The organism is Granulicella sp. L60, assembly GCF_009765825.1.
GTDB lineage: Bacteria > Acidobacteriota > Terriglobia > Terriglobales > Acidobacteriaceae > Edaphobacter.
This window is the reverse complement of the sequence record NZ_LMUR01000022.1, coordinates 1-57029: the sequence shown is the minus strand read 5'-3', so window position 1 is coordinate 57029 and position 57029 is coordinate 1. Positions and strand designations below refer to the sequence as shown.

55 protein-coding genes (1 of these 55 running past the window's edge) are annotated in these 57029 nt (G+C 57.5%); 26 read left to right on the top strand and 29 right to left on the bottom strand.

Going from position 1 to position 57029, the window contains the following annotated elements; genetic code table 11:
- Together GSQ82_RS21240 and greA are read right to left on the bottom strand one after the other, a co-directional pair.
- Window positions 1–623 carry the 5' portion of a CDP-alcohol phosphatidyltransferase family protein gene (locus GSQ82_RS21240; RefSeq protein ID WP_158794309.1) on the bottom strand. 13 nt of this gene lie to the left of the window's left edge, so only the first 623 of its 636 coding nucleotides appear in the window; the start codon lies at window positions 621–623; the stop codon falls past the left edge of the window.
- 66 nt (window positions 624–689) lie between these two features.
- Window positions 690–1172 (bottom strand): transcription elongation factor GreA, encoded by a 483-nt coding sequence (greA, locus tag GSQ82_RS21235; protein WP_158794308.1) that lies wholly within the window; start codon window positions 1170–1172, stop codon window positions 690–692.
- Between the two features lie 653 nt (window positions 1173–1825).
- Between greA and mltG the strand changes: the two genes are divergently transcribed.
- Both mltG and GSQ82_RS21225 read left to right on the top strand, forming a co-directional pair.
- On the top strand, window positions 1826–2809 hold the full coding sequence (gene mltG, locus GSQ82_RS21230) for an endolytic transglycosylase MltG (protein ID WP_158794307.1): 984 nt from the start codon (window positions 1826–1828) through the stop codon (window positions 2807–2809).
- A gap of 158 nt (window positions 2810–2967) precedes the next feature.
- Window positions 2968–3855 (top strand): DUF4292 domain-containing protein, encoded by an 888-nt coding sequence (locus GSQ82_RS21225; RefSeq protein ID WP_254061830.1) that lies wholly within the window; start codon window positions 2968–2970, stop codon window positions 3853–3855.
- Between the two features lie 48 nt (window positions 3856–3903).
- Here the strand turns inward: GSQ82_RS21225 and GSQ82_RS21220 are convergent, their stop codons facing one another.
- The 4 genes from GSQ82_RS21220 to GSQ82_RS21205 form a co-directional block, all read right to left on the bottom strand.
- Window positions 3904–4113: a hypothetical protein gene (locus tag GSQ82_RS21220; protein WP_158794306.1), complete on the bottom strand. Its 210-nt coding sequence runs from the start codon at window positions 4111–4113 to the stop codon at window positions 3904–3906.
- Window positions 4114–4313: 200 nt separating this feature from the next.
- Entirely contained in the window at window positions 4314–4802 is a 489-nt protein-coding gene (locus GSQ82_RS21215) for a DUF4126 family protein (protein ID WP_158794305.1), read from the bottom strand.
- Window positions 4803–5010: 208 nt separating this feature from the next.
- Window positions 5011–6276, bottom strand: coding sequence for a serine hydroxymethyltransferase (gene glyA / locus GSQ82_RS21210; protein ID WP_158794304.1), 1266 nt, complete (start codon window positions 6274–6276; stop codon window positions 5011–5013).
- Window positions 6277–6285: 9 nt separating this feature from the next.
- Complete coding sequence (locus GSQ82_RS21205) at window positions 6286–6690, bottom strand: hypothetical protein (protein ID WP_158794303.1); 405 nt, start codon at window positions 6688–6690, stop codon at window positions 6286–6288.
- 254 nt (window positions 6691–6944) lie between these two features.
- On the opposite strand from GSQ82_RS21205, the gene GSQ82_RS21200 reads away from it, so the two are divergent.
- Window positions 6945–7091, top strand: coding sequence for a hypothetical protein (locus tag GSQ82_RS21200; protein ID WP_158794302.1), 147 nt, complete (start codon window positions 6945–6947; stop codon window positions 7089–7091).
- Here the strand turns inward: GSQ82_RS21200 and GSQ82_RS21195 are convergent.
- From GSQ82_RS21195 to GSQ82_RS21185, 3 genes are all read right to left on the bottom strand, one after another.
- On the bottom strand, window positions 7088–8278 hold the full coding sequence (locus GSQ82_RS21195; protein ID WP_158794301.1) for an alpha/beta hydrolase family protein: 1191 nt from the start codon (window positions 8276–8278) through the stop codon (window positions 7088–7090). The two genes, GSQ82_RS21200 and GSQ82_RS21195, sit on opposite strands and share 4 nt — an antisense overlap.
- A 144-nt stretch (window positions 8279–8422) precedes the next feature.
- Window positions 8423–8977 (bottom strand): DinB family protein, encoded by a 555-nt coding sequence (locus GSQ82_RS21190; protein WP_254061829.1) that lies wholly within the window; start codon window positions 8975–8977, stop codon window positions 8423–8425.
- A gap of 49 nt (window positions 8978–9026) precedes the next feature.
- The gene (locus GSQ82_RS21185; RefSeq protein WP_216847150.1) at window positions 9027–9362 is read right to left on the bottom strand and encodes a hypothetical protein; all 336 of its coding nucleotides are present in this window, start codon (window positions 9360–9362) and stop codon (window positions 9027–9029) included.
- Window positions 9363–9641: 279 nt separating this feature from the next.
- Here GSQ82_RS21185 and GSQ82_RS21180 point away from each other — a divergent pair, with 279 nt between their 5' ends.
- The 6 genes from GSQ82_RS21180 (at window position 9642) to GSQ82_RS21155 (ending at window position 12810) form a co-directional block, all read left to right on the top strand.
- Complete coding sequence (locus tag GSQ82_RS21180; protein WP_158794300.1) at window positions 9642–9893, top strand: hypothetical protein; 252 nt, start codon at window positions 9642–9644, stop codon at window positions 9891–9893.
- Window positions 9894–9978: 85 nt separating this feature from the next.
- Window positions 9979–10443 carry a hypothetical protein gene (locus GSQ82_RS21175; protein ID WP_158794299.1) on the top strand — a complete coding sequence of 155 codons (465 nt, stop codon included), beginning with the start codon at window positions 9979–9981 and terminating at the stop codon, window positions 10441–10443.
- Between the two features lie 54 nt (window positions 10444–10497).
- Window positions 10498–10755 carry a hypothetical protein gene (locus GSQ82_RS21170; RefSeq protein WP_158794298.1) on the top strand — a complete coding sequence of 86 codons (258 nt, stop codon included), beginning with the start codon at window positions 10498–10500 and terminating at the stop codon, window positions 10753–10755.
- 49 nt (window positions 10756–10804) lie between these two features.
- Complete coding sequence (gene purE, locus GSQ82_RS21165; protein ID WP_158794297.1) at window positions 10805–11323, top strand: 5-(carboxyamino)imidazole ribonucleotide mutase; 519 nt, start codon at window positions 10805–10807, stop codon at window positions 11321–11323.
- The gene (gene purK / locus GSQ82_RS21160; RefSeq protein ID WP_216847149.1) at window positions 11320–12501 is read left to right on the top strand and encodes a 5-(carboxyamino)imidazole ribonucleotide synthase; all 1182 of its coding nucleotides are present in this window, start codon (window positions 11320–11322) and stop codon (window positions 12499–12501) included. Before purE ends, purK begins: the two co-directional genes overlap by 4 nt.
- Entirely contained in the window at window positions 12502–12810 is a 309-nt protein-coding gene (locus GSQ82_RS21155; protein WP_158794296.1) for a hypothetical protein, read from the top strand.
- Between the two features lie 86 nt (window positions 12811–12896).
- Here GSQ82_RS21155 and sucB read toward each other — a convergent pair whose 3' ends face one another.
- The 3 genes from sucB to lpdA form a co-directional block, all read right to left on the bottom strand.
- The gene (sucB, locus tag GSQ82_RS21150; protein WP_158794295.1) at window positions 12897–14525 is read right to left on the bottom strand and encodes a 2-oxoglutarate dehydrogenase, E2 component, dihydrolipoamide succinyltransferase; all 1629 of its coding nucleotides are present in this window, start codon (window positions 14523–14525) and stop codon (window positions 12897–12899) included.
- Window positions 14526–14668: 143 nt separating this feature from the next.
- Window positions 14669–15394, bottom strand: a complete 726-nt coding sequence (gene lipB / locus GSQ82_RS21145; RefSeq protein ID WP_158794294.1) for a lipoyl(octanoyl) transferase LipB — start codon at window positions 15392–15394, stop codon at window positions 14669–14671.
- A 72-nt stretch (window positions 15395–15466) separates the two neighbouring features.
- The gene (gene lpdA, locus GSQ82_RS21140; RefSeq protein WP_158794293.1) at window positions 15467–16885 is read right to left on the bottom strand and encodes a dihydrolipoyl dehydrogenase; all 1419 of its coding nucleotides are present in this window, start codon (window positions 16883–16885) and stop codon (window positions 15467–15469) included.
- 141 nt (window positions 16886–17026) lie between these two features.
- Here lpdA and GSQ82_RS21135 point away from each other — a divergent pair, with 141 nt between their 5' ends.
- Both GSQ82_RS21135 and GSQ82_RS21130 read left to right on the top strand, forming a co-directional pair.
- Window positions 17027–17233: a hypothetical protein gene (locus tag GSQ82_RS21135; RefSeq protein WP_158794292.1), complete on the top strand. Its 207-nt coding sequence runs from the start codon at window positions 17027–17029 to the stop codon at window positions 17231–17233.
- Complete coding sequence (locus GSQ82_RS21130; RefSeq protein ID WP_158794291.1) at window positions 17230–18102, top strand: hypothetical protein; 873 nt, start codon at window positions 17230–17232, stop codon at window positions 18100–18102. Before GSQ82_RS21135 ends, GSQ82_RS21130 begins: the two co-directional genes overlap by 4 nt.
- 7 nt (window positions 18103–18109) lie before the next feature.
- Here the strand turns inward: GSQ82_RS21130 and hemB are convergent, their stop codons facing one another.
- Window positions 18110–19099, bottom strand: coding sequence for a porphobilinogen synthase (hemB, locus tag GSQ82_RS21125; protein WP_158794290.1), 990 nt, complete (start codon window positions 19097–19099; stop codon window positions 18110–18112).
- Between the two features lie 21 nt (window positions 19100–19120).
- Complete coding sequence (locus tag GSQ82_RS21120) at window positions 19121–19543, bottom strand: hypothetical protein (protein ID WP_158794289.1); 423 nt, start codon at window positions 19541–19543, stop codon at window positions 19121–19123.
- 224 nt (window positions 19544–19767) lie between these two features.
- Between GSQ82_RS21120 and GSQ82_RS21115 the strand changes: the two genes are divergently transcribed.
- Together GSQ82_RS21115 and cobO are read left to right on the top strand one after the other, a co-directional pair.
- Entirely contained in the window at window positions 19768–22233 is a 2466-nt protein-coding gene (locus GSQ82_RS21115) for a Smr/MutS family protein (RefSeq protein ID WP_158794844.1), read from the top strand.
- Window positions 22234–22685: 452 nt separating this feature from the next.
- Window positions 22686–23225 carry a cob(I)yrinic acid a,c-diamide adenosyltransferase gene (gene cobO, locus GSQ82_RS21110; RefSeq protein WP_158794288.1) on the top strand — a complete coding sequence of 180 codons (540 nt, stop codon included), beginning with the start codon at window positions 22686–22688 and terminating at the stop codon, window positions 23223–23225.
- A gap of 215 nt (window positions 23226–23440) precedes the next feature.
- Here the strand turns inward: cobO and GSQ82_RS21105 are convergent, their stop codons facing one another.
- Window positions 23441–23683 (bottom strand): hypothetical protein, encoded by a 243-nt coding sequence (locus GSQ82_RS21105; protein WP_158794287.1) that lies wholly within the window; start codon window positions 23681–23683, stop codon window positions 23441–23443.
- A 219-nt stretch (window positions 23684–23902) separates the two neighbouring features.
- On the opposite strand from GSQ82_RS21105, the gene GSQ82_RS21100 reads away from it, so the two are divergent.
- The 4 genes from GSQ82_RS21100 to GSQ82_RS21085 all read left to right on the top strand — a co-directional run bounded on the left by GSQ82_RS21100 (window position 23903) and on the right by GSQ82_RS21085 (window position 28134).
- Window positions 23903–25609: an alpha-N-arabinofuranosidase gene (locus GSQ82_RS21100; RefSeq protein WP_174243127.1), complete on the top strand. Its 1707-nt coding sequence runs from the start codon at window positions 23903–23905 to the stop codon at window positions 25607–25609.
- 96 nt (window positions 25610–25705) lie between these two features.
- On the top strand, window positions 25706–26545 hold the full coding sequence (gene accD / locus GSQ82_RS21095; RefSeq protein WP_158794286.1) for an acetyl-CoA carboxylase, carboxyltransferase subunit beta: 840 nt from the start codon (window positions 25706–25708) through the stop codon (window positions 26543–26545).
- A gap of 105 nt (window positions 26546–26650) precedes the next feature.
- Window positions 26651–27244, top strand: coding sequence for a DNA-3-methyladenine glycosylase I (locus GSQ82_RS21090; RefSeq protein ID WP_158794285.1), 594 nt, complete (start codon window positions 26651–26653; stop codon window positions 27242–27244).
- 44 nt (window positions 27245–27288) lie between these two features.
- Entirely contained in the window at window positions 27289–28134 is an 846-nt protein-coding gene (locus GSQ82_RS21085; protein ID WP_158794284.1) for a class I SAM-dependent methyltransferase, read from the top strand.
- 183 nt (window positions 28135–28317) lie between these two features.
- On the opposite strand, the gene GSQ82_RS21080 is transcribed toward GSQ82_RS21085, so the two are convergent.
- The 5 genes from GSQ82_RS21080 to GSQ82_RS21060 all read right to left on the bottom strand — a co-directional run bounded on the left by GSQ82_RS21080 (window position 28318) and on the right by GSQ82_RS21060 (window position 33295).
- A complete protein-coding gene (locus tag GSQ82_RS21080) occupies window positions 28318–29088 on the bottom strand; it encodes an alpha/beta hydrolase (protein WP_158794283.1) in 771 nt (256 codons plus the stop codon).
- Window positions 29089–29479: 391 nt separating this feature from the next.
- Window positions 29480–29842, bottom strand: a complete 363-nt coding sequence (locus GSQ82_RS21075) for a hypothetical protein (protein ID WP_158794282.1) — start codon at window positions 29840–29842, stop codon at window positions 29480–29482.
- 26 nt (window positions 29843–29868) lie between these two features.
- Complete coding sequence (locus GSQ82_RS21070) at window positions 29869–30912, bottom strand: LLM class flavin-dependent oxidoreductase (protein WP_158794281.1); 1044 nt, start codon at window positions 30910–30912, stop codon at window positions 29869–29871.
- A 171-nt stretch (window positions 30913–31083) separates the two neighbouring features.
- A complete protein-coding gene (locus GSQ82_RS21065) occupies window positions 31084–32853 on the bottom strand; it encodes a M20/M25/M40 family metallo-hydrolase (protein WP_158794280.1) in 1770 nt (589 codons plus the stop codon).
- Between the two features lie 124 nt (window positions 32854–32977).
- Window positions 32978–33295, bottom strand: coding sequence for a hypothetical protein (locus GSQ82_RS21060; protein WP_158794279.1), 318 nt, complete (start codon window positions 33293–33295; stop codon window positions 32978–32980).
- A gap of 20 nt (window positions 33296–33315) precedes the next feature.
- Between GSQ82_RS21060 and GSQ82_RS21055 the strand changes: the two genes are divergently transcribed.
- Both GSQ82_RS21055 and GSQ82_RS21050 read left to right on the top strand, forming a co-directional pair.
- On the top strand, window positions 33316–34092 hold the full coding sequence (locus tag GSQ82_RS21055) for a hypothetical protein (protein WP_158794278.1): 777 nt from the start codon (window positions 33316–33318) through the stop codon (window positions 34090–34092).
- A gap of 239 nt (window positions 34093–34331) precedes the next feature.
- Window positions 34332–34775, top strand: a complete 444-nt coding sequence (locus GSQ82_RS21050; protein ID WP_158794277.1) for a co-chaperone YbbN — start codon at window positions 34332–34334, stop codon at window positions 34773–34775.
- Window positions 34776–34872: 97 nt separating this feature from the next.
- On the opposite strand, the gene GSQ82_RS21045 is transcribed toward GSQ82_RS21050, so the two are convergent.
- Complete coding sequence (locus GSQ82_RS21045) at window positions 34873–35070, bottom strand: Thivi_2564 family membrane protein (RefSeq protein ID WP_158794276.1); 198 nt, start codon at window positions 35068–35070, stop codon at window positions 34873–34875.
- Between the two features lie 559 nt (window positions 35071–35629).
- Between GSQ82_RS21045 and mnmE the strand changes: the two genes are divergently transcribed.
- Entirely contained in the window at window positions 35630–37024 is a 1395-nt protein-coding gene (gene mnmE, locus GSQ82_RS21040) for a tRNA uridine-5-carboxymethylaminomethyl(34) synthesis GTPase MnmE (protein WP_158794842.1), read from the top strand.
- Between the two features lie 103 nt (window positions 37025–37127).
- Here the strand turns inward: mnmE and GSQ82_RS21035 are convergent, their stop codons facing one another.
- Window positions 37128–38354, bottom strand: coding sequence for a GGDEF domain-containing protein (locus GSQ82_RS21035; RefSeq protein ID WP_158794275.1), 1227 nt, complete (start codon window positions 38352–38354; stop codon window positions 37128–37130).
- Window positions 38355–39069: 715 nt separating this feature from the next.
- On the opposite strand from GSQ82_RS21035, the gene GSQ82_RS21030 reads away from it, so the two are divergent.
- On the top strand, window positions 39070–39927 hold the full coding sequence (locus GSQ82_RS21030; protein WP_158794274.1) for a formylglycine-generating enzyme family protein: 858 nt from the start codon (window positions 39070–39072) through the stop codon (window positions 39925–39927).
- 123 nt (window positions 39928–40050) lie between these two features.
- Here GSQ82_RS21030 and GSQ82_RS21025 read toward each other — a convergent pair whose 3' ends face one another.
- On the bottom strand, window positions 40051–40746 hold the full coding sequence (locus GSQ82_RS21025; protein WP_158794273.1) for a response regulator transcription factor: 696 nt from the start codon (window positions 40744–40746) through the stop codon (window positions 40051–40053).
- A gap of 12 nt (window positions 40747–40758) precedes the next feature.
- Window positions 40759–42195 (bottom strand): ATP-binding protein, encoded by a 1437-nt coding sequence (locus tag GSQ82_RS21020; protein ID WP_158794272.1) that lies wholly within the window; start codon window positions 42193–42195, stop codon window positions 40759–40761.
- A 332-nt stretch (window positions 42196–42527) separates the two neighbouring features.
- On the opposite strand from GSQ82_RS21020, the gene GSQ82_RS21015 reads away from it, so the two are divergent.
- A complete protein-coding gene (locus GSQ82_RS21015; protein ID WP_254061828.1) occupies window positions 42528–45866 on the top strand; it encodes a carboxypeptidase-like regulatory domain-containing protein in 3339 nt (1112 codons plus the stop codon).
- A gap of 152 nt (window positions 45867–46018) precedes the next feature.
- On the opposite strand, the gene ampH is transcribed toward GSQ82_RS21015, so the two are convergent.
- From ampH to GSQ82_RS21000, 3 genes are all read right to left on the bottom strand, one after another.
- Window positions 46019–47218 carry a D-alanyl-D-alanine-carboxypeptidase/endopeptidase AmpH gene (gene ampH / locus GSQ82_RS21010; RefSeq protein WP_158794270.1) on the bottom strand — a complete coding sequence of 400 codons (1200 nt, stop codon included), beginning with the start codon at window positions 47216–47218 and terminating at the stop codon, window positions 46019–46021.
- 294 nt (window positions 47219–47512) lie between these two features.
- Window positions 47513–48286 (bottom strand): anti-sigma factor, encoded by a 774-nt coding sequence (locus GSQ82_RS21005; protein ID WP_158794269.1) that lies wholly within the window; start codon window positions 48284–48286, stop codon window positions 47513–47515.
- Complete coding sequence (locus GSQ82_RS21000; protein WP_158794268.1) at window positions 48283–48816, bottom strand: sigma-70 family RNA polymerase sigma factor; 534 nt, start codon at window positions 48814–48816, stop codon at window positions 48283–48285. The genes GSQ82_RS21005 and GSQ82_RS21000 overlap by 4 nt, the downstream gene beginning before the upstream one ends.
- Window positions 48817–48977: 161 nt before the next feature.
- Between GSQ82_RS21000 and GSQ82_RS20995 the strand changes: the two genes are divergently transcribed.
- From GSQ82_RS20995 to GSQ82_RS20980, 4 genes are all read left to right on the top strand, one after another.
- On the top strand, window positions 48978–49979 hold the full coding sequence (locus GSQ82_RS20995; protein ID WP_158794267.1) for a metallophosphoesterase: 1002 nt from the start codon (window positions 48978–48980) through the stop codon (window positions 49977–49979).
- 14 nt (window positions 49980–49993) lie between these two features.
- Window positions 49994–50752, top strand: coding sequence for a heme-binding domain-containing protein (locus GSQ82_RS20990; protein ID WP_256370118.1), 759 nt, complete (start codon window positions 49994–49996; stop codon window positions 50750–50752).
- Window positions 50753–51116: 364 nt separating this feature from the next.
- Window positions 51117–51599 (top strand): hypothetical protein, encoded by a 483-nt coding sequence (locus GSQ82_RS20985; protein WP_158794265.1) that lies wholly within the window; start codon window positions 51117–51119, stop codon window positions 51597–51599.
- A 192-nt stretch (window positions 51600–51791) separates the two neighbouring features.
- A complete protein-coding gene (locus GSQ82_RS20980) occupies window positions 51792–53666 on the top strand; it encodes a GGDEF domain-containing protein (protein ID WP_254061827.1) in 1875 nt (624 codons plus the stop codon).
- 159 nt (window positions 53667–53825) lie between these two features.
- On the opposite strand, the gene GSQ82_RS20975 is transcribed toward GSQ82_RS20980, so the two are convergent.
- On the bottom strand, window positions 53826–54170 hold the full coding sequence (locus GSQ82_RS20975; protein ID WP_254061826.1) for a hypothetical protein: 345 nt from the start codon (window positions 54168–54170) through the stop codon (window positions 53826–53828).
- Between the two features lie 860 nt (window positions 54171–55030).
- Window positions 55031–57029, bottom strand: a 1999-nt coding sequence (locus tag GSQ82_RS20970) for a TonB-dependent receptor (protein ID WP_158794263.1), incomplete at its 5' end; no start/stop codon positions are given.

Here is a 57029-nt window from a genome sequence, read left to right as displayed (position 1 = left end):
GCGATTAGCTTGCGGCGCTCAGTCTCAAGATACGTATATCGAATCCGGTGAATCACCGTAAGCGTCGCAAACAGCGCCAGCACCCACAGCGCGGGAGCCATCACGCCCCACCGATTGCACAGCGCGCCGAGAATGACACAGACGATGCGCTCCGGCCGCTCCATGAATCCAACCTTGCACGTTCCAATCAACGCCTCTGCGCGCGCTCTCGTGTAACTCACCATCACGCAAGCCGTCATCACGAACGCAACCAGCCCAACGTAAAACAGACGGTTTCCACGCGCGTAGTAAATCAACAGACCGAAGAAGATCGCAACATCCGAGTAGCGATCCATCACCGAATCGAAGAACGCACCGAAGACGGAGACCTGGTTCGTCTTGCGCGCCACGCGGCCATCCACCATATCGAAGACGCCCGCCCCAATGATGATCAGACCCGCATAGAAAAACATCCGATTCGCGTTATACGAGCGCGCGAAGCCGAAGAAACACGCGGCGATAATGTTTATGACGAGACCGATGAACGTAAGCGCGTTCGGAGAGATACGGGTGAGAGCGAGACCGTTGACGATCTTCTGCAGCAGCCAGCCGCTGCCTTTGCCGAATGCGCTTGTCCAGGTCAAAAACTTACCCTCAGGGGAGAAAGCCCCGTCTTTACCGCTCCATCAATAACGCCCGAGGGCGTGCCGTTAGTTTTCTTCGTCGGGAGCATCGTGGATCGTGAGCAACTTGAGAATCTCAAGCTCCCGCTTGCCGTTCGGCGTAATCACCGTGGCGCTGTCGCCGATCTTTTTACCCAGCAACGCGCGGCCGATCGGTGACGTCGTCGAGATCAGCCCCTTGGAGACGTCGGACTCTTCACTCGTCACCAGCTGGTACTTGATCTCCTCGTCCTTGCTTGAATCGAAGACCGTTACCCGCGAGCCAAAGCCGACTTTATCGTTGGGAATGTTGACGAGGTTGACCATCGCCAGCTCGCCCATCCGCTTCTTCAGCTGGCCGAGACGCGCATTCACGAACACCTGGCGCTGCTTCGCCATGTGGTACTCCGCGTTCTCGCTCAGGTCGCCGAGCGCGACTGCCTTCTTGATCTCGGCTGGCAGCTCCGTCGTCAGTTCGTGTTCCAGCAACTTAATCTCTTCTGCAAGCCTCTTTTTTACTTGTTCTGGCATGGGGCCTTCCGGATGAAGCTGGCGTGCTCGCAGATACTCGTGCGGCAACGCGCTGAACTCAAAGCTTGATTATACGATGCGAGCGGGGCAAACCCCTCGATTCGTCTTACCCGGAACCATCAGATCCATCCCACCGATTCGTCCGACCCTCCAAAAGCCACCGCAAAATCAGCTCCCAACCTACCTCGCCGGGCGTTCCCTTCCGCCTCATCATGGCAGGGCCAAAACTCAATGGCCATAGCTTCTCCAAATCGCGCGACCGGCTCTCAAAGCATCCGTGCTGATGTCTTGTTAAGGTGAGCGCGAAGCCTCGCAAGTACGAAACTCAAGCAACCGAAAATAAATCCCGAAAACCTGTCGTACTCTCACCCCACCACAAAACCCACCAGCAACGCACCACATTCCACCACACTAACTACCAAAACTCACCAGCAAAAAACGCCACCCAAACACGCAAACCCCCTCTAAAACCGCACCCTCCACCACAACCCAACTTAATCCGCAAAAATCCGCATCCAGATGCTCCTCCGGCACCCTCTGATCTGTAACGCCGCACCGTAAAATAGTCAGGACGATCACGCTTCGGCGTCTAACCGGCAATTGATCGGCGATGCATATCGTACGTCTCGATGCACGCCCTGGGAGGCGAGAATTTGAAGTTTTTCGGCACTTTGCTCTTGCTTCTCCTCATCGCCGCCGCTATCGCCGGCTACGTCGTCTACGCCCCCTACGGCCCCTCCTCCGAGACCTTCGTCGACATCGCGCCCGGCACCGGAACCGAAGCCATCGCCGCCCGAATGCAGGCCCACGGCGTCGTCCGCAACAAATACGGCTTCTATCTCCTCCGCCTCATCAAAGGTGGCACACTCAAAGCCGGAGAGTATCGCTTCGACCACCCCGTACCGATGACCGAGGTCTACGCACGCCTCCTGCGAGGAGACGTTTATACCCGAACTCTGACCATTCCCGAGGGCTACAACATCTTCGACATCGCGCAAGCCGTTGAGGCCGCAGGTCTTGGCTCTCGCAGCACCTTCCTCGAAGCCGAGCGCCAGCACGTCGAACTGGTCACCCCATTGTTGTCCGATAGCACCCACCACCCGGCCTCTCTTGAAGGCTTTTTATTCCCCGATACTTACCAGTTTTCCCGTCACAGCACACCGCTTCAGATCCTTACGGTGATGGTGCGACGCTTCCACCAGAAGACCACCGAACTTGGTCTAAGCGGCGACATCCTCCGCACTGTCACGATGGCTTCACTCATAGAAAAAGAGGTCAGCCAGGACGCCGAACGCCCCGTCGTTGCAGGCGTATTCGTCAACCGGCTCGCCCGCAACATGCCGCTCGCCACAGACCCCACCGTCGTCTATGCCGCCCTGCTTGAAGATCGCTGGCGCGGGACGATCTATGCCTCCGATCTCCAATCTCCCTCGCCCTACAACACCTACAAACACACCGGCCTTCCGCCTGGTCCTATCTGCAATCCTGGGCTGGCCGCTCTCCACGCAGCCATCAAGCCAAGCGAGACTGATTACCTTTATTTTGTGAGCGATGCGTCCGGCCACACACGTTTTTCCGTAGATCTCAAGGAGCATGCGGAGCAGGTTCAGGCCTACCGGCACGCCCAGAAACCATGAGGCAGAGCCCACAGTTTGCAGTGGGCTCCCCGCGAAACTATGAGAAGCTTCCCCGAACCCTTTGACATCTAACACGTATAAAGACATAGAGTTTAGATGGCCTCGCTTTCCCTCTGCGAGGATCCACGCCGGGAAAGATATACTTGAAGTTTGTGTTGATGAGGATAAAACAAGCGTTAGCAGTCGGATTGGTAGGGCTCGCTCCGGCGCTCACCGGATGCCTGACTCACGTCCGAAGTGTCCCCAAGACACGTCCTGCAGACATCGTGCTTGATGCAACGATGGACCAGCTCCTCAAGCAGGTAGGCACACGGTTCGAGGCCATCCAAACCATCAACGCCTCAGTGGAGATCGCCGCAACTACTGGCGGCGGCCTACAGGGCCACGAGACCGAGTACCCCAGCTTTAGCGGATACATCTTCCTTCGAAAACCGGAGGACCTTCGCGTCCTCCTCCGCGTCCCAGTGCTCGGCTCCCAGGCGCTCGATATGGTGAGCGACGGCAAGACCTGGAAGCTTTGGATTCCCCGGCGTAATCTTGCGATGACCGGTACTAGCGAGGTGACCAAGCCGTCGCAGAACGGGCTCGAAAACCTGCGCCCCGCCGTCTTCTTCGACTCTCTGCTGGTGCGGGGACTGGGAACTGACCAGATCGTCTCTCTGACCTCGGACACGCGGGTGATTGCGAACGAGAACAACAAGAAAGACCTGATCGAGGAGCCGGACTACGACCTCGAGATCCTGGCTCAGCCAAAGGGGCAGATCGCCCATACCGTCCGCGTTATTCACATCAGCCGCTCAAACCTGCTGCCCTACCAGCAGGATATATACGACCCTGAGGGTACGAGGGTGGTCACGCGCGCCTTATACAGCAACTACCAAACGTTCGGCGATACGCCCTTTCCAATGAAGATCGTGATCAAGCGCCCTGCTGATCAGTACAGCCTGTCCATCACGATTACGAAGCTCACTCTGAATCAGAAACTCGACAACGACCAGTTCGAGTTGAAGATTCCAGAGAGCGTTCCCATCAAGAACATGAACTAGAGTTAGCCCATGCGTATGCTGGCTTCAGTCTTATGTCGCTGCCTGCGATTACCAATCCCGGCCGGTGTGCGGGATTCTTCCGCAATCTCCCTCCGTCAGATAGCAACGGAGAAGTCCGCAGATCACGGCAGTGCTAGCACCAAGAATCATGAAGAGGATGCCGGTGGTGATCGTCCCCGCAAAGTAAGGGAACAGGAAGACGAGAATGCCTCCATACATCAGAATCGTCAAAACAATTCGTATGAAGCTCTTCGACATACCTACCTCCTTGCGCGTTCCATGGAGCCCAAAGAACTCGCCGTTCCCGACCTGATCTTTCCCATACCATCGGTGCTTTATGGGCGACAGGGTGGTTGGTACCGCAAATGCTACTCCGCGAACGGTAGCTTCGACTAGACCAAATTTGAGCAAATTATCTGAAAAATACGGATTTTATGCAGAAGGCGATGGTCTGCCAGCTATCCCGTAATCACACCCATAGCAAGGACGGCACATAGAATGGCGCTGATGTCTTCCAGCAGAGCAACCGGCCAGTCCCTAGTGCCCAGTTGAGAGACGATCTCACGCCTTATGAGGAATCCGGCGAAGGCCCCAATCAACGTGCCTCCGAGCGCCAGAATGACCGCCTCGACGCCCGAACCCTCCAGCGCTTCTGCCACGATCGCACCGACGAGACCACCGAACACGAGCCGTGCGACTAATGGGCCTGGAGCGATGCGATTCGGCGTTTTAGGGAGCTTGTCTCCAACGTACTCGCCCAGAGCCAGAGCCGTGAAGATGATCGCCGTGGCGAGCTTAGCCGTCCAGGCTGCCCAGCTCCCCTGCACCGGCAGATGGCCAAAGTATGCAAACCAGCAGAGCACCGCCATCGGCGTGAACGTCCGCATACCCGTCACCACACCGAGCAGCGGAATCGCTATCAGCCATGTGATCATCACCATTGCCATCAGCGTCTCCTCCCGTCTGAAAGTTGAGATGCAAGACAGGGTTGACGCAGGGAGAGCAAAGAAGTTGCTGGCAACGAAACGACGCGCACCTTTGCGGTTCTTCGCATGCCAACAAGGTACACGTCAGTCTTTGAAACGAAAAGCATCTCTCAGGGTTCTGATTGTGCGTTGCGGGGTGCAGGTGTCGGAGAGATGGTCTTCCAGCGCTTTATCCCTGGCGCAACCAACCATAGAGCGGGAACTTTTCCGCCATCTCAAGCACCTGGCCGCGGATCTGCCGAAGCTTGGTTTCGTCCGAGCGATGCTCGAGCGCTTGTGCGATCCAGCCTGCAATGACGCGCATCTCCGGCTCTTTCATCCCGCGTGTGGTGAGTGCGGGGGTTCCGATTCGAATGCCGCTAGGCTTCATGGGAGGGTTGGTGTCGTAGGGGATTGCGTTCTTGTTGACGGTGATTCCAGCCTCTCCCAGAGCGTGCTCTGCCTCTGAGCCGAGCATTCCCTTTTGGAAGACATCGATCAACATCACGTGGGTGTCGGTTCCACCGGAGATGATGCGATAATCCTCGGCTGCGATGGTCTCTGCGAGCACCTTTGCGTTGGTGACGACTTGTTGGGCGTAGGCCGCAAACTCCGGTTGCAGGGCCTCTTTGAAGGCTACAGCCTTGGCTGCGACGATGTGCATCAGCGGGCCGCCCTGCTGGCCTGGGAAGACGCTGCGATCAATACTGGCTGCCAGGTCCTGACTGCACAGAATGAGTCCACTACGCGGCCCGCGCAGGGTTTTGTGAGTGGTGGAGGTGACGACGTGGGCGTGGGGGACCGGGGACGGATGCACGCCGCCGGCGACGAGGCCAGCGAAGTGGGCCATGTCGATCATGAGCGAGGCGCCTACTTTGTCGGCGATGGCGCGCATGCGGGGGAAGTCGAACTGGCGTGGATAGGCGCTGCCGCCACCTACGATGACCTTGGGCTTTTCGCGGAGGGCTGTGGCTTCGAGCTCGTCATAGTCAATGGTTTCAGTATCTTTGCGGACCTGATAGCCGACGATGCGGTAGAGTTTGCCAGAGAAGTTGAGTTTGTGGCCGTGGGTGAGGTGGCCGCCGTGGGCGAGGTCGAGGCCGAGGACGCAGTCTCCTGGAGAGAGGAGGGACATGTAGGCGGCGGCGTTGGCCTGGGAGCCGGAGTGGGGCTGCACGTTGGCGTGCTCGGCGCCAAAGAGGCGTTTGGCGCGGTCGCGGGCGATGTCTTCGACGACGTCGGCGTACTCGCAGCCGCCGTAGTAGCGCTTGCCGGGGTAGCCCTCTGCGTATTTGTTGGTGAATACGGTGCCTGCGGCTTCGAGAACGGCGCGGCTGACGAAGTTCTCGGAGGCGATCATCTCGAGGCCTTCGTGCTGGCGTTTGACCTCGTTCTCGATCTGGGCGGCGATGTCGGGGTCGGAGGAGGCCAGCGTGGCGTTTAAGTCGATAGGCATGGGGTTATTTTATGTCACGCTTTTGCGTTTTTTTTCGGGATGGGTTTTGGGGTGGGGTTTTTCGTTTTTGCTGTGTTTTTTGAGGGGTGTTTTGAAAATATGCGTGTTTTGGTGTGGTGATTTGCTGGTGAGTTGTGGTGGATAGTGTGGCTGAGATGGTAGTGAAGCGGACACCATCCGGGAGGGGAAAAGTATGACAGGTTTTTCAAGTTTATTTTTGGGGTGGGAGTTCGGAACCGCTTTGGGATCGTTGGTGGCAGACAAGAAGGCATACCCCAGGTCTGAAGCCCCATTCTTGAGCTGGGTGGGAGGCCCAAGGCTAAAGCCTTGGGTTACCTCAGAAGCAAAGACCTTGGACCAACCCCCAAGCAAGTACCGTACGATTGCGTAATGTATGCAAAATATTGCATACATTTCTTCTCTTTCGGCCTATAGTCGGGACAGCTCTGGCGATGTAGAGAGGATGGATGCCATGCATGACGTACTGATTATTGTTAGCTTTCTTGGGGTGATCATGGCTCCGTGTGTGCTCGCGATGCGAACGGGTGTTGAAGATGCTGAGGACTTGGAGACTTAGTTTTTAGTTTGGAATAAAGGATTGATTGAGGCATCCATTGAGGGCTGCATGCGTTCCTATAAGCAGGCTAGAACTTGAAAGGATCACTCCTATGCAGGTCTTCTACGTTGCGCTGGTGTTTTTGATGATGGTGATTATTCCGTGTCTTTTGGTACGGCGAAGCGGGACGCGCGAAGAAGAGTCTCGTCACTTTGGAGAGGCGTTGCGACCGTTTGAGTTTGAACGCGACGGACGCTAAAGGGTTGTGGGCTTGCGTTGCGCAAGGCGCTTGAATGCCTTATAGACGAAGGAGCCCAGATACCAACCGTCGATGTACTTGTAGGGTGTTTCGCCGGTGGTGTAGTGGCCGCACGGTAAGACCTTTGAAACATAATCTATCTTCAGGGCATCGAAGTTGGTGAGGACGTCGCGCGAGTACTTGAGCGGGAAGGTCAGGTCGTAGGTGGCGTGTACGACTAACACCTGTTTCGGGTTTGCAGCGAAGCGATCCATGTAGGACATGGGACTGACGATGCTGAAGATCTCTCTGACTTGATCTTGTGTAAGGCCTGCCTCTTCGAAGGCAGCCTGGATATGACGTGTGCTTTGGCCGGTCCAGACGACATCGCCGAACCAGGTGGAGGCGTGGTTGAAGGCGCAGACCTGGATGCGTGGGTCGAAGGCGGCGGCGATGAAGGCGTAGCAGCTGCCGAGGCTGGTTCCGAGGACGCCGAACTGTTCGTAACCTTGCGATTCGAGCCAGTCGACGGCGCTGCGGATATCGACTACGGCCTGGCGGCAGGCCTCGGTGGTGCGGCCTACGTTGGAGCTGACGGCGTAGTCGGAGCGCTCGAGCTCGGCGGGGCGGCGGATGTCGTGGTAGGGCTTGGAGAGGCGGAGGCAGGAGACGCCGAAGTTGTTGAAGAGGGTGCAGAGGGCGTTGTGGCTGAATGCGTCGGCGTTCCACTGGGGCATGACGATCATGGCCTGTTTGGGCTTGCCTTTGACGGTCTCGGGATGGGCGGGATACCAGCGGGCGTTGACGGTGTCGTTCTCGGGATAGAGGCTGCGGACGGGTGAGGTGAAGCGGAGGAAGTCGGCCTCTTCGATCTCGCCGGTGTCGGCCTGACGTTTGAGTTCGGCGTCCTCTTCGAGGGTTTCGGGACGAACGTTGGTGGGGAAGAGCTGGGGGTGGCGGCGCTCGAGGCGGAAGTCGGTGGGGGTGGTGTAGCCGAAGAACTCGTCGGCGCGGGCGACGATGTCGCGGTTGATGGCGATCATGCGGTCGTAGTCGCTGAGGTGCGGGTCGGCGGCGAGGGCGAGGGGGCTGAAGTCCTTGAGCCAGTCGAAGCCCCACTCGAGCGGGCGGACGATGCGGTTGGTGTCGCGTGTGGTGAGAGCCGTCTCCCAGGCGTACATCCACTTCGCGTAGAGCTTTGAGAGCATCTGTTCAGTTTACCAAGGTGCCGGAGTGAGCAACGGGGCTATTGATTCGCAGGTAGTTCGAACACTGCAGGATATTGGCAATCGATTTGTATTGTGGTTTTAATCGTGCCTCGCGTTGTGAGCAGTGCTATTGGCATTCGATGCCTACGAAGCGCTATGTCCAGTACACTGCAGCACGCCCAGGTAGGCGCTCCAGGGACCGACTGCGTCGCGATATTGGTGGGCCATCACGCGGGAGAGTTGGTGCAGATGCGTGAGGTCGTGAACGGCCCATGTGGCCAGAAGTTCCGATAGCGTTACGACTCCGAGGGCCGGGTGCTTTCCTCGCAGGGTTAAGCTCTCCGGTTGTAGATTCATCGCGGCTAGAGCGGCTAGATTGTCCCGACGCAGGAGGGCGAAGTCGTCGAGGAGTTGGTCCAGCGACTTCTCTTGTTTCGCATTCAATTGCGCGAACCGGTCAAAGGGATCGAAGGGTCGCGTTTCGCCGTGTTCCAGCAGGATGCGCACACGCGGCATCCAGTCGCTACGCTCCGCGAAGACCAGGTGGCCCATGATGTCGAACGCACTCCAGGTATCGTTGCCCTCGTTGCTATGCACCCAGATGCTGGGCAAGCCGTGTAAGAGCGAATGTAGCGTTTCCGGAGTACGGGTGAGAACTGCGACAGCGTCGGGTACGTTGAACTTCGTCATGCTCGCCATGCTTCCATGATGCCTCTTTGGTGCTTTGCTCTCAAGCTGGCGAAGGGGACTAGTGAATTGTTTTGGAGGTGGGGGGTGGTGGCGCAGGAGTTGGCGGGGCGGGGCGGGTGACGCTCTCGACGACGACGCCTTCGGTCTCGAAGTGGGTGATGCGGTGGTCGGTGCTGTGGCCGAGGTGGATGGCCTTCTTGAGGAGGGTGATGAGGGGGCGGGAGTTCTCGGGGAACCAGCGGTCGTTGGATTGGTCGTAGTCGACGGCGAGGTTGTAGCAGGCGTCGCACTTGGGGCAGAGGATGGGTGTCTCGAGCCAGCGCTCGAAGGCGCCGATGGAGAGCTTGCGGACGGGATCGGTGCCGGAGCGGATGGCTGCGATTCTGAGGTTCATTGCTGGGATTAGGGTAGCACTGGGGACTCGCGCCATCTATTTGCGCGATGGTTGGCAGGCGGATTGCGTGCGCAGGGATGGGTCGGGAGAGTGGAAGAGATTTTCCTATGTTTGGGGAGTTTTCGCGCATGTTTGGGATTGATCTTCGCTGTGGAGCCTGTGCATGGTCTTGAAAACAGGGGATGAGTTGCCGGGGTGCGCGGCTGGTCTTCGACTTGCTTCCTATGCAAGATGTAGCACACAAAAAGTCCGACACATTCGGAGACAGAGGAGCACATTATGGCAGCTATCGCTCTATTTACGTGCCTCTGCGGTGTACAGAAGAAGACGAGCAATCACTGGGTTCTGGCCAGGGTTACACCGCGAGGAATCAGTTTTATGCCGTGGGATGGAGAGCTTGCACGCAGCAGGGATGTGATCGTTCTGTGCGGCGAGGGTTGCGCGGCTTCGCTGCTCAGCCGGTCGCTGGGGGAGTGGAAGCAGCAGGTGCGGAGTGTTGCGGCGGCGGAGTTTGAGCTTGCGGTGGCCTGACGGCCGGTCGCCCTGCGCGGGCGGCGATCACTTCGTGTGATTTGTGTATCCCTTCGGGTGCGGCTCCCGTTGGTCGCCTAAATCTTTGTGCCGACCAACGGGAGGACTGCGCGACGCGGTATACACCCCACGAAGTGGGTTAGAGCTCGGAGAAGATGAGGCAGACGCGGCCGATGATGTAGTCGGCTGGGGTCTCGTGGGTGGCGAGGGGCAGGAGCTGGACGGGGAAGTCGCGGGAGTAGGGGCGAAGGATGAGGCGGCCCTCGTCGAAGTCGACGAAGCGAAGGAGGAGCGCGGCGCCGCAGCGGACGGCGTAGAGGGTGGGCTGGTGGGCACGGTAGGGCGCGAGAGAGTTGTAGTAGCGGAGTTAAGTGTGTTGAAGAGTCAGATGCAACAGCTGATTGGAATCGGACAGCCGGGAAGAATTACAGAGCTGGAGGAGAGGGTTCATCAGCATGAGCGGAGCGTTCAGCGCATGAAGGGGTTGGTTGGTGCTGTGGGAACGGCGCTGGCCATGTTTCATCTGGCGATTGATTATTTTCGACGCTAGATGAGTTGACTATGAAGTTCGATGTCGAGAAGAAAATGTCGACGGGAGAAAGAGATGAATTTTCTGAAGCTATTTTTACGGGCGATTGCATTACTGCCCGGCGTGGTGCAGGGGACAGAGGCGATGTTTGGAGCGGAGACGGGAGAGCAGAAGAAGGCGGCGGCGGTGGAGATTGTGGGGGCGGCGATCAACATGGCGGACGCTGTGACGATGAAGCATATCGCTGAGCCGGAGAAGTTTACCCAGGGTCTGAGCACGATGATCGACGGGGTTGTGATGTGCCTGAATGCCAGCCTGTGGGCGAAGCAATAGAGTCAGATGCGGGGCGCGGTGTCCTGGGGTAAAACCGTATAATCGTGCGATGGATGCCGCGCTGAAGGGTAGTGTGTTGGTTGGAGTAGTGATGGGAAGCCGCAATGATTATGCGGTGATGAAGAACGCCGTTGAGGTGTTGAAGGAGTTCGGCGTTGCGCATGAGGTGCGGGTGGTTTCGGCGCATCGGACGCCTGATCTGTTGTTTGAGTATGCAGATGGAGCGGTGGGGCGGGGGTTGCGCGTGATCATCGCGGGAGCTGGCGGGGCGGCGCATCTGCCGGGGATGATTGCGGCCAAGACAGTGGTGCCGGTGCTGGGCGTGCCGATACCCGCGACGGCGCTGCAGGGGATGGATTCGCTGCTCAGTATTGTGCAGATGCCGAAGGGGATTCCGGTTGGGACGCTGGCGATTGGCGCGGCTGGGGCGATGAACGCAGGGCTGTTGGCTGTCGCGATGCTGGCGACTACGGATGCGGCGCTGCAGGAGAAGCTGATCGCGTGGCGCTCGGTGCGGCGGGATGAGGTTCTGGCGCAGGTTGTCGGGGAAGATGAGGTCGGCGCGTGAGCTCTGGTTCTGTGACAGCGAAGCCGATTTTGCCTGGTGCTACGATCGGGATATTTGGTGGTGGGCAGCTTGGCCGGATGACGGCGATGGCGGCTCGTGCGATGGGCTATCGGATTCTTGTGCTCGATCCGGATCCGGCGTGTCCGGCGCGGTTTGTAGTAGATGGATGCATCGAGGCTGGATGGGACGATTCGCGGGAGGCGGCGAATCTTGCGCGCGGCTGCGATGTGGTCACGTTGGAGATTGAGCAGATTTCGCCGAGGAGTATGGAGGCGGCGGCGAGTTACGCTCCGGTGCGGCCGGGCGGCGCGATGCTGGCTATCATTCAGGACAGGATCGAGCAGAAGGACTGGCTGAAGCGGAACGGATTTCCGTTGGGCGACTATCGGGCGGTGCGGTCGCTCGATCAGCTACGAGAGGCTGTGGCTGCACTGGGAGGACGATGTTTCTGCAAGAGCGCCACGGGAGGGTATGACGGGCGCGGGCAGGGCAAGGTCGGGTTTACAGCGGGTGCGGATGTCGAAGATGAGATTCGGGGTGCGTGGGAGGCTCTGGGTGAAGGGGCTGGTGTTGTAGAGAAGGCGGTGGAGTTGGAGCGGGAGATCTCGGTGCTGGTGGCGCGCGCGCCCAATGGCGAGGTGAAGGTTTATCCGCCGGCGTGGAATCATCACGAGAATCAGATACTGGAGTGGAGCGTGATACCCGCGCCCATCCCCTCTGCAATGGAGACCGAGGCCAGGGAGATTGCAGAGGCGATTGCGGATACCTTTCAGCTTGAAGGAGTGCTGGCGGTGGAGATGTTCTGCACGACGGACGGCAAGCTGCTGGTGAATGAGCTGGCTCCGCGACCGCACAACAGCTATCACGCGAGTGTGCGGGCCTGCGTGACGGGACAGTTCGAGCAGCTGGTGCGGGCAGTGTGCGATCTTCCACTGGGTGGTGTGGAGATTGTGCAGCCTGCGGCGATTGCGAATCTGCTTGGAGATCTATGGATTGGAGCTGATGGCGCAGTGAGGGAGCCGAGATTTGATGCTGCATTGGCGGTGCCGGGCGTAAGGCTGCATCTGTACGAGAAGCACAAGCCGCGGAAGGGGCGGAAGATGGGGCATCTTTCCGCAGTCGGCAGCAGCACCGAAGAAGCCATTGAGCTGGTACTACAGGCAAAGAGGTTGTTGTAGATGGATGATATAGATTTCGGCTTTCTGGAAGATTATGGTGACCGGGTAGTTCATTGGGAAGGCACTCTTCTTTTTCCGGCGGATGTCGCTGTCGAAGCTGTCGGCGAATTCAAGCATAAGAACATACGGCTGCTGGGAATTGACGCATTCGACTCTTCAACAGAGGATACGTTTGAATGCCGCAATGAAGACTGCCTCGATTTTTCGCGCAAAGAGTATTGGGATTACAGCGTGGAAGAGTTATGCGACATCGCGACGGAGCATATCCAGTCCAGAAACGAATTTCTCTTCGAGTTTATTGAGCCATAACGGCACTTCAAAGTATCGGACTGAAGCGCATAAAAGAGCGGCAGACTTATAGGTCTGCCGCTCTTTTATTTTAGTTAGAGGCTGCGTTAGCCGATGTCTTCGGCCCAGTTCTCGAGATAGGCTTTGAAGTCGGACATGAACTTGCCAGCGTCGGCTCCGTCTACGATGCGGTGATCGAAGCCGAGGGTGAAGCGTTGGATGGAGCGGATGGCGATGGAGTCGTTGCCGTCCTTGTCGGTGAGGACTTCGGCTTCCTTGTTCAGACCGCCGATGCCAAGGATCGCGCTCTGCGGCTGGTTGATGATGGGAGTGCCGAACTGCTCGCCGAAGATGCCGGAGTTGGTGAGGGTAAAGGTGCCGCCGGAGATCTCGTCGGGTGCGAGCTTTTTGCCGCGGGCACGGTCAGCTACATCAACGATGGCGCGGGCGATGCCGAGGAAGTTCTTCTCTTCGGTCTGCTTGATGACGGGGACGATGAGTCCCCAGTCGAGCGCGACGGCGATACCGATGTTGATGTTCTTGTTGTAGCGGATGGCCTCGCCTTCGATCGATCCGTTGACGACAGGATGCTTGCGGAGCGCGTGGATAGCGGCGCGTGTGATGAAGGGCATGTAGGTCAGCTTGACGCCGTTGCGCTGCTCGTACTTGGTCTTCTCTTTCTCGCGGAGCTTGACGATGCGGGTCATGTCCACCTTGAAGACGGTGTGGACGTGCGGGCTGGTGCGCTTGGACTCGACCATGCGTTGGGCGATGATGGAGCGCATCTTGGACATGGGGACGAGTTCGCCGGGCTGCGGCTGAGGTGCTGCAGGCTTGGCTGCGGCGGGCGCTGGAGCAGAGGATGCGGGTGCAGCAGGAGCGGCTGCTACCGGCTTCGGGCCCTGCTCGAGGTGGCCGAGGATGTCCGTCTTGGTGATGCGGCCAGAGGCTCCGGTTCCTGGGACCTGCGCAAGGTTGACGTTGTTGTCTTTCGCGATCTTGCGGACCAACGGCGAGGACCGAACGCGTTCACCTTCCGATGCGGAGACCGTGGCGGAGGAAGCAGGAGCAGGAGCGGCTTGTGCTGCGGCTGCGGGTGCGGAGGGAGCGGCTGCAGATGACTTGCCGGCGCCACCGCCAATGACGGCGACGACGGTGTTGATCTGGACGGTCGATCCCTCGGGGACTTTAATCTCGGAGAGGATGCCAGCGACCGGCGAGGGAATCTCGGCGTCGACTTTGTCCGTGGAGATTTCGAAGATGGGCTCGTCGCGCTGGACGGTGTCGCCGATCTTTTTCAGCCACTTGGTGATGGTGCCCTCGGTGATGGACTCGCCCATCTGGGGCATCAGGACCTCGGTGCCAGGACCGCCTGGAGTGGGGGTATTGCCCTGAGCGGCTGCGGGAGTTTCGGCGGCAGCAGGAGTAGCGCTGTCTGCGGCGGGAGTGGCGGCTGTTTCGGCCTTTGCGGATGAGGCGGAGGGGGCCGATGTGGAGGCTGACTCCTCGATGGTGCAGACGACGGTGTTGATCTGGACGGTGGTGCCTTCGGCGATCTTGATCTCTTTCAGAGTGCCGGCGGAAGGTGAGGGGATTTCGGCGTCGACTTTATCGGTGGAGATTTCGAAGAGGGGCTCGTCGCGCTGGACGGTGTCGCCGGGCTTTTTGAGCCACTTGGTGATGGTGCCTTCGGTGATGGATTCGCCCATCTGGGGCATGACTACGTCGGTCGGCATGAACTTTTCTTCTCCCTCAAAACCAGGTGCGACGGCTAAATTTCAGCGCAAACCAAGCAGGCGCGCAGTGGAGCCGATACGTATGGGATTATACGGCGGTCGCGCGATTGCTGGCCGGCCCGTGCGGTAAGCGAACAATCCGGTCAGGCAGGTTGGGCAAGAATCTCCTCTATTGAGTTGCACCAGAGCATCTGGCGTTCGAAGACGCGGCCGAAGTTGCGGGCCGTTGCGTTAAGCGCGGTCTCCATGGTGGGTTGGCGATCGGAGTCGGCTTCGAACTCGAGGCTGGTGACCTGGCGGTCGGTGATGCCGCAGGGGACGATCCAGTCGAAGTCGCGGAGGTCGGTGGTGACATTGAGCGCGAACCCATGGGAGGTGATGCCTTGCGAGACGTGAACGCCGATGGCGGCGATCTTTTTTTCGCGAATGCTGCCTCCGGCGATGGTCCAGACGCCGGTCAGCTTGCATATTCGTTGGGTCATGACGCCGAAGTCGCCGCAGGTGCGGATAAGTGCCTCTTCGAGCAAGCGGACGTAGTCTACGGGACCGAGGTGGGGACCTTTTTTGCCTGGGAGGTTGCCGCGTAGGTCGATGATCGGGTAGCCGACGAGCTGGCCTGGGCCGTGATAGGTGACGTCGCCACCACGGTTGACCTCGTGCAGCTCGACGCCGCGATGGGTGAGTAACTCGTCGCTGGCCAGAATGTTTGAGCGATGCGCATTTCGGCCAAGCGTGAGGACAGGCGGATGTTCGAGCAAGAGGAGGGTGTCTTCAATCAGACCCTGCTTGCGCGCAGCGATGACCTGCTGCTGGATCGCCAGTCCCTCCGCATAAGAGATTCGACCGAGATGGAGAAGGTTGATGTGCACAAGCGTTGTTGGTGATAAGGGCTAGAAGATGCAGCCGAACTGGGAGCGGGCTGCATCTTCGATGGATTAGCGCTAGACGTTGACTGCCATGCCCTCGACGCTTGAGAAGCCGTCCAGCAGGGCCTCGGCGACGGTTGGGTGCGCGTGGATGGTGAACATCATCTCTTCGATGGTCGCCTCCAGTTCGATGGCGGTGACGCATTCGGCGATGATCTCCGTGGCATAAGGCCCGATGATGTGGACGCCCAGGATCTCGCCGTGCTTCGCATCCGCAACGACCTTGACGAAGCCATCGTGCGCGTCGAGGATGGTCGCCTTGGAGTTGCCGACGAATGGGAACTTGCCGGTCTTTACCTGGAAGCCCTTCTCTTTGGCCTGGGCCTCAGTAAGGCCGACGCTGGCGATCTGGGGATCGGTGTAGGTGCAGCCGGGGATGCGGGTGCGGTTTACAGGTCTCGCATACTTCCCTGCAATACGCGCCGCTACCACCAGGCCAGCCATGCTGCCGACATGAGCGAGTTGCGGCAGGCCGGCGACGATATCGCCGATCGCGTAGACACCGGGCTCGGTCGTCTCCATCCACTCGTTGGTGACGATGAAGCCGCGATCGGGTGTGATCTTTGTCTTGTCGAGGCCGATGTCTGAGGTGCGCGGCGAACGTCCGACTGCAACCAGAACCTTCTCCGCCTGTTTGGTGTCGCCCTTGCCATCCGACTTCGTAAAGTGAACGAGCACGCCGTCCTTATTCTTCTCGAGCTTGTCGACCTTAGCCGAGACATGCACATCGATGCCGCGCTTCTTGAAGAGCCGCGCCAGTTCCTTGCTGATGTCTTCGTCTTCGGCGTTGACCATGCGCGGCAGAGCCTCGAGGATGGTCACTTCGGCACCAAAACTCTTGAAGATCGAGGCGAACTCGACGCCCACTGCGCCGGAGCCGACGACGACGAGCGATTTCGGCATCTGGTCGATCTTGAGAATCTCGTAGTTGGTCAGGATCGTGTCATCGGGCGTGTAGCCGGGCAGCATCCGAGCATCGGAGCCGGTCGCGAGCACTACCTTCTTCGCCTTTATGGTGTCGGTCTTGCCGTCGGCGAGCTTGACCTCGATGGTGTGGACCCCATCCTTGGCCGGGCTGGTGAGGCGGCCGTAGCCCTTGATGGCGTTGATCTTGTTCTTCTTCATCAGGAAGTCCAGACCCTTGACATGACGGGAGATGACATCGTCCTTGCGCGCCAGTAGACCCTTCCAGTTGAGCGTGGGCGTTACGCCGTCGATGCCATAGCGGTCGGCGTGCTTCAGATGGTCCCACAGCTCCGCCGAAAACAGCATTGCCTTCGTAGGAATGCAGCCCCAGAGCAGGCATGTGCCGCCTAGTCGGTCGTTCGCGTCAATCAGGGCGGCCTTCAGGCCATATTGCGAGGCGCGGATCGCGCAGGTATATCCAGCCGGACCGCCGCCAAGTACTACTACATCAAAGATCGTATCTGCCAAGGGAACACTCCATGTATGTGAACCAACACGCACTATCTTATTCGATTCTCCACTTACTTTTTAGATTCCTGGCCGCAGGATCTGGCATTTGGCCTTGACATCTGCGTCATAATAGACCTGTGGGAATGTTGTGGAGAATCAATGGTTAGCGACGTAGCAGAACTCACGCGGACACTTCGGAAGCCAACCTCGGCCAGCTCCAGCAGCGGCTTCGGGGGAGAGTTACGTTCCAGGCTCCGCGAGGTCAGCGAGCAGATCAGGGCCGATCTGAACAGCACCGGCCAGTCGATCTTTACCGATGGGCATGGCAATCGCTACCTCATCCAACGTGAGCCAGGCGCGCGTTGATCGCGATCGTTGCCGGATTCCTTCTGGTAGCGTATCTGCTTGCTCCTGGTGCGATTTACCGGCTTACCTTCTCTTTCTATATCTCCAGCAAGCGGTTTCAACGAACACGTACGGAAGAGATCGTCTTCTCCGTGCTGGTTACCGTGATTCCCTTTCTGCTTGCTTGGCTGCTGCTGCACACCCCGCTCGGTAGCCATCCGACGATTCAAGGCTCCATGGGTAAGCGCGAGGCTTATCGCACCATCCTCTCCTCGCTCGTATCTGACACGAACAGGGGCTCCCCCACACTGCTCTCAGCCTACTTTCGAGCCGCAGCCGAACAGGCTCGCTTCGTCGGCCTGCTCTGGATGCTCTGCGCGGTGGAAGGCTGGCAGATTGGGCGCGTCGTCCGAGGCTACGGCGACTATGCGGATGGCTCATTTCTTCGCACGCTCTGCGACCGGTTTCTACTGAAGAACGTCTCTGAGTGGCAGGTCCTCTTCACTACACTCTCACTGCACTCCAACGATCCCAGAACAGTGGTCGAGATCGATGCACTCTCTACGTTGAACGTTCTCTATCGCGGTCGCCTCGTGAACTGGTTCACGGATCAGGATGGAAAGCTCGAAGGCATCTTCCTCATCAATGCGCAGCGTTTCCGCCGCGATCAGATCGCCCGCGACCGCGCCGCTGGCATCTTCAAGTCAAACGAAGGCTACTGGGCTGCAGTTCCCGGTTCGAATTTGTACCTGGTCGCCAGCAGTCTCACGAGCTACAACGTCCGCTATGTCGAGCCGAGCGATATTGATTTCGTCGAACAGGAGTTGGGCGCTGGCGTGATGATTACGCCGCTGCCATCGGAGACCTCAGACGAAGGGGAGCAATCATGACTCCTCTTCACGCGAGTACCCTCGCAGCATCCTTCGCAAAGTAAGTAACGATAAAGTCCGCGCCGGCACGCCGGATCGATAGCAGGGACTCCATCATGGCGCGCTCCGGCTCAAGCCATCCGCGCTGAAACGCCGCGTGCAGCATGGAGTATTCGCCCGACACCTGATACGCTCCCATCGGCAGATCGTAGCGCTCGCGGGCAGCTCGAATCACATCGAGATAAGGCATCGCAGGCTTCATCAGGAGCATGTCCGCACCCTCCGCGATATCCTGGTCGATCTCGCGCATAGCTTCGCGGATATTTGCGCCGTCCATCTGGTAGCTTCTGCGATCGCCGAACTGCGGTGCGGAGTCCGCTGCTTCGCGAAACGGACCATAGAACGCGGAAGCGAACTTCGACGCGTAGCTCATCACGGGAATCTGTTCCTGTCCGCTTGCATCAAGCGCTTCGCGAATGGCTTCGACACGACCATCCATCATGTCCGAAGGAGCCACGATGTCCGCGCCCGCTTTGGCCAGCGAGGCAGCCGTCTTTGCGATGAGGGAGATACTCGAGTCATTATCGATCTCGTAGTGCTCACCGTCTCGCGCCACGACGCCGCAGTGGCCGTGCGAGGTGTATTCACAGAGGCATACATCGGCAATTGTCACCAGCGAATCGAGAGCGCGGTTCTTCTTGATTGCTCTCAGAGCCTGTTGCACGATTCCGTCTTCCATCCATGCTCCAGTGCCCTGCTCGTCCTTCTCTGCCGGTAGTCCAAACAGAAGCAGCCCGCCCAGTCCGAGCGAGGCACAGATCTCCGCCTCCTTCACAGCCTCGTCAATCGAGAGGTTGAAGACACCAGGCATCGAGCTGATCTCATGACGAATCCCTTCGCCGGGACAGATAAAGAGCGGATAGATCAGTGCTCCGGCGTGAAGATGGGTCTCGCGGACGAGCGATCGCATCGCATCCGTACGACGAAGACGGCGAAGACGTGTAGCAGGAAAGTTCATACAGTCAGTTTACTTCCAGCCTCAGCTGCGGTCTGCGATCGCCTCATACTCCGCTGCAGAGTCTGATGGAGCCAGAACCCACAGCGTATAAATTCCCAGCGCAGTGCCTAAGAGAGGCTTCAACAATGCAAGAACTCCAACGACGATTGCGGTGGTTCTGCCCCAGGGTTTGCGCGTGAGCAGGCTATAGCCGACAAATAGAGCTAGTCCAGCCATAACCACTGTATAAATAGCGATGAATGGAAGGAAAGAGGCCAGCCACGGCGACCCAAACTGCCCATGATAGTGATTGAACGGCCAGTCGCTGCCAAATCCGCGCATTGTAACTACGCGAAGTACAAGCATTCCGAAGAGTCCGCCGATGATTCGGTACGCCCCGAAGAGGCACCAGAGAGTGCCCAGCGCCTGGATATGTTGCTGAACGCGGGGTATCAACACAGGCATAGGTTGTTGAGGATACGTCCTATACGCCGGCTGCGCGGCAGTAACTGGGTTCCCGCATCTAGAGCAAAAATGAACGTCGTCCGCGAATTGAGCTCCGCATCCCTGACAGACCATCTCACACCTCCAACCACTATGGCGCTGGCCCGCGCTCTCTCTGCTACGCAGGCAGATGATCGGCGGTTCCACGCGAGGTTACGATAAAAGATGTGAATGTTCTAGAACTTTTGCCGATCATCCCCTCGCCGCTTCGCGAATCGAGCGCAACGGCGCTGGAGTGGATGCGCCTCCGCGACTATATCGCCGACCGCACCTTCTCTCCTCTCGGGCGGGCTTGGATTCTCGCTCTCGAACCCTGTGCCGACCTGGTGTGGATCGATCAACAGCAGCAGCGCACCGCTGAGCTCCGATCGATGCTACTTCGCGGCGGCAGCTTCGAGTTCCGCGGCTTGTTCGACCCGACGGTGCTCCTCGACAAGGCTCGTATCGACGGCGCGGCACTTGAGTCCACCGAGATTCGCGATCTGCTTACTGTTGTAGAGCGCGTCGCCGCGTGGCGCAACATGATCGACCCACCGCCCAACGGCACTCACTATGAGTGGCCCAGTATCGCCGCACTCTCCGCGCCCTTGCTGGACTATGATCTGGCTCCTCTGCTTCGTCTGCTGCGCGGCAAGATCGAGGCTGACGGCAGCCTGAACGATGACGCTTCACCCGAACTACGACGCATCCGACGAGCGATGGAACGCCAGCATCGCGCCATCGAAGAGAGCTTGCGCAAATCGCTGCGCGGCCTCAGCGAAGGCGGCAGCACGCAGGAAGATCTCATCACCATTCGAGGCGATCGCTTCGTTATTCCGGTGAAGGTCGAGTTCAAACGCCGTGTCCCAGGCGTAATTCATGGGTCTTCTTCGTCCGGCCAGACGGTCTTCGTTGAGCCTCTTGAGACCATCGAACAGAACAACGAGCTCGTCCGGCTTCTCGATGAAGAGCAATCCGAAATTCATCGAATCCTCGTCGCGATGACCCATGCCCTGGGTCAGCAGGCTGTGGCTATTCATCTGGGGTGCTGTATTCTCGCGGAGGTCGAGTCCCATGCTGCCCGCGCGCGATTCGCAGAGACGCTGAACTGCGTGCGACCAATATTTACACAGGAGTTGTCGCTCATCGCGGCGCGTCATCCCTTGCTCGAACTTCGTATGCGTGCCGCAGCGCTGGCCGCAGATGAGGAGTACACGACGCCGGTTCCACTTACCGTTGCGCTTCCGGTCGACGCGAAGCAACTCATCATTAGCGGACCAAACACGGGCGGCAAGACCGTCTCGCTCAAGACACTTGGATTGCTGTCCCTGATGGCGCAGTCAGGTATTCCGGTGCCAGCGGAAGAGGCGAAACTACCGATCTTCACCAGCATCTACGCCGATATCGGCGATGCGCAGTCTATTGAACGTAATCTTTCGAGTTTCTCCGCGCACGTCGTCAATCTGGATCGCATCTCGCGTGAGGCTACAGCTGATTCCTTGGTGCTTCTGGATGAGTTGGGATCTGCCACCGATCCGGAAGAGGGTGCAGCCCTTGCCGTCGCTATCGCGACACACTTTCTCAAGCTCGATTCGTGGTGCTGCATCACCACTCACCTTACTTCGCTGAAGGTCTATGCCGCGAATCGTGCGGGCGTTCTCAACGCTGCGGTTGGCTTCGATCAGGAGACGCTGACGCCGACATATGAGCTTCGTCTCGGCGTACCCGGCGTCTCTGCGGGTCTCAATATCGCTGCTCGGCTGGGTATGTCGCCGGAGATTATCGCGGCGGCGCGGGCGCAGTTGACCACGCAGACTACTGATATTGGGGCGTTTCTCGATCAACTGCATGAGCAACTCTCCGCAGCTCAGGCGGAACGCGAGGTGATGCAGCAGCGCGAGCGCGAACTGTCTCGCGAGAAGGCTCGCGTTGAGGTGGAAGGAAGGGTTGAACAGAAGGCGCGGACGAAGGAGCTTGAAGCGAAGCTCAATTCGCTCATCGAAGACTTTGCTTATCAGCTGCGGGAGACGGTGAAGGCTATCGACGATAAGGCTGTGGCGCAGAAGATCGCTCGCGACTCGGACCGGCGCATGGCTACGCTGCGGAGGGAGTTTTCGGAGCAGTTCAACTCTACGGTGGTGGCGCATACTTCGCGTGCGGACAAGAACGATCCGAACGCCAAGCCGCACATTCCAAAGGGCATCAAGGTAGGAGATCTGGTGAAGTTGAAGTCGCTTGGACGTCAGGCGCGGGTGGATCGCGTTGTCGATGCGAAGACGTTCGAGGTTTCGATGGGGCAGATGAAGATGCGGGCTGGCATTGAAGATATCGCAGAGGTGGAGTCGGTGAAGGTGGTGACGCCGCTTGAGGCTGCGCGTCGGCGGGGCGGGGTTACGGTGGCCACGGTGAACGACGATACGGACTATATGACCTCTGAAATCAACGTGATCGGGCGTACGGCAGATGAGGCGCAGACGGAGGTGGAGCGCTTTTTGGACCGAGCGTTTCTGGCTGGGCTGCCTCGGATTCGGATTGTGCACGGCACCGGGATGGGGGTGCTTCGGCGCACGCTGCGGGAGTATCTGAGGAGCCATCCACATGTCACGACCGTCACCGAACCGCCGCAGAATCAGGGGGGACAGGGCGCGACCGAGGTTGAGCTGCGCCAGTGATTCTGCCTGTGGTTGGCGTGTGGTGAGTTGGTGGTTTCCTGGTGGTAAGTTGTGGTAATTAGGCGGTTGTTCGCGTGGTGCGGGGGCAGGAACGACGCGGGTTTTGTGCTTTTAGGTGGTAAAAAATTGAGGCGGCGGAGATGCACTGAAACTGGTGCGTTTTCTACTGCTTTTGTTGTCAAGTGAGAGGCTATGCTTTTTAGAAGATTATGTCCTGCCGGACAGGCCGCCTGCTCAGCGGGAGGTCACTTCGTGACTCGTATACCTTGTCGTGGCAGGATCATCACCTGAGGGCCTCCCGCTGGTCGGCAATCGTCATTGCTCCCGACCAACGGGAGGGCCACCCGAAGGGTATACAAGTCACGAAGTGACCTCCCCACGAGCAGTGGGCCCGTCCGGCAGGACGCATCTGCAGTTGCGCTCTGTCCCTTCACCCATGTACCTCTATCTACATGACTGAAACCTCCCGTCGCGGCCTCATCCTGATCAACACCGGCCCCGGCAAGGGCAAGACCACCGCCGCCCTCGGCACCGCCTTTCGCGCTGCGGGCAACGGTATGCGGGTACTGATCCTCCAGTTCCTCAAAGGCTCCTGGCACTACGGCGAGCTCGACTCCGCCGCCGCTCTCGGTGAAGACTTCGTCATCCGCCAGCTTGGCCGCGGCTTCGTCAAAGTCGGTGGCGCCGAGACCGATCCTGAAGACCTCAAGATGGTCGAAGACGCCTGGGCCGAGGCCGCAGCCGCGATCCTCTCCGGCGACTGGGACCTCATCGTCCTAGACGAGATCAACTACGCCATCGGCTACAAGATGCTCGACCCCGAGAAGGTCGCGGAGGTGCTGCGCCAGAAGCCCGAGATGCTGCATGTCATCCTCACTGGCCGCAACGCCCACCCCATCCTGGTCGAGCTGGCTGACACGGTGACCGAGATGCGCGAGGTAAAGCATGCCTACGAAAAGGGAATTCTCGCCCAGCGGGGTATTGAATTTTAGAAGATTCTGTCCTGCCGGACGGGCCGCCTGCTCGGCGGGAGGTCACTTCGTGACTCGTATACCTTGTCGTGGCAGGATGATTGGCTGTGGGCCTCCCGCTGGTCGGCAATCATCATCTCGACCAACGGGAGAGCCACCCGAAGGTTTAAAGAGGCGTGCAAACGCCCACCCCACGTGCAGTGGGCCCGTCCGGCAGGACATATCTTCTCGCGCAGTTACTCCTCAATGCGAGCATCCTTGCCACGCCTTGGTCTCGAGGTCGTCGTCTCCGCCACGCACTTATCCGACACGCGCTGCGGATTCGCGCACTTTCCCGCAGCCGTCCGCGTAAACGTGCGAAACATCCTGTCTACATCGATCCGCCCATTGCGCCCCTCGCGCTCCACAGCCGTATGCATTGCGGAGAGCAGTTCACTCCGCAACTCGTGAAAGATCTTATCGAGAAAGATATACGGCAATCAGCCCTCCATGCAGCGCTCTGTCAAACGATACATTGCCGCGCAGAGTTTCTTCTCCCGCATCTATCCACCCCCTGTACTGAACCCGTCGCAAACTTGCATTCGATAGCACCGGCAATCCTCAAAGTATTTGAAAAATCTCTGCGTATATCGCAAATAACTTGCACGAGAGTTCCTCGACTGTATATTGTGAACTCTCATCGGAGAACGTTTACTCAAATGTCCCCAAGCTCTTCCTCGCGACGCTCCTTCCTCAAGGCCTCCACCCTCGCCGCCTCTTCGATCGCCCTGCGCGGCTCCACACTTCTCGCCCAGGCCACCCAGGCGGACGCACGCATCGACATCCTCCCGGCGGAGCCCATCGGCACTATCTCCCCCGAGATCTACTCGCACTTCATCGAGCAGCTCGGCGGCGTCATCTACGACGGCGTCTGGGTCGGCACCGACTCGAAGATCCCCAACATCGGCGGCGTCCGCAGAGCCTTCATCGACACCATGCGCGCCGTCAAAGCGCCCGTCCTCCGCTGGCCCGGCGGCTGCTTCGCCGACAGCTACGACTGGCGCGACGGCATCGGCCCTGCAAGCAAGCGCCCCGCACGCGCCGGTTTCTGGGACCAGCAGGACAACAACCAGTACGGCCTCCACGAGTTCATGCATACCTGCCGCGCCATCGGCTGCAAACCCTACCTCGCCGCCGATCTGCGCTCGCTGCCTGCGCGCGACTTCTACCAGGAGATCGAGTACTGCAACGCTCCCGCGGGCGACGTACCTTGCAACTCCGCCGCGAAGGCCGTTCCCGACGCCCTCGCCTCGCAGCGTGCAGCCAACGGCGACCCCGAACCCTTCAACGTCGATCTATGGGGCGTGGGCAACGAGAGCTGGGGTTGCGGCGGCAACCTCACGCCCGAGGAGTACGCCGCCGAGTTCCGCCGCTACACTGCCTGGACGCCAAGCTACGGCAAGAAGCCCCTCCGTTTTGTCGCCGTCGGACCAAATGGCGACGACGTTGATTGGACCGCACGTCTCTTCAAAGCTCTCTACGCCAACCCCGAGCGACGTCACCTGTGGGGACTCTCCGTGCACTACTACACCTCCGGCAGCGCCGCTAAGTTCGCTGCTGGTGACGCTCTCAACTTCACCAACGACGAGTTCTACGACCTGCTGACACGCGGCAGCATCATGGAGCGCGTGATCACCGACCACTGGCACGCCATGGGCACCACCGACGGCCAGCCGCAGGTGAAGCTCGTCGTCGACGAGTGGGGCGCGTGGTACGGCAAGGGCACGGAGCTTGCACCCGAGTACAACCTCTCGCAGCAGTCCACCATGCGCGACGCCCTGCTCAGCGGCATCACGCTCGACATCTTTCAGCGCCACGCCGATAAGGTCGCCGTGGCCAATGTGGCGCAGTCGATCAACTGCATCCACTCCCTGATGCTTGCGCAGGGCGACCGATTCACCGTCACTCCGACCTTCCACGTCTTCCAGATGTACCTGCCCCACAGCGGCGCGCAGGCCGTCCGCGCGGAGTTCAGCTCGCCATCGATCGCCAACCCGCTCGCCAATGCGCCCATCCCCGTGGGCGGCAATAGCTATCGCGGCTCGCTTGAAGCGGTGAAAACTCTCGCTGGTCTCAGCGGCTCGGCGTCTATCTCGCCCAGCGGCAATGGAAAGCAAGTCACCCTCACGGTCGTCAATCCGCACCTCGACCAGCCGGTCACTACGGAGATCGTCCTCCACGGATCCAGCATCGCCAGCGCCACCGGCACCGTCCTGAGCGAGACGGACATCCACGCCCATAACGACTTCGACCACCCCAACGCCGTCCATCCGCGCCCCGCCACCGTCGGCCAACCCACCGCCGGACGCCTTCTCCACACGTTTCCCGCAGCCTCCGTCACTACGCTTCAACTGACCCTCGCCTAGCTGGCCGGCCTCGCTCCAATCGCGTATGTCGCGACATCCCGATACAATGGGCAAGGCACCTTGGAAGCGCGAGGGCGAGCGGAAGGGCAAGCACGGATGAGTTGGTTCAAGCGCGAAGACAACGAGATCGTCAACGACTCGGAGAAGACAGTCCGGACCGAGGGTCTGTGGACCCGCTGCCCCGACTGCGGCAAGGCCCTCTTCAAGGCTGAGCTGGAAGCCAACCAGCAGGTGTGTCCGCACTGCGGCTACCACTTCCGCATCGACGCCCGCTCGCGTATCGACAACCTGCTCGAACCAGGCTACGAGCTGGTCGACCTCGAACTCCGCTCGACCGACCCGCTTCAGTTCACCGACCTGAAGCCCTACAAACGCCGCCTCGCCGAAGCCCAGAAGAAGACCGGCCTCAACGACGCTATCGTCAACGCTATTGGTAACCTCGGCCCGCATCCGGTCGTGCTCAGCGTCATGGAGTACAGCTTCATCGGCGGCAGTATGGGCTCCGTCGTCGGCGAGACGATCGCCCGCGCTGTCGACCGCTCACTCGCCACGCGGCATCCGCTCATCATCGTCTCGGCCTCCGGCGGCGCACGCATGATGGAGGGCATCGCGTCGCTTATGCAGCTTGCGAAGATCTCCGCCGGCCTCGCTCGTATGGATGACGCGAAGATTCCGTACATCTCCGTGATGACCGATCCCACTACGGGCGGCGTTACCGCCAGCTTCGCCATGCTGGGCGACCTCAATATCGCCGAGCCGAATGCTCTGATCGGCTTCGCTGGCCCTCGCGTCATCGAGCAGACGATTCGGCAGAAGCTTCCTCCGGGCTTTCAGCGCTCGGAGTTTTTGCTCGAACACGGATTTCTCGACGCCATCGTGCCGCGCAAAGAGATGAAGCAGTACCTCATCCAGGCTCTAAGCTGGATGACCGTCTAATCCCGACCGATGGGAGGACCATCCGAAGGTTTATACAAGTCACGAAGTGACCACCCCACGTGCAGTGCGCCCGTCCGGCAGACATAATCTTCTAGAGAGGCATCCATGAAGACCCTCCACCGCTGCACCTGGGCCGAGAGCGACCCGCTCCTTCGCACCTATCACGACGAAGAGTGGGGCATCCCCCAGCGCGACAGCCGCATGCTCTGGGAGATGCTCATGCTCGAAGGCTTCCAGGCCGGCCTCTCCTGGCTCATCATCCTGCGCAAGCGAGACGGCTTCCGCGATGCCTTCCACAGCTTCGACCCTAAGGCCGTCGCACGCTACACCGAAAAAGACATCACCCGCCTCATGGCCAACCCCGGCATCATCCGCGCCCGCGCCAAGATCGAAGCCACCATCGCAGGCGCTAAGATCTACCTCGCCATGCAGCAGTCCGGCGAAGACTTCTCCGAGTTCGTCTGGAGCCTCGCAGGCGGCAAGCCGATCCTCAACACTACCGGCCACGTTCCCGCTAAAACCGACCTCTCCGAAGATATCTCGAAGACCCTGAAGAAGCGTGGCTTCAAGTTCGTCGGCCCCGTCATCGTCTACGCATGGATGCAGGCCATCGGCATGGTCAACGACCACGCAGAAGACTGCTTCCGCCGCAACGCCGTCGCCAAGCAATCCGCAAAGAAAACAACAAAACAAAACTGAGCGAAACCCACGCCTTCGAGCCGCACCACTAAACTCGAAGCAGCATGCAAGCCTCCGTCCCATCGAGAACCGCTCTCCGCGTAGCCCTGCGCCGAGCCGCGCACCAACTCTACGACGCGAAGCCGCTCGTACTCGACGACCCCATCGCCGTCCCCATCCTCGGCGACACCTACGCCGAAGATCTTCGCCGTACCCCCACGCGCCCCGACCGTCCCTTCTCCGTCGGCCTCCGCGCCTTCCTCGTCGCCCGCAGCCGCTACGCCGAAGACACCCTCGCCGCAGCCATCGCCGGTGGCGTCACCCAGTACGTCCTCCTCGGCGCAGGTCTCGACACCTTCGCCCACCGCAACCCTCACCCCGGCCTTCGCGTCTTCGAGGTCGATCATCCCGCCACGCAGCAGTGGAAGCGCGAACTCCTCGCATCCACCAGCCTCCCCACTCCGCTCAACCTCACCTACGTCCCCATCGACTTCGAACATCAGTCCCTGCCCGAGCAGCTTCAAGCCGCAGGCTTCGACCCCCACACGCCATCCTTCTTCGCATGGCTCGGAGTCGTTCCCTACCTCACCCTCCCCGCCTTTCGATCGACCCTCAACTTCATCGCCGCGCAGCCACGCAACAGCGGCCTCGTCATGGACTACGGCCAGCCCCGCCACGCGCTGCCCTTCCGCGAACAGCTCGCGCACGACTCTCTCGCCGCCCGCGTCCAGCAGGCCGGCGAACCCTTCAAACTCTTCTTCACCCCACGCGAGATCGCCGCCGAACTCACCACCTTCTACAACATCGAAGACCTCGGCTCACCCGAGCTCAACTCCCGCTACTTCGCCAACCGCACCGACAAACTCATGCTCCTCGGCGCCGCAGGCCGCCTCCTCAGCGCCCAACTCTAGTAGTGCATCTTCATTGTCGGTCCAGAGTGGATCCACCGCTCTCGTAGCGTACGATTCATTGCCTTCCAGGATAGGTCCACTCTCGTTCTAGAGTAGAAAATTGGGTGGTGTGTCAGCTTAAGGACCGGTACAAACGAAGTTACCCATAACCCCGTTTTGCAGGAACATGCAGAGCAGTTGCTCCTATTCACTGTTCAGAAGAGCCCAATAGCCTGGGCAGTCCTGGATGGTATTGTGCTTAACTTTGGGCACGACAACATAAGAAACAATGCCCTCTCGAAATCGTGTGCGCAGGCGCTCCGAGCTGGAGCGTGGAACTACCTCGTCGTCTTCTGCGACGATGATCCGAGTTGGAGCCGTCACCTGAGGCGCGTATCTCCACGATTCAAACTTATCGCGCAAGAGCCAGCGTACCGGCACGAAAGGATAATGCTCCTCGGCGGCGTCCCCGAGACTGTCGAAGGGAGTGACCAGGATAAGGCGCGCGAGGGGCCTCTGACTGGCTATCCAGACGGCGACGCCAGACCCAAGGCTTCGCCCGATAACTACGATGTTTGGATGCTCGGCATGCACTCGGTCAAATAGCGCCAGAGAGTCGGCGAAGATGGCCTGCTGTGACGGACTGCCTGAGCTTCCGCCGTAGCCGGGATAGTGAAGTGCGTAAATGGCCCTGCCAGGAAACGCATCGATAATATCCGGAATATCCAGCGAAACATCTTCCGCATTACCTCCAAAATAGATGAGCGCTGCGGGCCCAGCGTGGGGATGGGTGGACACTTGGACTGTCGCAGCTCCGACCGAAAGGATCATTAGGGTGCTCGCTTCGCGATTGAACCTTGGTTGCGGATAGTAGATCAGCGAACGCTGAAATACGAACAATGCCCCGCAGACCAGCGCATATAGGACTCCCACCACCACGGCCATAATGTTGAATACCCGTCGTGCGGATCGCATCGGCTTCCTCTATTCGTAAAAACTGCTCAGTCAGGTGCTTCGAGGCATCTGGAACTTTTAGCTAACCCGACTTTACTGCAATTCTTGTTTCTGCGAAGTCAGGTTTTTGGCAACTTCACTCGTTTAATTCAAAACTACTCACTACCTAAAATTGTCGTCATTCTGAGCGAAGCGAAGAAGCCCTGTATTTGCTCGAAGCGCTCGCTTTACACTGCGGAGAGAGATGTTCCAGCTTCTAGGCACCCCAAGGCTTTAGCCTTGGGCCTCCCGGCCCTGCCGAGAATTGGGGCTTCAGCCCCTGGGGTGTGCTCCCTCATCAGCTACCTACGACCAAAGTCTGGCAAATCCATTCGTCAGACACTACGAAACCAAAATCGCAGCATCCCACAAACTAAGCATCGCGCCGATCCCGCAACAACATCGCAACACTCGCAAAACCAAGCACCGCAAAGAGCCACGGCCCATACGTCTCAAAGGGATCATGCATCGTTACGCCAATCACACCGTCGAAGACCTGCACCAACGCCATCGTCAGCGCCATAGCCGCCACACCCAGCCGCCAGCGCAGCCACATCGCAACGATAACCACAATCGGAAGCGCAACACTACGCGACGCCGCGTACATCGCATACACATCCCCGTTGCCCTTACCCTGCAAAGCAGCCACCGAAAACGAAGCGCTCACCAGCGCACTGATCAACGCAACTCCCGCGCATATCCAAAATGCCCGCGTCTGCCTTATACCAATGCTCATAGCCAGTCATCTCCTTACACGCAACTCTACGACAACTCCGGCAGACTCTTCCGCACCAGCGGAGCAACCTTCGTTCCCAGCAGCTCAATCGCCCGCATCAGCTTCGCGTGCGGCAGCGCCGCCACACTCATCTGAAAACTCAGCCGCGCCACACCACCAAGCGACTCGTTCAAACGCAGCACCTTCTCCACCACCGTCTCGGCATCGCTCACAAACAGCGCACCCGTCGGCCGCCGCAGAGCCTCGAACTGCGCACGCGTCACGGGAGGCCATCCCCGCTCTCTCCCGATCTTCGTAAACGCCTCCGCATATCCCGGAAAGAAATCATCCGAGGCTTCCTGATCCGTATTCGCGACATAACCCAACGCATGAATCCCCACCTTCAGCGTCTCCGCTGGATGACCCGCCCTGTGTCCCGCCTCTCGGTACAGATCGATCAGCGGACGAAAGCGATGCGGCTCCCCACCGATGATCGCCACCATCAACGGCAGCCCCAGCGCACCCGCACGCGCAAACGACTCCGGCGTTCCACCTACACCCAGCCAGATCGGTATCGGGTTTTGTAACGGTCGCGGATACACACCCTGCCCCGTCAACGCCGCGCGATGCTTTCCAGACCAGTTCACATGCGTACTCTCGCGAAGCTCCAGCAGCAGATCCAGCTTCTCCACAAATAGCGAATCGTAGTCTTCCAGCTTCAGCCCAAACAGCGGAAACGACTCAATGAACGATCCGCGCCCCACCACCATCTCCGCGCGTCCGTGCGATAGAAGATCCAGCGTAGCGAAGTTCTGAAACACCCGCACCGGATCGGCCGCGCTCAACACCGTCACCGCGCTGGTCAGCCGTATGCGCTTGGTCCGCGCCGCCGCCGCACCCAGAATCACCGCAGGCGCCGAGTCGAGATACTCCTCCCGATGATGCTCCCCCAGTCCAAACACATCCAGACCAACCTCGTCCGCCAGCGCGATCTCCTCCAGCAGATGGCCCATCCGCTCCTCCGCGCTCACCGTCACACCCGTGATCGGGTCTGGAACCAGTGCTGCAAAGCTATCAATCCCAATCTGCATCGTGCGAACCTCATCTGGCGACTGTCGCCGTAATCTCTCGATGTTACGTCCTGCAATACCTTGATGTCCGTCACGCAGGATAGTTTCATCGCAACGCAACCCTCCACATTCACAAAAAAGCCACCCTCCTGAGATAGGAGGGTGGCCCGCAAAAACAACTGAAGCGAACGCCTACTTCTCGGTCGTTACAGCATTCGGATAGATCCCCCGAATCGGCGCGGTCATCTGCTTCTCCAGCTCAGGGTGCGGGAACGGCTTGCGTGGCATCATCGCCTCGCGCTCGCTTGTGTTGTAGAGAAAGATCGCCTCCACCACCGCAGCCTGCTCGAGGTCGAGCGGATGCAGCCGGTCGTACGTATCCATGTCCGAGTGATGCGTCCGCGTCTCATAGTCCATCGGGTCCTGAATGTACTGGAACCCCGGCAGCCCTACCGCATCGAACGCCAGGTGATCCGTCCCGCCCGTATTCCGGTACGAGATCGTTGTCACGCCAAGATCCGCCAGCGGCGCAATCCACTGCTTGAAGATCGGCGCAATCGCCCAGTTCTCCTGCGTATAAACGCCGCGAACTTTACCCGTCCCGTTGTCGAGATTGTAGTAAGCGTCCAGCGTCTCCCACTCCTTGGTCGTAGTCAGCTTTCCGTGCTCCCGCATAAAGCTCGGCGTCCCCGCAGGCTGCGGATGCTCCGGCTCCGCAAACGTTCCGAAGTGCTGCTTCACATATCCCAGCGAGCCGTATAGCCCCTCCTCTTCGCCGGACCACAGCGCAATCCGGATCGTCCGCTTCGGCTTCACGCCCAACGCCTTCAGAATCCGCACCGCCTCCATCGCCACAATCGAACCCGCACCGTTATCGGTCGCGCCTGTGCCCGAGATCCAGCTATCCAGATGTCCGCCCACCATCACCACCTGGTCCTTCAGCTTCGGATCATTCCCCGGAATCTCCGCCACCGTATCGAACCCATGCTCATGATCGCCCGTGAACTTCGTCTCGATGTTCACCTCCAGCGTCACCGGCACATGATTCTCCAGCAGCCTCGCCAGTCGGTTGTAGTGCTCGATCATCATCACCGCATTCGGAATTGTGACCGCAGTCGCCTTCTCCTGCGCGCCCCGCACCAGATTCGCTCCGTTATCGTCAAAGATGATTCCCGTCCCGCCACCTTTTCCGCCATCGCGCGTCGGCGTAATGATCGCGGCCACATGTTCGTCCGTCATCATCTTTAACGCAGCCGCACGCAGCGCCGTCAGCCGCGCCCGCTCCGCCATCAACTGCGCAATATCCGGAGCACCCACCCGCGGCGCAGGATATGTCTCCATCTCCGCCAGCTCCTCCGTCGTATACCGATGGAACAGCGGCTCCGTCAGATCCGGCGTAGCCCGCATCGCACCCAGCAACACAATCTTTCCCGCCAGCTTGCCCTTGTACTGCTCCAGATCCTTCGCATCCTTCAGATCGAGATACACCGCCTCGCCCGATACCGGCCCATTCGTAGCCGGCGACCACGGCGCAGCCTGCGCCCACAGCGGCTCCGGGTCCGGCGACACCATCCGGACCCACGTATTGATCTGCTGCCACCCCATCCCAAACTCGCCCCAATCCTCCAGGTGCGCATTCTCCAGCCCGATCTTCGTCAGCGTATCCCGCGTCCACGCATTCGCCTTCGCCATATTCGGCGACCCCGTCAGCCGCGGCCCAATTCCATCCGCCAGCGCTCCCGCAAACTCCATCACATGCGAGTGCTTCAGACCCTCCTCGCGAATCCGCGCATACATCGTCAGGTCAAGACTCTCCGTCGCCGGCTGCGGCCCATAGTACGAAGGCGTCTCCGCAGCCACCATCTCTTTCGGCTTCTTATCTGCGCCGTAAGCAGGAACGGCAAGACTGGCGACAGCTGCAGTAAAGCAGCCCCAACGTGCAAAGACGCGAACGAATGACATATTCGGTAGGCCTCCAACAAATTTTTATGAAATGGTGTTGAGTGCGCAGAATAGCAGATATCACCAAACGCACTTCTGCTGCGAACACCTTCGCAAGAGGAATTGAATCGAACCCCGGTCCCGACTAGCTGCGACGCATCTGCCGCCGAACCCACAGCCGGCCCAGATACCCGAGCGTCACCATCAGCACAAACACGCCTACCGGCAGTCCCACCCGCTTGTACGTCAACGCAAAGTCGATCGTATGGTGTGTCGCCGTGCTGTAAAACAGACCGCCCACAATCGCGCAGAACGTTGCCGCAAAGAACGCCGCAAACCCCAGCGCAAAGCTCATCAGCAGACTCGTAAACCAGCCCAGATCCCCCAGTGGAACGCCAAACAGGTAGCCCCCTCCAAACGTCCGGGGAGTCGTCGAAGATCCGTTCTGTGATGCATGCGCCATACCAAGTAGAATACTGCTTTATGGCAGAAGGTGTTCAGAACGACTTGATTCAAGCGGAGCAGATCATCCGCGAAACCCGCGTGCGTATCGCCTCCAACGGCATTCGCTACGCTGCCTTCGGCGATAACAACCTCGAAGACAAAGACCTCGAGCGCATGGTCCAGGCCGTCCCCATCGCCATCGCAACCGCGCTCACACGCAAGACCTACTACTTCGTCCCGCTCGCCCTCAACGACCGTCGCGGTAGCGAGGCCACGCTCGTCTCAGCCGCCTACACCCCCGAGCTCGGCGACCAGGCCATCTGCCATCGCAACGTCACCCTCGACACCACCGAAGGCGTCTTCATCTCCACCCGCCTCCTCGGCGACCGCTTCGCCCTCGCATTCGAGTTCTTCATCAACGTAGGCCACGCCTTCGTCGACGCCATCGGCGTACCCGAGGCCTTCAACGAACTCGTCTGGGCCCAGGCCGTCGCCGACATCCGCGGCGAGACCAGCCAGGACGCATGGGAGAGCCGCAACCTCGCCCTCGCGCCCAGCCAGAAGAGTCCCATCCTCGACGGCAAGCCGCCCATCGACGAGAAGGCCAAGAACAACTTCCTAGAATCCGCCTTCTCCGACGCCGTCGCTATCTATCAGCTATCGCTCTCAGTCGACTTCGACTACTCCGAGTTGCGCGAGCGCGAGTACCCGCTCCTCGCCCCGCTCGCCCTCGCCGACCGCCTGCGCCTCGTAGCCCGGCTCTTCCCGCCGAACCCCACCTACGAGTTCGCCATCCGCTACCGCCGACGCGCTTAAAAACCGCTTACTCAGCGGGAGGTCACTTCGTGACGCGTATACCTTGTCACGCAGCGACAAGCGGCAAGGGTCCTCCCGCTGGTCGGAATCCGAAGCCGAGCAACGCGAGGCCCCAAGAAGTTAGCCCCACCCCGACCGGTACAAAAGTCACGAAGTGAGCTCCCGCCGAGCAGGCGGCCCGTCCGGCAGGACAAAATCTTTTAGCAACCCCAAGCATCCAATCTTCTAAGAGGACGCACATGCCCACCATCACAACCTGCAAGAGCTGTGGCCAGAAGAACCGCATCACTGCCAATCACCTCGCCGACACTGGCAAGTGCGGCGCATGCAAGAATCCCCTGCCACCCCTCAGCCAGCCCCTTCAGGTCGACACCCAGCTCTTCGACGAGATCATCCAGACCTCGCGCGTTCCCGTCCTCGTCGACTTCTGGGCCGAGTGGTGCGGTCCCTGCCGAGCCGCCGCACCCGAAGTCGCCCGCACCGCCACAGACATGGCTGGCCGCGCCCTCGTCCTCAAGGTCGACACCGATAAACATCAGCAGCTCGCCGCCCGCTACAACGTGCGCGGCATCCCCAACTTCGCCGTCTTCCACTCCGGCAAGCTCGTCAGCCAGCAAGCCGGAGTCGTCGGCCACGACGTCATGGAAAACTGGCTAAGATCGGCTGCCAGCTCCGCCGCCTAACCTACAAGCACCAACGAGCAGACATAAAACAAGCAAGCAATGAAGCAAAGTTGGCATTGAGCAGCGCTAAACGAGGCTAGTGCTGAACGAGCCTGCGTCAATGAGCAGGAAAGTGCAGCCCAAGCGACCCCAGAAGCCCAAACGTTTGCAGCAGCCAGACGATCACCGCAATAATCACCACAATGCGGATGATCTGTTTGATCGTCCCATCCATCGGGATCAACCCGATCAAATACAGCAGCAAACCAATCACAATCAACGTAACCACGACACTAATCAGCGTAGGCGTAAGCATAGGAGCATCTTCCTCTTTCTAAAGTTCTCCTTACGTCTGATGCTCAGAGTATCCACTTCCAGCCTAAGCCCACCAAAATAAACACTCGAACCTCGCCGCCGTTGCCGTTGTCTGTCCTTTTGTTGTCATCCCGCAAGGGGATCTGTCGTTGTCGTTGCAGTTGCACTTGCTGCTGATTGTCCTCTAGTTTGTCATCCCGAAGGGATCTGCTGTTGCCTTTGCACTTGTCGGTTTCTTAAAACCAAGCCTGTCAACCCTCGACCCGGCGCAACTCTATACAAAACAAAGACATACACCATGCGTACTAGTTATCCCCCAACCCCTATACTGGACATAGAGCATTAAACTTTCGCCAGAAATTTTCGCTCAGAATTTAACTCGTTTAGAAACAAATATTTACCTATAAGCCACCTGAAATGAAATATTTACAGCGGCCAAACATGCTAAGCGAAGGAAAAGAGGACACTTAGCCCTACCCACCCCCCAGGCGGAGGGTAACCCTACGGCGGAAAGAGGAGGAGCATTGGCAAGGACAACCAGCTCAGACCAGAACCAGCCCATGCCCCCAACGCTCGATCAGGACACGATCGTAGCCATCTCCACCCCACCCGGCCGCGGCGGCATCGGCATCGTCCGGCTCTCCGGCCCAGCCGCCCGCACCATCGCCGAACCCCTCCTCAAACTCCGCCACCCGCTAGCCCCAGCCCAAGCCCGCTTCGCCCACATTCTGGATAGCAACGGCGAAACCCTCGACGAGGCCGTCGTCACCTGGTTCCAATCCCCCCACTCCTACACCTCCGAGGACGTAGTCGAGATCGCCGCCCACGGCTCCCCCGTCCTCCTCGACCACCTCCTCCGCCAATGCGTCGCCGCCGGTGCCCGCCTCGCCGAGCCCGGCGAGTTCACCCAGCGAGCCTTCCTCTCCGGACGTCTCGACCTCACCCAGGCCGAAGCCGTCCACGACCTCATCGAGTCCAGCACCCTCCACCAGGCCCGCATCGCGGCCCAGCAACTCGGCGGCTCCCTCTCCCGCCAGATCACCCCCATCAAAGAGCAGCTCATCGCCCTCATCGCCGCCCTCGAAGCCGGAATCGACTTCGCCGAAGACGACATCGACCTCCTGCCCACCGCACAGATCGCCACACAGATCCAGGCTGTCGAAGCCCCCCTTCAGGTGCTGGAACAGACCTTCGCCTACGGACGCATCGTGCGCGACGGCTTCACCCTCGCCATCGTAGGCCGTCCCAACGCCGGCAAATCCTCCCTCTTCAACCGCCTCCTCCAGCGCGACCGCGCCATCGTCACCGCCACTCCCGGCACCACCCGCGACCTCGTCACCGAACGCATCTCCCTCGAAGGCATCCCCGTCGAACTCGTCGACACCGCAGGCCTCCGCCAAGCCACCGACGAGGCAGAATCGATCGGTATCGCCAAATCCCGCGAGGCCATCGCCGAAGCCGACGTCGTCCTCCTCGTACTCGACGCCACCGTGCCCCTCCACCCGGAAGACAACGCCACCATCGCCAGCCTCACCGGCCGCCCTCTCTTAATCGCCCGCAATAAGCACGATCTCACCACCAACCAACCACGAACCACCACGCAAGAAACCATACAAAGCACCACACCAGACCCGATGCCATGCACCACGATAGAGACCTCTGCTCTCACCGGAGAAGGTCTCCCCGAACTGCGCCGCGCCATCCTATCCCGGGTCACCCAAGCAACACCCAACGCAGAGACCGCGCTCCTCACCAACCTCCGCCAGCAGCAAGCCGTCTCAGGCGCCCTGCGCTCCCTCGCCCAGGCCCAGCAAGCCCTCACCGCATCCATCCCCCACGAGATGCTCCTGCTCGACCTCTACGAAACCCTCCGCTCCCTCGACACCCTCACCGGCACCACCACCACCGACGATATCCTGAACCAGATCTTCAGCAAGTTCTGCATCGGAAAATGAGAGCGCGGGTGGTGTGGTCAACTGCGAGGCACGCCGATCACTTCACATCGAAGCAAAGAGCAGTGTGATCGGAATAATTTGAGTAATTTCGACGCGAATAAAACTATTCGGCTTTAGCCAGCGAGGATGCGTCCCCTTTTGTAACAAGCCATCCGGATCGTCTCTCGCCAATAGGCCGCTTTCGCGCGACGCTTGAAGGTTCACCCCAACATACGCGATTACGTCCACCGGCCTTCGCCTGATAGAGAGCTCTGTCGGCTGCTCCAACCAGATCGTTCTGGCAGTTTGCACTGCCTGGCCAACATGTTGCCACGCCGCAGCTAACCGTCGAGAGGCGAGGATGACTGCCCTCGGCCTGCATCGCTGGCGATCCGGCAACCTCCACCAACTTGCGGATTCGCTCGGCTACAATCATGGCGCCCTCTTGCATCGTTCCAGGCAACAGGACAATGAACTCTTCTCCGCCAAACCGCGCGGCAAAGTCGTCCTTGCACCGCAGACTCTGCAACAACAGCGACGCAACCCGCACCAGCACGCGATCGCCATAGAGATGCCCACTGGTGTCGTTGACCGCTTTAAAGTGGTCGATGTCGATAACAATGGCAGATATACAGGTTCTTGCTTCTTCGGCTTCGTGCCAGAGTTTTGCGAACTGCAGCTCGTAGGCGTGCCGATTGGCGATACCGGTTAAACTGTCGATGCTGGAGATCCTCTGCAGTTCGATGTTCAACGTGGATAGCTCGCTGCTCTGTATCTCGCTGCGAAGACGCATGAGATAGCCCATGCGCTCCTCGCGTCCGATACTGTGGTTCGCGATCAAAGTCATCGCAATGGCACAGATGGCCAGCGTAATCCCTAGCAGCTTCTCTGATGGGTTGAGAAAGTGATCATGCTGAATGAATAAGATTTCGCCAAGCAACAGCACGCTGGATGCAATGAACGCGTAGGTGAAGTAAATCCGCATCACGACATTAACGAAGATGACAGTGACGATTAGACCCACCTGGGCGTATGCAGAGGAGGCAGAACTTTTATTACTTTCAAGATATAGGTGTGTCAGCCCGATAAGGCAGCTCACGAGAGCGATGCTGGTCTCGCGATAAACCTTGTTCGGATTCCACCGCATGCTGGCATTAATCAGCAGGGCAAGCGGCGTTATGATGCACAGACGTATCTGTAACGCAAGCCAGGAGTCTCCTCCTCGGATGAAGTATTCGACAATGACGTAGATATTGAAGAGGCCTATCGCCACGAGGCCTTCAATCCAGAGGCGCGAAGAACGCTGAGCCGCAGTTGACCGCTCAAAGCTGCTCTCAAGAGGCTCGGCCAACGTTAGTCGCTGGACACCTCTGCCTGAAAGTCGCGTTATCTCTCCGATCGCAAGTTCGTGGATTGACGTACTCTGCATCTGGAATTCACTTCTTTCTTCACGATTGCCTCAGCTGGCTGTACTTCATTTTCACCGTGGTGAACGCAAATCGCCACTGAAACACTGCTCTATCAAAGTACCAAAGTGCGGTATCAAGAGGGCGGTCATTCCTGACCAGGCATACCACTTTTGGGTTATTTCAATATTAGATCGCTTATGCTACTAGAATGCCGCTATTCACTCGGCCCACACTTACTACTCATCATACTGCTCACGGTTCCGCTGCACCAGGTTTTCGGGGGCCGATAACTTGCTGCCGGCCAGTGAGCTCGAGGCAGAATTACAGTAGATCCTATCTGCTTCATCAATGCCTCTTGTTTGCTGAACAGAGAGACAAGAGATGGCAGGCAAAACTATAAGATATTTGAGTGATTTGGCAAGCTGTGCGGTGTAGATAAGTTGACATCAGAAATAGTTGCGAGTGGCCATCACCGTTATGCATATGATTGATTTTTGACAGACGATGTGACGAAGGGGGGATAAATTGAACGTGCATGAAAGCACATTAGGAAAAAGTTGTTGCACACCTTCCTCGAATCACTTATCCGTACAACAGCCCTCGTCAGCTACGGAAGTGTCTTCGGTAAGCACAGGTGTTCATCATGCGGTTGCCGGCATGATTCATCTACCGGGCGGGGAGTTCCTGATGGGAACCGATGGCCTGGAAGGATTCCCACTGGATGGCGAGACGCCAGCAAGAAAAGTAACAGTGAGTCCGTTCCATATCGGCCGATCTCCTGTGACTAACCAACTCTTCGCCGAGTTCGTCGACGTTACAGGATATAAGACAGAGGCTGAAACGTACGGTTGGTCGTTCGTCTTCTGGAGTCACATATCGAAGGACCGCTTTTCTGAGATGGTTGAAGACACGGTGGCAGCGGCACCCTGGTGGTGCAAAGTTAGCGGGGCTTATTGGAATGCTCCTGAAGGCCCCGGTTCAGACGTTGGGAAGCGCATGAACCACCCTGTCGTGCATGTGTCGTGGAACGATGCGCAGGCCTACTGTCACTGGTCGGGCACGCGGCTTCCAACGGAAGCTGAATGGGAGTATGCGGCCCGCGGCGGCTTGATACAGAAACTCTACCCATGGGGAGATAAGCTTCGCCCGAACGGCGAACATAGATGCAACATCTGGCAAGGAAAGTTTCCCGAGTTCGATACGGGAGATGATGGATTCACAGGGACATGCCCAGTCGATGCATTCCCTCCAAACGACTTCGGACTTTACTCTGTTACTGGAAACGTATGGGAGTGGTGTCAGGATTGGTTTGGCACCGCAAATGATCGGAACAGATCAGGGGCTAATCCTGCAGGGCCTGAGACCGGAACGGGAAGAGTTATGAAGGGCGGCTCTTTTCTATGTCACAAGTCGTACTGCAATAGATATCGCGTCGCAGCTCGGAGTTCGAATACGCCGGATAGTTCAACGTCGAATATGGGATTTCGTTGCGTCATAGATGCACCAGAAAATTAAATATTCTTCGCGTCTTCCAGATCGTAGACGTTACCTCCTTATTATTATTGTCATTGCCTCCGTTGTTCTTGATCTAATCGAGGACGTCATACGAAGACGATGGCAGCAGCAACACGACGACAACTAAGACTCGCGAAAGCGGTAACCAATATGGCTTTCCGTAAGGATATAGGTCGGACGAGCGGGATCGTCCTCCATCTTTTTCCGGAGTTGATTGACCAGGACTCGCAGGTACTCACGCTCATTCCCATATTCTGGTCCCCATAGAGTAGTCAGAAGACGCTGGTACGGCGCGGGTCGACCGGCATGTTCCATGAGATAGCTGAGCAGATCAAACTCTTTAGGGGTTAGATGAATTTCCACTTCCAACTTTTGGACGCGATGGCGAACGCGATCCAACGTTACATCCCCGATGACGATCAGTTCATTCGGAGCGACCACAACTGCCTTGGAACGCCGGATCGCAGCGCGCAGACGCGCTGTTAGCTCTCTGATCTGGAATGGCTTCGTCACAAAGTCATCTGCGCCGGCATCGAGGGCTTCTACCTTATCGTCTTCCTCGTCGAGTACGGTTAGCATGATGATGGGGAGGCCGGGATACTGTTGGGACATCTTGCGGCAAGTTTCGATGCCACCCATTCCCGGCATGTTGATATCCAACAACACCGCATCGTAGTCGACCATGCGGAGTCGAACCAGAGCATCTTCTCCATTGCCGGCCTCCCCTATAACGAATCCCAAGGCATTCAAGGTCTGGAATAGGCTTTGTCGAATTCCCGCGTCGTCCTCTACTACCAGCACTTTGCTTCGGTGTTCCACGACCCACCTCTTCTAGATCATTCTGGGTAACGTAAGGAAAAACGTAGTTCCGGACTGTTGATTGCTGTCGGTCCATGCTCGTCCGTGATGTGCTTCTGTCACGCGTTTGACGACGGAAAGGCCAATACCCGTACCCGATGCTTTACGATCCGAACCTGGGCTGCGATAAAAGCGCTGAAAGATCTTTTCCCTCTCCTCGATCGGAATGAAGGAGCCGTCGTTTCGCACGCTAATGATTACTTCTGATGGCTCTTCCTGAACATCGATCATGATCGACGAACCGAGGCCACCGTACTTAGCGGCATTGTCCAGTAGCTGAAATAGCGCCATCTTGAGAAGTTGTTCATCCGCCATGACTATGCTTCGTCGCGCAGTTGGCTGAATATAAACGGGACGGTCGCTGAGTTCCTGCGATGATGCTCCAATGCTTTTTTCTATAAGTTGTATGAGATCAACTCGCTCCCTCTTCAATTTGAGATCAGCACTGTCGACCCTTGCCGTTCGCAATAGGCGCGTTGTGAGGTCGTTGAGTTGTTCGGCATATTGATCAATGAGCTCCACGAGGGTTTTTTCGGTACCCGACAAGGTATTCATCTCAAGTAGGCCGGAGCTTGAGCTCCTGATCGTCGTCAAGGGAGTTTTGAAGGCATGAGCGAGTCCATCGAGAACGGCGGAGCGTAGTTGTTCAGTCTGTCGACCTGCTTCCGCAGTGCTCATGGCAGAGAAGGAACGTTCTCTTTCAATGGCTCCTACCGTAAGTGAAGCAGTTGCGCTGATAGAAGTAGCATCAAGCATATGTCGTCCGCAGATGAGTAATGAACCGATGGGTCGCGTACCCGAATGTAAAATTCGCCTGGAGATGGTCGCTTCCAGGTTGTCCATGCTGTCTTCCTGAAGGTCGGTTGAGCGAAGTTCCGACTCAGCAACGTCGCAGATACCGGCGGTGGATAACTGCTGATTGTAAGCATTCCAAAGCACGACACCGCGTACCTGAAGCGTGGATTGGATGAGGTTCGCAAGCTGCTGATCGAGCGGTTCTTGTGGATCGAGGAGAAGGATATTTTGGCTTAGCTCGTATAACTTCTGCAACTGTGACCGATGAACTTCGGATTCGCGAGCGTGTCGAACGACCTGATCTGAGAGACGGCTTACGAGTAAAGCAACACTTTCGAAGGTCGCCAAAGCGATCCAGTCGTGCGAGTCGGTTATATAAAACACAAACAGTGGTTGAGTAAAAAAATAATCGATGCATGCCACGGATACTAATGAAGCGATACTCGCCTCGAGAAAACCCCAATGAAACGCAATGACCGTTACGAGAAAAAGATGAAGGGAGGTCGCTGCGGAAAGGTTGAAATGAAAAATAAACGAGATCCAGGTGACGAGCAGGACGGCTGCAATGCTAATCGCAGTTCTGACTATGGCATCGCGAATTTTTCTTTTGGACATACGTCTCACAACCTGATGAGCCGAATGGTAGCGCGTTCATCATAAAGATTTCGTAAGGAATTCCATGATGCGCATTTAATGGATTTCACAGTTCACTGAGGATGACTGGTTAATTTCAGTCTTTCGAGGTGAGTGAAGTGAAATATATTAGAGACTTTTTTGTATTTGATTCAGCAATTGCTGCTAAACCGACGCCGAAATCCAAAGATGACGAGGCGCTAATTTATAGCAATAAGCGAAGCATTCATAACTATGCACCAATAAGGATTACCTCAAGATCTCGCTTTTGCGTGGAGACGCTTTCCCTCCTTACTATTTTTATGATTCTGAGCATGACAGTACACGCCTTCGCCCAGTCCACCTTCGGCAGCGTGAGAGGAACCGTGCAGGACGACACAGCCGCATCCATCGCTGGTAGTCAGGTCATATTGCACAGCACGGATGAGAACACGGAGCGAGTCGTAAGCTCCGATGCTTCAGGCAACTTCATATTCGAAAACGTAAAGGCAGGTCACTATAGCCTTCGTGTGCATCATGATGGATTCGCAGATAACGTGCTCACTGGTATTTCGGTGGAAGCCCGTCAAGATCTGAGACTGTCTGCCGTGCTGACCATCGCCAGCCAGTCGACGACCGTTGAGGTTACCTCTGCCGCAGACCAGATGAACACCGAGAATGCAACACTTGGAGATTCAAAGGACAATCTGCAGATGACGCAGCTTCCATTGAATAATCGTGCGACGACGACCAGTCCGCTTGGAGCGCTTGGTCTTTCACCGAATGTCCAGACGGATAGTTCAGGCAACATTGCACTCGGTGGCGCGAGCTCCTCCATGGTGAACTTTTCTGTCGACGGTATTTCGACTGCGAACGTCCGGCAGAATGGCGCGTTGCAAGATGCTTATCCTTCGCAGGAAGGGATCGCGGCTGTGAAGGTGACCTCGTTCAACAACAGCGCAGAGTTCTCGCAGATCGGCGACGTTACCTTTACAACGAAGAACGGAACCAACAACTACCACGGCAGCCTGTTTGAGTATATTCAGAATCAGGCCCTTGATGCCATTCCCTATGGTTTCAGCCAGAAGGCGCCGAAGAAGTTCAACACCTTTGGCTTTTCACTAAGTGGGCCGGTAATCATTCCTCGCCTTTACAACGGACATAATAAGACATTCTTCTTTGGAGACTACGAAGGCAATCGCCGGACGACCGCAGTCGCGCAGCAGTTCACCGTTCCGACACTGAATGAACGAAACGGTGATCTCACTGCGCTCACCCCACCATGCACACCCTCGCCTGCTAACCCATGCCCACCCACGCTGGTGATTCCCGCCGGGAAGATCAGCGCAACGGCGAAAGCGCTCCTTAATTACATCCCTCTGCCAAATGCCCCCGGACAGTCTGGCTTCAACTACGAGAACTTTCAATCGACACCGGCGCGGACGGATGGCTCAGACATTCGTATCGATCAAACCATCACATCGAAGCAGTCCGCCTATGCACGCTTTAGCCGTAAGAACATTACTTCGGATGTTGCCAATCCATTTCTCCCTAACGACGCGGATTCGGTCCACAATCGCAGCTTTCTGTTTTCTCATACCTACACGATTACCCCAAGGATCCTGAACGAGTTCCGCTATGGATTTACAAATGTCATAACAAGCGTCAACTTCCCGATTCAAGGATCTGATGCACTAAATCAGCTCGATCTGACAGGCGTAAACATCAGTCAGCACCCGACGACGGATGCATTTCCCACATTTAACTTCAGTGCAGGCACCGGTTTTCAGCCGATTGGCAGAGACAAGGCTGGTATTACGCAGTCCAAGACGACGCAGTTCAGCGACAACGTAACGTACACCTTTGGTAGACATACACTGAAGGGTGGACTCGATATTCGCAGGGTCCGGTACTTCGACCTGGAGAGCTTTGCACCGGAGTTCGCATCGGATGATTTTGGCGACTTCATATTTCAGCCGACATTTACACAAAGTGCTTTTGGCGACTTTCTGGAAGGCGCGCCAACTACACTTAACTTTGCTGTATCCAGCCCTGACGTAGGTGGAACAGCCACACAATACAGCTTGTTTGCTCAAGATGAGTATCAGTTGAACAACCGAGTGACTTTGAGCTACGGGTTGCGTTGGCAGATTCTTCCTGGTTTTCAGGAGGATGGTGGCAATCTGGCTAACTTCGATCAACGGAACAACTCGATTGTGGTTCCAGATGCGTTGGCGGGATATCTCGCCAAACAAAACATTACGCCTTCCAACGTTGCCTTCCAGCAATCGTTCAACGCCTGCAACCTGAATAACACCACTCTTCCCTGTACGAAGTACGTGACGGCGAGTCAGGATGGTTTACCGCAAAGTCTACGTAACACCTACAAGGGCAACTTCCAGCCGCGCGTCGCTGTAGCTTACCGTCCTTTCAACGATACAAAGACGGTTGTCCGTGCAGGTTTTGGTATTTACACGATGACGAATCTTGGACCGCTGTCGTTCAACAACAGTGGTAATCCGACGTCGAGCCTGCACAGCTATGCCAATAGCAATATTCCTGGATCGAATACACCCCTCATCCAGTTTCCCAATACAGCTCCTCCTAGCACTACGGCACAGATCGGCGGAGGAAGTCTCGATCAAGGTGTAGACCCAAACTATCGCGATCCACAGTCGAATCAGTGGAACGTAACCATAGAGCGCGAGATCTCCAACAATACATCCATCCGTGCGAGCTACGTAGGGATGCACACTTACCGGCTGAGCATTACGGAAGACCTGAACCAGATTCCCGCAAGTACAACACCCTTCGTAACAACAGCCGCCAGCCCTTATGTTGACCCACGCTCTCCCTATACGAACTGGACCGAACTGTTCAGCACATTCAACGCCGGTGAAGCAAACTATCGTGCGTTCGAGTTGGATGCGACACATCGCATGCAACATGGGCTGTACTTTGATGCAAACTACACCTTTGCTAATAGTGTGGCGGATAACCAAGGCGACGCACCGAGTTCCTTTGCAGGTGAGGTCAACTATGGTCTTCCAATCGCAAACCGCTTCAACGTGAAGAGTGATCTTGGCAACGTCGAAGGCACGCGCCACCACCGCATGCTTCTGACGGGTGTCTATCAACTGCCATTTGGCCGAGGTCGTAGCTTTATGAACGACGGCGGCGTAAAGGATGCTTTTCTTGGCGGTTGGGATCTTACGACTGTGACATTGCTCGAAACGGGTCCATGGTTGACGCCTAGTATTGGCGCAGGAAACGATCAGTCCAACACAAATGTGGCGAACCGTGGCGCAGTTTTGCGTCCGGATGTTGTTTCGGGAAATTTTTATGCAGGACAGTCGAGAACGCAGTACTTCAACCTGGCTGCCTTTGCACCAACACCCGTAGGAGCTGGCCGCTTCGGCAATGCCGGAGTCGGTATCCTACAAGGACCGGGCACCGCAACGGTCAGCCTTGGCGTCGCAAAATCGATTCGGATCACGGAACAGGTGCATGCGCGCTTCGAATCAACTTTTACCAACGTACTGAACCATACAAACTTTGCCCCGCCTGCAACCGCAATCGATAGTCCTTCTACCTTTGGAGCATTGATCGGAGCACAAACTGCCGAAAATGCCGGGAACCGTACAGGGCAGGCTGCACTCAGAATTGATTTCTAAGGAGACATCTTCTTTTTTCAGGGCGAGAACCTAGGTTCTCGCCCTTTGTTTTTGTCTAAGAAAGCTACGGGCGTATCGTTCGACGATCGCCTACAGGCTGCTAACTTCCAAGTGAATGGTCCGCACCGAAATGAAGGCGAACCTGGTCGGGTTTAGCGGCGGCGATGTTTAAGAGATCGCTTGGGTGCCGGTTTCGGTTGTGGGGGCGGGAGGGGTGGGAGACCAGCCACAGCGAGCAGAAGCTTATTCGCACCATTGAAGAGGTTCAGATGAGTGTCGACAGAACCGTCTGTGGCAGCGAGGAAGATCGCGGTGCGCTGAGAGTGGTTGATGGCGATATAGGTCTCAAAGCCACCGCCGCCGCCCGTCTTTTCGATGATGTGCGAAGGCGAGTTGACTGGCAGGATGTGAATCCATCCGAGACCGATACCGGTTGGCTCACCGGCGTGATCGAGACCTTTTTGGCTGACGAGGTGAGAGGGAAGAATGTAAATGGCTTGAGCAGCGGGGTCTTGTGAGAGATCTCCTGGACCACGGGTCCCGAGCAGGTATTGAAGCCAGATTGCCATGTCGGCAGCGGTGGAGTACAGTCCTGAGCTTCCAGCGGTCGGCTCAGTCACAGTGCAAGGTCCTTCGTCATTGGTGCTGAGAAGCAGATGGCTGCATTGCTCCGCGCTTGGAAAGAATGTCGTGTGCTGCATGTGGAGCGGATTGAGAGTGCGCTCGGCAAGGAGGGCTGCGTATTGTTTGTGGGTGGCGGCCTGGAGGGCATCGCTGAGGAAGTCGAAGGCGACATTCGAGTAAAGAGCGGCCGTACCCGGAGTGCTGCGGAGTCGCTGGTTTGGTAGCCATCGCCAGCGCGTGCGATAGTCAGGGAAGGTGAAGTGAGGGCTTCCAGGAGGTGCGTTACCCAGTTCCCTTGGAAGGCCGGATGTATGGGTTGCGAGGTCGGCAAGGGTGATGGGTTGGATGTGTTTGGGCACAACTATGTGGGGTGAAGAGAAACGCTGAAGCGGATCGTCGAGTCGTACGGTCTTGTCCGTTACGAGTTTGGTTAGGACGTCGGTGGTGAATATCTTTGTGAGAGAGCAGAGCCTCAATAAAGAGTCCTGCGTAGGTGCCTGACGGGAGTTGGGCGCCGTCTCACCGTATCCGTGGAAAAATACCTGGTTGTCGCGAACGACTACGAGAACCATGCCAGTAGAGCCAGACTGAAGGAATAGATCTGAGCCGAGAGCATCGATGGATTGCAGGTTGGGGAGTGACGTTTGGGCGTACACCTGCACGCAGGTTGACGTGAGGGGTAACAGAAAGAAGAAAAATAGTGTTCGTAGAAATTTAGAGTGGCTCATTTTGTATGTAGGTCTTAGAGTACAAAACGAAGCCAATTCCTTAGGACAAAAATGCAACTGCCGGAGATGCTGTCGCTGGACAGATACCCGCACACACGGCATTTATTGATGCCCAATGCTCACGCGATGTACTCCCCCATAAGCTGGCAATTTGGTTGACTTATAGGGTATTTTCATTCACTCACTTGCTGTTTCAACCGTAATCTGGCCGCATGGCGCAGGTTGGAATCGCCCTAAGCTCTTTAATTCCTAGCGATACTTATCGGTCGAGACGAGTCGGTCGTTGCCTTTGCGCTACCGGGGCGTTTGTGCCTCCACCAGAGCCGATACGAGTACCTCGAGGTCGGCGGGATTGACATCGCTGACGGCGATGATGCGCAGCTCATGCGTCGTCGCATGACGAATGGCAAAGCCAGATTGAGTTCCAGGCAGCACCGTCACCATGGGACTAGCCGATCTCTGGGTAAGAAAGACCGAAACCTCGTGCTTATGGATGGTGAAGAGAAGCAACGCCGCGGGCTGTCCGTTGAGATATGCGAGATCGCCGCCCTTGAGAGTGGTATCCGCGGGAAGAGCGTCTGGCAGGTTGAAGCTAAAGGGCAGCTTGCCTTGGAACCAGGGCTTTACCGTGTGACGGTCGGTCGATATCACTTCGGGAGAAGCGCCGCTGGATAAGGTGGCCAGGTGATGATCGAGCAATTCGGCGGAGAGGGTATTGGCCTGTCGAGTCTGGCGCCAACCAATTAGCGAGGCGGCAAGCACCAAAGCCGCGGCCATTGCAGCCCATGCAACGGAACGAAACGAGTAGATGCGCGCAGTCTTCTTAGGTTCCTGAGGACGGAGCTGCGCCGTCAACCGTGCAAGTGCTTCAGGCGGAGCGGAAAATCGTTGGGCCGCGCGGGCCGTGGCGGTTTTGAGCTGTGTTGCAGAGAGAACTCGCAACGCGCATGAGTGGCAATCGGCTAGATGTTGCTGAATTTCAGTAGCCTCACTATGAGACAGCTCGCCGTCGATAAAGGCACTGATTTGATCCTGGCGAAGATGTCCATTCACTTGCGGTTGAGTCATAGCGATTCCCCGAGTTGCAGTTTCAACTGTTGATGAAGGGTGCGCCGAGCGCGAGAGATACGCGACATCACAGTACCGATCGGAACATCGAGGACTAACGCAATGTCCTTGTATTTGAGCTCCTCCACATCGCACAGAAGCAACACCTCACGAAGGTCTGGGTGGAGATCATCAAGAGCCCGGTTGATCGCCGCTTGATTGTCGAGTCGAATGAGATGTTCTTCCGGCGTCGGATTCGCGTCGATGGTGTCGGGCAGGTCGGAACGGTCTTCCAGAAAAACTGTGCGTGAGGCCGCGATACCGGTACGCGAGGTGAGGAACGTGTTTCGGAGGATACGGAAGATCCAGGCTTTGAAGTTGGTGCCTGACTGAAAGGAGTCGAAGGCACGCAGCGCCTTGGAGATGGCCTCCTGCACAAGGTCCTCCGCGTCTGCATGATTGCGGCTGAGCCAGAACGCGTGGCTGTAGAGCGATGGCAGAAGAGGCAGCGCGAGTTGTTCGAAGGATGCGCTATGGAAAGGGGAGGGCATGGTGCGAAATTCCTCGAGTTGGCCCTGAACATGAGACATGCTAAGCCTAAACCAAATAACCGTCGGTTTATTCCATCCTTTTTATTTGTGGGTTGCGGAGAATAAAAGCGGGCTTCGGTAGTTCTCCATTGTGCAGGCAATCAGAATCAATGGAGTTCGATATGAATCGATTAACCGAAGACGAAGTAGTGCAGGACAATCAAGCGCAGCCGGCAGGCGACGGAATCGACAGACGCAACTTTCTGGGGTGCATGGCATGGGCAGGCACGGGCCTCCTTTGGACAATGGTAGGCGGAGTTCCGGCGTCCAAGTTGCTGGCTCAGACGATGAAGGCCAATGGTGGCGCGGGTACAGGAAAGATCGAGGATTTCTCCTTTGTCCAGATCAGCGACAGTCACATTGGATTCAATAAGGGCGCGAATCCGGATGTAACGGGAACACTGCAAAAAGCTATCGATAAGATCAACATCGTTCCGGCAGGCATGAAGGCACCGGATTTCATGATTCATACCGGCGACATCACACAGAACTCGAAGACTTCGGAGTTCGATACAGCTGCGCAGGTCATTAAAAGCGCAAAGGTTGGAGAGGTGTTTTACGTTCCGGGCGAGCATGATTTTTCGCTCGATGATGGCGCGCTGTATAAGCAACGGTTCGGCAAGGGCACCGTCGGGAATGGTTGGTATAGCTACAGCCACAAGGGCGTCCACTTCATTGGGCTGAACAACTGCGTTCAGGTCGATGCGATGGGAAATCTCGGCGCGGAACAGCTCGCCTGGCTTAAGTCCGATCTGGCGGCCTTGAGCGCTTCGACACCCATTGTAGTTTTCGCGCATATTCCGTTGTGGATGGTCTATGAGAAGTGGGGCTGGGGTACGGCCGATGGTGCGCAGGCGCTGGCTCTTCTGAAACGCTTTGGCTCGGTCACCGTGTTGAACGGCCACATTCATCAGGTCGTTCAGAAAGTAGAGGGCAACGTTGCCTTTCATACAGCGATGGCCACGGCATTCCCGCAGCCTGCACCGGGAAGTGCGCCGAACCCGGGACCGATGGCTGTTCCAGCCGGCAAACTGCAGAGCGTGCTCGGCGTTACCAACGTCAAGGTCGTTCGCGGACACAGCCACCTCGCTGTGGTGGATCACTCGCTGGCGGAGGGCGCTTGAAACATCTCGGTGAAGTGATCGCGTTGTTTGTTGTTTGTCTAACGGGACTGTCGTTTGTACATCCCTTCGGGAACCCGCGTGTCGAGCCTCGAAAGGGGCTCAACACACTGCTCCAAGGCGCCAATATCCCTGCGGGTGCGAAAAGTGTTCTGGTGACCAAGTGCGCTGACTGTCACTCGAACGAGACGAGATGGCCGGTCTATGCACGGCTGGCACCCGGCTCCTGGTTGATCGAGCGGGATATCGTTGAGGCGCGCAAAAAGATGAATCTCTCGCTTTGGGACCAGATTCCTCCCGATCAACAGGTCGCACTGTTCGGACAGATGATTCACGAAGCAAAGAGGGGGGACATGCCGCCTCTGCAATATCGACTTCTGCATTGGGACTCCAGACTGACATCAACAGACGTCGCATCTCTCTCGATGATGGAAACCAGTAGCCACCAGGAGGCGAGCTTGAGCGGCTCTGGCGATCCCATACGCGGTCAGTCCGTATTCGAGAAACGATGCACGGGTTGTCATGCGACAGGGGAGGGTCATGAAGGACCGCCGCTTGCCGGAGTCTTTGGCAGGAAGGCCGCAGGCGTGACAGGCTTCGGCTACTCTGCCGGTTTGAAGAACTCCGGAATAATGTGGGATGAAACCACGCTGGAGAAATGGCTCAAGGATCCCGACATATTAGTGCCTGACAACAAGATGGACTTCCATGTTCCATCAGCCCAGGAGCGCTCGGATCTGATTGCATATTTCAAACGTCAAAAAGGTCAGAACTAGAGAGTTCTCAAAGCGATAAGGAAACGAGCCCTAATCTTGTAAGCGCGGCCTGCCGTGATCGGTAACTACTCATCGTTCCGGCTGAATCTGTGTATGCGGTGTTTGAATCCAAGCAGGAGATAAACGGCCCATTCGTCGAATACGCACAAAACGCAATTCGTTCTATTCGCAATCGACATTGGACCAGTGCCGAAGTTAGAACAATAGAGGGCCTGCGGACGGCAAAGCTTTCCGAGGGTATTTCGGAGGGGTCGGCTCAGGAAGGTGCGCAGCAGTCAAAAGAATCGCCATCGCGGACGTGTTGAGGCCTGCAGTAAAGGGCTTCGAGAGCGATCTTGTATCATTCGTCGAGCTGCTGCAGGGTATGGCCAAAATTGAGGCTGCTCCTTCACTGCTTGCTTCGATCAACCGCCACGCGTTTGTGCAGAACGGGCTGGGCCTCGTCGATGGTCCGAACTGCCCTCTGTGCGACACAGCCTGGAACATGGAGCAACTGCGAGCGCATCTGCGCGACAAGCTGGAGCGATCACGGGAAGCTCAGGCTATTCGTGAGCAGATCTTAAAAACTCCCGCGAAATCACTACAGCAGTTATTCGCATCCGGGCACTTACTGCAGCCGCTGCGAAAGTTGCCGAAACTCCCAAACACCTGGCGACCGCGCTTGCTGGTAGTGGCGCAGGAGCGACTACGCAATCTACGTCTTGCTAGATGCGACGCGGAAGAAAAAAAGCTGAAGCTGCCCTGGAGAAGGCAGCTTACAAAACCTATTGCGAGGTTTCGGAAGCTGCGCTCGTCTCTCTGTACGAAGAGGTTGAAGGTGAATTTGGGCGGTCTACCGGGCCATTAATCAAGACGATGAGGGCGATTTCAAAGCCAAGTTTGAAGCGGCAAACGGCAAGCTGGGCTTGCTCGTCGATTTTCACAAGAAGAGCATGTTCCCACCTTAGCGCTTATCACAACCGCGAAGCTGAGTTTAGTTTGTATGCTAAGCAACATGCGTTCCAGACATGTCAACCTGCAACTCGTTGGTGCCTTTGTTATGCTTGCCTTCGCCCTCGCAGGGGTGCATTCGATGCGAGCCTGCGCGCAGAGCATGGTGGCCTCCCCTCTCGTTCTCGACGGGCTGGGCAAGGAGACTTTTACGCTTGACGGCCCATGGCAGTTTCACCCTGGAGACGATCCCGCGTGGGCAAGTCCGACGTTCGATAGCTCTGGCTGGGAGCGGCTGAGCGCGGCCCAGCCGTGGGGTAAGCAAGGGCATGCCCAGCTGACAGGTCTCGCCTGGTACCGCTGCTCGATCGTGCTCATCGCATGGTCGGGGGGGCGGGCTCAGGATTTCTCCCTGCTGGTACCGAATGTCAACGACTCCTACGAGGTTTACTGGAATGGATCGCTGATCGGGCGTAATGGCAGGTTGCCGCCTCGTCCAGTCTGGCGCCTTTCGCAGCCGATGCAGACTTTTCAGCTCGGCCAGGTGCGGACGGGTGTCCTTGCGGTGCGCGTCTGGAAGGCCCCCCTGCTCTCCGACGATTCCGGTGAGCGCGGCGGTTTTGATGCTGCGCCTTTGATCGGGAGTTCTGAAGCCATAACCACTGCGGCGGCGGCGGATCAGTTTCAGTGGTTGCGCAGCCGGCAACTCAATTTTGGCGTCAATCTTATTTGCGCCGTGATCGCCTGTGTGAGCTTTCTGCTCTGGTTGGGAACTCCCAGCAGATGGGTCTTGCTGTGGACCGCAGGCTTTGCGATCGCTCAACCAACTATTCTCCTTCTGTTGAATGCTCATTTGAGCTTGCCATACTCCCTGGCGATGGGAGCTGCGCAACCCGTATACGCGTTGCAGGACATATCGCTGTGGTTTCTTCTTCTATGGCTTCTCTGTCTTCACGAGGAGCGCACCATTGGCCGGATCACACGGATCTGCGCTGCGATCTACGCTACAGGAGAGGTTCTGGATGGTGTGCTGGTTGCGGTCAGTTGGAATCCGCAATGGACGGCACGTGCGCAGGTGTTCGACGCCGTATTGACGTTCTTCTCTTTCCTGTTTCAGATCTTTCCCCTGGTTCTGGTGGGCTATGCGCTGTTCCGGCGTAAGCGGTTCGATTCGGCGCGCTGGCTGGTGGCCAGCCTGGCCTTTCTCGACGAGATGATGCTAGTGTTCGGCTACGCCGTTAAACAGGGGCGCCAGTTCACCGGTTGGTCGATCGCGGACAAGATCGACTCGCCTATGTTTTTCCTCGATGGCAATGGCATCTCTCTCACCACGATTGCCGCTGCGCTCCTGTTCGTTGCTCTTATTTACGCGGTTTATAACAGCGTTCGCGAGGATCAACTGCAGCAGGAGGTGCTGAAACGAGAGAAGCTGGAACTGCTGCACGCCAGCGACCGGATGCGGCATCACGCTGAACATGATGGTTTGACTGGCCTGTGGAATCACCGTGTCATCGTCGAGCGATTGAGCCAGGAGATGATCCGCTCGATTCGCGAAGGCACGCCCCTCAGCGTGATACTGGCCGATATCGACCATTTCAAGAAGGTCAACGATAGCTTCGGGCACCTGGCAGGGGACCTGGTATTGAAAGAGATTGGCAACGTGTTCACGCAGTGCCTGCGGCCGTATGACTGCGTGGGCCGGTACGGTGGCGAGGAATTTCTAATGATCCTGCCGAATTGCGGGATTGAAAGCGCGCTGCTGCGCGGCGAACAACTGCGCGCAGCAGCGCAGTCAGCGCGTATTTTGGATGGCGAGACCATGCTGCAGGTCACCATAAGTTTTGGCGTGGTGTCGATTCTTCGGTCACAAGAAGGAGCTGAGGCCGTCATTCGTGCCGTCGATGCAGCTCTCTATCGGGCTAAGAAGTCCGGACGCAATTGCGTGATTCAGGCTGAATCGGATCTCTCAATTTACGCGCGCTAGCCTCGTGCCGCATCCCGATGCCACATCCCGCTGGGAGCCTGCTGGGCAACCACGACAAGACCTGAGACGCGGTGTCCTGTTCGTGGCTGCCCAAAATCCCGTGTGCGGGTGCAGGGCTCCGTATAGCGCGCTGGGCATCGTTGGATCAGTGTGCCGCCGTTACTCCGGACCGTCGCCGAGAAGCAACGCCTGCTTTGCGAATGCTTCTTCCGTGCAGGCTCGTACCTGATTTGTGATGCCCGCCCATACCGGATTGATGCTGGATTCATCGTGAGTCGTGCTGGCCAGGTCCGCTTCGTGATCTGTGCGCTTCTGCAGTCCGACCGCGTAGGGTGGAAGCTCCTTAACCAGCCTGAAAGCGGCAGCGATGACGACGCCGACATCATCTTTGAGATCTTCCGGCACGGAAGCGTAAACGTCCTCCTTGTGCTCTTCGATCCATTGAAAGGCGATAGGTAATACGAAGGAACTTACCCAGTCGCCATAAGCATTCAGAGCTTCCATTCCGGCGATCCACGACGGGTGGGTCTCCCAGTCTCGGCGGGCACCGGGGGCGTGAGGGTTGCGAGGGGGCGGCGGACAGTAGGTACAACCTCTTTTTATGATCTGCATAAGACTCCAAAGGATCGAGCGCGACGCAGCACGACTCGAGCCGCAGTTTGTGACAGCAATTGTTTGTCATTCAGACCATCTTCACAATGGCCTGTTCGGTTTAGGAACTCGCCTTGGGACGAGTGCTTACGAGTGTACAGGGCGGGCATTGCGGGGTCAGAAGACGGACGGGCTCGCTTCTGCGCCCCCGGAATGCGAGGCGGTGGCAATGACCTCTCGCGAAGCCCTGTAGTCCACAGTCCGTCCAGTTCCGCCAATCTGAAAGGCACCTGGCTCTACTGGACGAAGGTCTTGTCGAGAGAGTCGATCTGGAGGTCTTCAAGGTGGAGGCGTGGGCTCACCGATCAACCAAAATTCCACTCCCTGCTCATCAGCTTCTTCGCCTTGACAGGCCTTGCCATGCACTCATTGGACTTCACTGAGTTATTGCATTTCTGGTGGCACAACAAACTCACGAGATTGGCGTTCGCCCGACATTGGGAGCAGATAGGAGTGACATCCTGCGCCTGGCGATGGAACGAAGTCTGAGGCTGATTGTCACAGGGACAGCTCCTTGGCCTAATACTCGCGCTGCTGACTACGCGCTTGTTTTCCAATCTTCTGTTCGGCGTAGGTGCTCATGATCCGGCTACGTTTAGCATCGCAATACTGATATTGGTCGTCATTGCGCTTTTAGTTACTCTGCTGCCGGCTCGTAATCCAAAAACAAGACGCCCAGCGAGCACTCGCTGGGCGTCTTAGTTGAGCATGAATTAGAACTGATACTTGAGTGCAAACTGGATCTGCCGAGGAACATAGTTGGCCGATCCACTTGTGATTTGGCCGACATTGTTTGCTGTGTAGGTGTACTGGTTCGGATTTCCGGCGGTTGGTACAGCATTATAGGTATTGTTTGGATTGGCGAAGTTCGTTGTGTTCACGATGTTGAATGCTTCTACACGGAACTCAAGGGTGGACGCTTTGTAGACAGGGAAGCTCTTGAAGACCGAAAAGTCAACCTGACGGAAGTGCGGGCCGTAAAGGGGATTTCTGGCTTCGGAGCCCAACGTTCCAGAAAGCTGCGGCTGAAACGCGGTGGTGTCAAAGAATTCGTTCAGATTAAACCCACTGCGGTTAGCACTGTGAATTTGATTCGGACGCGAATTGCCTGTAGAGCCGTTCGTTGTGCTTACAACACCGTTATTCTGGAGCACTGTAAAGGGGAGGCCACTTGACCAGCGCAGCAGAGTATTGGCCTGCCAGCCTTTGCCAGCTAATGCCGCAACGCCTTTTAGGTTCTTGCCGAACGGCAGTTCGTAATTCGCAGTAAAGTTCAGGCGATTCCGGAGATCAAGGTCACTGTTGCCGTACTCGATCGTGCTAAGTTGGGTAGGAACGGCTCCATAGCCATCATTAACCTCATTGCTGTAGCCCAGGACGTTGTCAAGGCTGTGCGCCCACGTGTAGTTGGCGCCGACCGTCAGGCCTGCCGTAGCACGTCGGGTCAACGAGATCTGAAGCGCTTGATAGTTGGAGGCGCCTGTACTTGTGAACTGGGCAATCTGTGTCGCGTTGGGCAAAGTGGAGCGGTACGGACGCAAAGTGTTAAAGGCGACCGCAGGCGTTGTTCCCTGCTGTGTAGCCAATGCTGCGAGCGCAGAATTGGAGATCAGAGCTGGCGAGTTCTGGTCATTGGTGATCTGAGCCAGATGCCTGCCAAGTTCGCCGACATAGGTAATCTCTAGCACATTGGCACCGAAGCTCCGTTCCACGCCGAGGTTGAATTGTTCGAGATAAGATGTACGGAACCCGGCATTGAGAACACCATTGACACTTCCCGAAGGATCCGTGGCGCTGGATTCTGTGGGTGCGGGCAGACCTTGTGAGAACCGCGTCGGCGCGACACCGGTGGCGGGGTTTACCAAGCAGCTACCGTTAGTGCACTGGTAGTCAGAGACGAAGGGCTGGGCCTTTTCTGAGCCGTTCGATGTGTAGTTGCCTTGGAAGTAGGACATTCCAAAGCCCCCGCGAAGCACCAAGTTTGGTTTTGGCGTGTATGCGAAACCGAAGCGAGGGCCAAGGTTGCTGTAGGTGGGGTTGAGCCCCGCGTATTTGTTTACACCGTTCTGGCCAGCGACCAGCAGAATACCGCTCACGGGATCGAAGTTGGTCAGTGCGTTTTTCACTTCGGTAAAGGGGGTCAGTACCTCATAACGTAGGCCGATATTAAGCGTCAGATTCGACGCAGCGTGAAAGTCGTCTTGAATAAAAACGTCTGGCTCCCAATTCCGATAGTGCGGCGGGACAAGGTCGTTGGAACGTTGCACATTGGTGAAGTTTCCCTGGAGCAGTGCTGCGAGTCCCGTCGCATCCTGGTTAAGAGCATTGAACGTATAGTCGCCGATGCCGTAGTTGTTTTGCAGATTCTCGGCTTGGCGTCGGATTAAAGCCGCACCAACCTTGATGCTGTGTTTGCCGTGATTGATCGAGAGCGAACCATTCTCCTGAAAGGTGTTGTCGATATCTTTGATTGGGATGAAGGCCCCGTCGCCGATGTCACCGTAACCGGCGGTTGATGCTGGCGTGAGACCCGACGTGGTGGCATCGCCGAGGTTAATTCCGGGCAAACCCAGCGCTTCGCTTGCATTTACACCATAGTTGAGAGGCAATGATTGATTGTTGACTCGCGTGAACCCAAAGCCGAGTTGGAGAAGAACATTCGAATTGATAGTGCGCACAAAGTTTATTTGCGCATTTTGTGCTGTGTCGATT

What these genes read in the sequence shown, in the direction of transcription:
- GSQ82_RS21215 (WP_158794305.1), bottom strand. Translation starts at nt 4,802, where the DNA reads ATGGCAATGGTGATGATCACATGGCTGATAGCGATTCCGCTGCTCGGT.
- GSQ82_RS21005 (WP_158794269.1), bottom strand. Translation starts at nt 48,286, where the DNA reads ATGACTCAACCGCAAGTGAATGGACATCTTCGCCAGGATCAAATCAGT.
- GSQ82_RS21020 (WP_158794272.1), bottom strand. Translation starts at nt 42,195, where the DNA reads ATGTCCAAAAGAAAAATTCGCGATGCCATAGTCAGAACTGCGATTAGC.
- GSQ82_RS21205 (WP_158794303.1), bottom strand. Translation starts at nt 6,690, where the DNA reads ATGTATGCAATATTTTGCATACATTACGCAATCGTACGGTACTTGCTT.
- GSQ82_RS21075 (WP_158794282.1), bottom strand. Translation starts at nt 29,842, where the DNA reads ATGAGCATTGGTATAAGGCAGACGCGGGCATTTTGGATATGCGCGGGA.
- GSQ82_RS21220 (WP_158794306.1), bottom strand. Translation starts at nt 4,113, where the DNA reads ATGTCGAAGAGCTTCATACGAATTGTTTTGACGATTCTGATGTATGGA.
- purE (WP_158794297.1), top strand. Translation starts at nt 10,805, where the DNA reads ATGGATGCCGCGCTGAAGGGTAGTGTGTTGGTTGGAGTAGTGATGGGA.
- GSQ82_RS21060 (WP_158794279.1), bottom strand. Translation starts at nt 33,295, where the DNA reads ATGGCGCATGCATCACAGAACGGATCTTCGACGACTCCCCGGACGTTT.
- GSQ82_RS21085 (WP_158794284.1), top strand. Translation starts at nt 27,289, where the DNA reads ATGCAAGCCTCCGTCCCATCGAGAACCGCTCTCCGCGTAGCCCTGCGC.
- GSQ82_RS21090 (WP_158794285.1), top strand. Translation starts at nt 26,651, where the DNA reads ATGAAGACCCTCCACCGCTGCACCTGGGCCGAGAGCGACCCGCTCCTT.
- GSQ82_RS21015 (WP_254061828.1), top strand. Translation starts at nt 42,528, where the DNA reads ATGACAGTACACGCCTTCGCCCAGTCCACCTTCGGCAGCGTGAGAGGA.
- GSQ82_RS21070 (WP_158794281.1), bottom strand. Translation starts at nt 30,912, where the DNA reads ATGCAGATTGGGATTGATAGCTTTGCAGCACTGGTTCCAGACCCGATC.
- ampH (WP_158794270.1), bottom strand. Translation starts at nt 47,218, where the DNA reads ATGAGCCACTCTAAATTTCTACGAACACTATTTTTCTTCTTTCTGTTA.
- GSQ82_RS21000 (WP_158794268.1), bottom strand. Translation starts at nt 48,816, where the DNA reads ATGCCCTCCCCTTTCCATAGCGCATCCTTCGAACAACTCGCGCTGCCT.
- GSQ82_RS21065 (WP_158794280.1), bottom strand. Translation starts at nt 32,853, where the DNA reads ATGTCATTCGTTCGCGTCTTTGCACGTTGGGGCTGCTTTACTGCAGCT.
- GSQ82_RS21190 (WP_254061829.1), bottom strand. Translation starts at nt 8,977, where the DNA reads ATGGCGAGCATGACGAAGTTCAACGTACCCGACGCTGTCGCAGTTCTC.
- GSQ82_RS21045 (WP_158794276.1), bottom strand. Translation starts at nt 35,070, where the DNA reads ATGCTTACGCCTACGCTGATTAGTGTCGTGGTTACGTTGATTGTGATT.
- GSQ82_RS21200 (WP_158794302.1), top strand. Translation starts at nt 6,945, where the DNA reads ATGCAGGTCTTCTACGTTGCGCTGGTGTTTTTGATGATGGTGATTATT.
- GSQ82_RS21185 (WP_216847150.1), bottom strand. Translation starts at nt 9,362, where the DNA reads ATGAACCTCAGAATCGCAGCCATCCGCTCCGGCACCGATCCCGTCCGC.
- GSQ82_RS21100 (WP_174243127.1), top strand. Translation starts at nt 23,903, where the DNA reads ATGTCCCCAAGCTCTTCCTCGCGACGCTCCTTCCTCAAGGCCTCCACC.
- greA (WP_158794308.1), bottom strand. Translation starts at nt 1,172, where the DNA reads ATGCCAGAACAAGTAAAAAAGAGGCTTGCAGAAGAGATTAAGTTGCTG.
- GSQ82_RS21135 (WP_158794292.1), top strand. Translation starts at nt 17,027, where the DNA reads ATGGTTAGCGACGTAGCAGAACTCACGCGGACACTTCGGAAGCCAACC.
- GSQ82_RS21050 (WP_158794277.1), top strand. Translation starts at nt 34,332, where the DNA reads ATGCCCACCATCACAACCTGCAAGAGCTGTGGCCAGAAGAACCGCATC.
- cobO (WP_158794288.1), top strand. Translation starts at nt 22,686, where the DNA reads ATGACTGAAACCTCCCGTCGCGGCCTCATCCTGATCAACACCGGCCCC.
- GSQ82_RS21170 (WP_158794298.1), top strand. Translation starts at nt 10,498, where the DNA reads ATGAATTTTCTGAAGCTATTTTTACGGGCGATTGCATTACTGCCCGGC.
- GSQ82_RS21030 (WP_158794274.1), top strand. Translation starts at nt 39,070, where the DNA reads ATGATTCATCTACCGGGCGGGGAGTTCCTGATGGGAACCGATGGCCTG.
- mnmE (WP_158794842.1), top strand. Translation starts at nt 35,630, where the DNA reads ATGCCCCCAACGCTCGATCAGGACACGATCGTAGCCATCTCCACCCCA.
- GSQ82_RS21155 (WP_158794296.1), top strand. Translation starts at nt 12,502, where the DNA reads ATGGATGATATAGATTTCGGCTTTCTGGAAGATTATGGTGACCGGGTA.
- GSQ82_RS20980 (WP_254061827.1), top strand. Translation starts at nt 51,792, where the DNA reads ATGCTTGCCTTCGCCCTCGCAGGGGTGCATTCGATGCGAGCCTGCGCG.
- GSQ82_RS21225 (WP_254061830.1), top strand. Translation starts at nt 2,968, where the DNA reads ATGAGGATAAAACAAGCGTTAGCAGTCGGATTGGTAGGGCTCGCTCCG.
- accD (WP_158794286.1), top strand. Translation starts at nt 25,706, where the DNA reads ATGAGTTGGTTCAAGCGCGAAGACAACGAGATCGTCAACGACTCGGAG.
- hemB (WP_158794290.1), bottom strand. Translation starts at nt 19,099, where the DNA reads ATGAACTTTCCTGCTACACGTCTTCGCCGTCTTCGTCGTACGGATGCG.
- GSQ82_RS21180 (WP_158794300.1), top strand. Translation starts at nt 9,642, where the DNA reads ATGGCAGCTATCGCTCTATTTACGTGCCTCTGCGGTGTACAGAAGAAG.
- GSQ82_RS20995 (WP_158794267.1), top strand. Translation starts at nt 48,978, where the DNA reads ATGAATCGATTAACCGAAGACGAAGTAGTGCAGGACAATCAAGCGCAG.
- GSQ82_RS21195 (WP_158794301.1), bottom strand. Translation starts at nt 8,278, where the DNA reads ATGCTCTCAAAGCTCTACGCGAAGTGGATGTACGCCTGGGAGACGGCT.
- sucB (WP_158794295.1), bottom strand. Translation starts at nt 14,525, where the DNA reads ATGCCGACCGACGTAGTCATGCCCCAGATGGGCGAATCCATCACCGAA.
- GSQ82_RS21120 (WP_158794289.1), bottom strand. Translation starts at nt 19,543, where the DNA reads ATGCCTGTGTTGATACCCCGCGTTCAGCAACATATCCAGGCGCTGGGC.
- GSQ82_RS20975 (WP_254061826.1), bottom strand. Translation starts at nt 54,170, where the DNA reads ATGGAAGCTCTGAATGCTTATGGCGACTGGGTAAGTTCCTTCGTATTA.
- GSQ82_RS21055 (WP_158794278.1), top strand. Translation starts at nt 33,316, where the DNA reads ATGGCAGAAGGTGTTCAGAACGACTTGATTCAAGCGGAGCAGATCATC.
- GSQ82_RS21080 (WP_158794283.1), bottom strand. Translation starts at nt 29,088, where the DNA reads ATGCGATCCGCACGACGGGTATTCAACATTATGGCCGTGGTGGTGGGA.
- glyA (WP_158794304.1), bottom strand. Translation starts at nt 6,276, where the DNA reads ATGCCTATCGACTTAAACGCCACGCTGGCCTCCTCCGACCCCGACATC.
- GSQ82_RS20985 (WP_158794265.1), top strand. Translation starts at nt 51,117, where the DNA reads ATGGCCAAAATTGAGGCTGCTCCTTCACTGCTTGCTTCGATCAACCGC.